Source organism: Kitasatospora sp. NPDC048722 (assembly GCF_040650235.1).
GTDB lineage: Bacteria > Actinomycetota > Actinomycetes > Streptomycetales > Streptomycetaceae > Kitasatospora.
In genome coordinates, this window is sequence record NZ_JBEZGX010000007.1 from 1 (window position 1) to 57,027 (window position 57,027).

A 57,027-nucleotide genomic window follows, 5' to 3' on the forward strand; every position below is an offset into this window, starting at 1 on the left:
AAACGCTCGGCTGGGAAACCCCAGCCGAGCGCCTGCATAAACTCATCGCGGCCTAACCAACCGACCACGTGTTGCGACGACCGCTAGAAACCGCCCCTCGGGAGATCCGGCCCTTCGGCGCTCGGTGCGGGCTGTCAGGCGTCGCCGCCGGCGGCACCCGGGTCGGCCGCGGTCACGTCGAGCAGCTGGTAGCGGTCGACCGCCTCCTTCAGCGCGCTGCGGTCGATCTTGCCCTGCTTGGCGAGCTCGGTGAGCACCGCCAGGACGACCGACTGCGCGTCGATGTGGAAGAAGCGGCGGGCGGCGCCACGGGTGTCGGCGAAGCCGAAGCCGTCGGCACCCAGCGACTGCCACTGACCCGGCACCCAGCGCGAGATCTGGTCCGGCACCGCGCGCATCCAGTCGGACACGGCGACGAACGGACCCTCGGAGCCCTGGAGCTTCTGGGTGACGTACGGGACGCGCTGCTGCTCCTCGGGGTGCAGCAGGTTGAACTCCTCGGCCTCCACCGCGTCGCGGCGCAGCTCGTTCCAGGAGGTCGCGGACCAGACGTCGGCCTTGACGTTCCACTCCTCGGCGAGGATGCGCTGGGCCTCCAGGGCCCACGGCACCGCCACGCCGGAGGCGAGGATCTGGGCCGGGATCTGGCCGGCGGTGGCCGGCGCGTACTTGTGCAGACCCTTGAGGATGCCCTCGACGTCCACGTTCTCGGGCTCGGCCGGCATCTTGATCGGCTCGTTGTAGACGGTGAGGTAGTAGAAGACGTCCTCGCCGTGCGGGTGCTCGGCACTGGTGCCGTACATCCGGCGCAGACCGTCCTGGACGATGTGCGCGATCTCGAAGCCGTACGCCGGGTCGTACGCGACGACGCCCGGGTTGGTGGAGGCCAGCAGGTGCGAGTGGCCGTCGGCGTGCTGCAGGCCCTCGCCGGTGAGCGTGGTGCGGCCGGCGGTGGCGCCGATCACGAAGCCGCGGGCCAGCTGGTCGGCCATCTGCCAGAACTGGTCACCGGTGCGCTGGAACCCGAACATCGAGTAGAAGACGTACACCGGGATCAGCGGCTCGCCGTGGGTGGCGTAGGACGAGCCGGCGGCGATCAGCGAGGCGGTGCAGCCGGCCTCGGAGATGCCGTCGTGCAGCATCTGGCCGGTCGGCGACTCCTTGTAGGCGAGGAGCAGGTCGCGGTCGACCGACTCGTACGTCTGGCCGAGCGGGTTGTAGATCTTCGCCGACGGGAAGAGCGAGTCCATGCCGAAGGTGCGGTACTCGTCGGGCGCGATCGGCACGAAGCGGTTGCCGATGCCCTTGTCCCGCATGAGGTCCTTGAGCACCCGCACGAACGCCATGGTGGTGGCGATGGTCTGGTTGCCGGACCCCTTCTTGACCGCCTTGTAGGCGTCGTCGCCGGGCAGCTCCAGCTGGCGCGGGCGCACCTTGCGGGTGGGCACGTAGCCGCCGAGCTCCTGGCGGCGGTCGTGCATGTACTGGATCTCTTCCGAGTTGCGGCCCGGGTGGTAGTAGGGCGGGTAGCCCTCGTCGAGCTGCTTGTCGGTGATCGGCAGGTGCAGCCGGTCGCGGAAGCGCTTCAGGTCCTCGACCGTCAGCTTCTTCATCTGGTGGGTGGCGTTGCGGCCCTCGAAGTTGGGGCCCAGCGTCCAGCCCTTGACCGTCTGGGCCAGGATGACCGTCGGCTGGCCCTTGTGCTCGCGGGCCGCCTTGAACGCCGCGTAGATCTTCTTGTGGTCGTGGCCGCCGCGACCCAGGTGCTGGATCTGCTGGTCGGTCATGCTCTCGACCATCTTGCGCAGGCGCAGGTCGGAGCCGAAGAAGTGCTCGCGGATGTACTGGCCGGTCTCGGTGGCGTAGGTCTGGAACTGGCCGTCCACCGTGGTGTTCAGCTTGTTGACCAGGACGCCGTCGCGGTCCTGCGCGAGCAGCGGGTCCCAGCTGCGGTCCCAGACCAGCTTGATCACGTTCCAGCCGGCGCCCCGGAACTGGGACTCCAGCTCCTGGATGATCTTGCCGTTGCCGCGGACCGGGCCGTCCAGGCGCTGCAGGTTGCAGTTGACGACGAAGGTCAGGTTGTCCAGGCCCTCGCGCGCGGCCAGGGACAGCTGGCCCAGCGACTCGGGCTCGTCCATCTCGCCGTCGCCGAGGAAGGCGTACACCTGCGAGTCGGAGGTGTCCTTGATGCCGCGGTGCTCCAGGTAGCGGTTCATCCGGGCCTGGTAGATCGCGCCGAGGGGGCCGAGGCCCATCGAGACGGTCGGGAACTCCCAGAAGTCCGGCATCAGCCGCGGGTGCGGGTAGCTGGACAGGCCGTACGGGGCCTTCGACTTCTCCTGGCGGAACGCGTCGAGCTGCTGCTCGGTGAGCCGGTCCAGGAGGAAGGCGCGGGCGTAGATGCCGGGGGAGGCGTGGCCCTGGAAGAAGATCTGGTCGCCGGACTCGCCCTCGGCGTCCTTGCCACGGAAGAAGTAGTTGAAGCCGACGTCGTAGAGCGACGCGGAGGAGGCGAAGGTGGCGATGTGGCCGCCCACGCCGATGCCGGGACGCTGGGCACGGGAGACCATGACGGCCGCGTTCCAGCGGGTCGCGTTCAGGATCTTGCGCTCGATCTCCTCGTTGCCGGGGAAGAACGGCTCGTCCTTGGTCGCGATGGTGTTGACGTAGTCCGTGCTGCGCATCTCGGGCACGGCGACACGCTTCTCGCGGGCGCGCTCGATCAGGCGGAGCATCAGGTAACGGGCACGCTCGCGCCCCCGCTCGTCGATGGCCGCGTCAAGCGACTCCAGCCATTCCGCGGTCTCCTCGGGATCGAAGTCCGGGACCTGACTCGGAAGGCCGCCAATGATGATCGGGTTGCGATCGGATCCGGAAGCCACGCTGTTCCTTCACTGTCGGTCGAAACTGAGGTGTGTCGCGCCGCCTCCATCGTGCTACCGCGCTCGGAGATCCGTCATCTCTACCGATCGGTAACCGTTCCGCCTGGTGGGCGGGACGGTCTGGCGGTGAGCGGAACAGGCGTCTTCGCCTGCGTCGCGCACCCCCGGGTGTTACGAACAGAGGTGGTCCGACCTGGTTTCCCGTCCGCCCGATGGCGGGCGGCCGGGGTGAGGGCCAACAGGAGACTCTACGCCCGCGCACGCGCGGACCCGAATGCCGTTCGCATCTCGGGCATGCGTACGGCCTGTGGGCCGGGACCACCCGAAGCATCCTTGTCCCATGCAGAGAAGGGCAAATCGGTGTGATTCCCGACACCTCGACCGGCGTGTCCCGCTGCGACACGTCAACCTTTGGAGGGGATCGGGGGTCGGGTACTTGCGCGAACCGCCGCGCCCGTGTGGACTACGGCCACAGCCTCGGCATGGACGCCGAGCCGAATACTGGAGGTTATTCCCGTGAGCGCGACCGCGGACCCCGCGGACAAGTCCAACCCGGCGGCCCGTCTCAACTTCGAGGAGGGCCAGATCGTTCAGGAGCTGGGGTACGACGAAGACACTGACCAGGATCTCCGCGAGGGCATCGAGGAGATCACCGGGACGGATCTCGTCGACGAGGACTACGACGACGTCGCCGACGCCGTCCTGCTGTGGCACCGCGACGACGACGGGGACCTCACCGACGCCCTCGTCGACGCCCTGGAGTACCTGGCCGAGGGCGGCCTCATCTGGCTGCTGACGCCCAAGACCGGCCGCGACGGCCACATCGAGGCCTCGGACATCGCCGACGCGGCCAAGACCGCCGGCCTGTCGCAGACCAGCTCCATCGCCGTCGCCAAGGACTGGGCGGCCACCCGCCTGGCGACCAAGTCCGCCCCGAAGGCGGGCGGCAAGCGCTGACCGCGCACCGAGCCCCGGGTCGCTGAAGAGCCCCGGCCGGGCCCCGCCGGAACTCCCTCCGGCGGGGCCCGGCCGTTTTCCGCCGGTCGCCTCGTCCGCCGCTCCGGCCGGACGCCGCGCCGGGGGAGGCGTTCGCCCAGGGCGAAAGCCTTCGGCCGTCCGGCGGCCCGCCCTCACCCGTCCGGCCGAACGCACCCGAACGGATGCGAGGATGTTGGCTCGCCGCGCCCGCCGGGCGGCGCCCGCCCGTCAGAAAGGTCCCACCATGGCCGTCGAGGTCGGCACCGGGGCTCCGGACTTCGAGCTCAGGACCCAGCACGGCGAGCTGGTCAGGCTCTCGGACTTCCGGGGCGCCAAGGCCGTCGTCCTGGTCTTCTACCCGTTCGCCTTCACCGGGGTGTGCACCGGCGAGCTCGGCGCGATCCAGAAGGAGCTGCCGCGACTGCAGAACGACGCCGTCCAGGTGCTCGGGATCTCCGTCGACTCGCAGTTCTCCCAGCGCGTCTTCGCCGACCGGGAGGGCCTGGACTTCCCGCTGCTCGCCGACTTCTGGCCGCACGGCGAGGTCGCCCGCGCCTACGGCGTGTTCGACGAGGAGAAGGGCTGCGCCCTGCGCGGCACGTTCGTGATCGACAGCACCGGAACCGTCCGCTGGAGCGTCGTGAACGGCCTCCCGGACGCCCGGGACGAGCAGGAGTACCTGCGCGTCCTCGCCTCGCTCTGACGGGCGCGGTCCGGGTCCTCCACGGGTGCGTCGTGGGCCGGCGGGGGAACTTGGAACTACGCTCGGTCCGTTGATCGGGTGGGGCGCGGAGGCCGCCAGGCCGGCTCGTGCCCCGCACCGCACCACCGGGGGCGCGCCGCGCGTGCCTCCCGATTCTTGGAGGACACGTGGGAGTCAGCCTCAGCAAGGGCGGCAACGTCTCGCTCACCAAGGAGGCCCCCGGCCTCACGGCCGTCGTCGTCGGCCTGGGCTGGGACGTCCGGACCACCACCGGCACGGACTTCGACCTGGACGCCAGTGCGCTGCTCTGCAACGACCTCGGCAAGGTGGCCAGCGACGGCAACTTCGTCTTCTTCAACAACCTGCGCAGCCCGGACGGCTCGGTCGAGCACACCGGCGACAACCGCACGGGCGAGGGCGAGGGTGACGACGAGGCGATCAAGGTCAACCTGAGCACCGTTCCGGCCGACGTCCAGAAGATCGTCTTCCCGGTCTCGATCTACGACGCCGAGGCCCGCTCGCAGAGCTTCGGCCAGGTGCGCAACGCGTTCATCCGGGTCGTCAACCAGGCCGACAACAAGGAGCTCGCCCGCTACGACCTCTCCGAGGACGCCTCGACCGAGACCGCGATGGTCTTCGGCGAGCTGTACCGGGCCGGCGGCGAGTGGAAGTTCCGCGCCATCGGCCAGGGTTACGCCTCCGGCCTGCGCGGCATCGCCCAGGACTTCGGCGTCAACGTCTGATCCACCGTTCGTCCGACGGGGCGTGCGGCGCTCCGACACCGCGTCACCCGGCCGGGGCGGCCGTGGGACCCGATGGTCCCGCGACCGCCCCGGCTTCGTGCTGCACCCGGGCGCTGCGAGGATGTGAGTTCAGGAAGTTCAGGCGGCTCGAGGGGGCCGGCCGGGGCCTAGGGCGACTAAACCTGGAACGTCGCGCCGAACAACGCGCCCCGGGACAAGGCAAGGGAGGAAGAACAGCCATGGTCGTCACGCTCGCCAAGGGCGGGAACGTCTCGCTCAGCAAGGCCGCGCCCAATCTGACGCAGGTGCAGATCGGACTCGGCTGGTCCGCCCGCTCCACCACCGGCGCACCGTTCGACCTGGACGCGAGCGCGCTGATCTGCGGCGGGGGCCGGGTGCTGGGGGACGAGTACTTCGTCTTCTACAACAACCTCAGGAGCCCGGAGGGTTCCGTCGAGCACCAGGGTGACAACCTCACCGGCGGCGACGACTCCGGCGACGACGAGGTGGTCCTCGTCAACCTGGAGCTGGTCCCGGCCCAGGCCGACAGGGTCGTCTTCGCGGTCTCGATCTACGAGGCCGAGGCGCGGCTGCAGAACTTCGGCCAGGTGCGCAACGCGTTCATCCGGGTCGCCGACTCGGTGGACGGCCGGGAGATCGCCCGCTACGACCTCTCCGAGGACGCGTCCAGCGAGACCGCGATGATCTTCGGCGAGCTGTACCGGTACGCGGGCGAGTGGAAGTTCCGCGCGGTGGGCCAGGGGTACGCCTCCGGCCTGCGCGGCATCGCCCTCGACTTCGGCGTCAACGTCCAGTAGGGGGTCGGCGGCAGCGGAAGACGGACCAAGCGCATCCATTCCATGATCACGAAACCGTCATGACGACGGAGGGCAGTGCGGAGGTGACCTGACCGGGCGGCGCCCGGTCGGGGCGTCTCGGGACGAGGCCGCACCTGGGCACGCCCGAAACATCCCGAAAGGTAACCAAGTCCCGTGTTCCTCCGCACTTTCGGCTGGTCGTTCGCGATCACCGCCGTCGGCCTGGCCGCGGCCGGTCTCTTCTGGGGGGCCGAGGGGTTCGGCATCGTGCTGATCCTCTCGATCCTGGAGATCTCCCTGTCGTTCGACAACGCGGTGGTCAACGCCACCGTGTTGAAGCGGATGAACCCGTACTGGCAGAAGATCTTCCTGACCGTCGGCGTCCTGATCGCCGTCTTCGGCATGCGCCTGGTCTTCCCGCTGCTGGTCGTCGGCCTCACCGCGAAGCTCAACCCCGCGACGGTCATCGACCTCGCGCTGCACTCCGACAAGACGCACGACGGCCTCACCTACGGCCAGTACCTGGAGGCGGCCAACCCGGCGATCGCGGCCTTCGGCGGCGTCTTCCTGCTCATGATCTTCCTGGACTTCGTGTTCGAGGAGAAGGAGCACAACTGGCTGTCCTGGATCGAGCGTCCGCTGGAGAAGGTCGGCAAGCTGGACGCCCTGTCCTCGGTCGTCGCGCTGGTCGCGCTCGTGCTCTCGGCCCGCTTCTTCGCGGCCGAGCACGCCGAGACCGTCCTGCTCGCCGGCGTCCTCGGCCTCATCACCTACCTCGTGGTCGGCGGGCTCTCGTCGATCTTCGAGTCGGGTCTGGAGGCCGAGGCCGAGCGCGAGGAGGAGGACCAGAAGGCCGGCAAGTCGCTGGTCCAGGTGGGCGGCAAGGCCGCGTTCTTCCTCTTCCTCTACCTGGAGGTCCTGGACGCCTCGTTCTCCTTCGACGGCGTGGTCGGCGCGTTCGCCATCTCCAGCGACATCTTCATGATCACGCTGGGCCTCGGCATCGGCGCGATGTACATCCGCTCGCTGACCGTCTTCCTGGTCCGCAAGGGCACCCTGGACGACTACGTCTACCTGGAGCACGGCGCGCACTACGCGATCGGCGCGCTCGCCGGCATCCTGCTGGTCGGCATCAGGTTCCACATCCCGGAGATCGTCACCGGCCTGATCGGCGTGGCCTTCATCGGGCTCGCGCTCGGCTCGTCGATCCTGCGCAACCGGCGCGAGGGCGACGGTGTGGGTGAGGAGAACGAGCTGGTGGGCGCGGGCAAGTAGCCCGTCCGCTCCGCCCGTCGTACGCGAAACGGCCGCCTCCCGGGAATCCGGGGGCGGCCGTTTCGCGTGGCGTGCGCGGGTGCTCAGCCCAGCTGCTGCTCGATGGCGCGCAGCTTGCGCTCCAGGGAGTCGAGCTTCGGCATCGACAGCGTGTCGTCGTCGGCCGTGAGGTCGATCGCCGAGCTGCGGCGGGCGGAGCCCGACGCGTCGAGGGCGGACGACGAGGAGGACGAGGACGAGTACGCGGAGGAGGACGAGGAGGACGAGTAGGCCGAGGACGACGACGAGTAGGTCGTCGGCGACGAGTAGGAGGACGAGCCGACGGCGGCACGCGGAGTGCGGCCGGAGTCCAGCACGCTGCGCGGGGCGGGCTCGAACAGGGAGCCCGTGGAGGCGGGGGAGGCGGTGTCCGATTCGGCGGCTAGGGCAGGCTCCGTAGCGGTCGGGCCGTCGCCGGCCGCCGTGAGCGCGGGCAGGTTGCGGCCGCCGCGGGTCCGCGACAGCACGCCGCCCTGGCGCCGGGAGAGCGCCTTCAGCTCGGCCCGCTCGCGGCGGTCGGCGGTGCGGGCGCGCACCTTGGCGTCCTGCTTCGCCTGGCGCTCCTCGCGCACCTCCTCGACCGCCTCGTCCAGGCTGCGGACGTTCTCCAGCAGCATCAGGGACCACGCCGCGTACGTCTCGCGCGGGGCGCGCAGCCAGCGGACGATCCGGATCTGCGGCAGCGGGCGCGGCACCAGGCCCTGCTCGCGCAGCGCGGCCTTGCGGGTCTGCTTCAGCGCCCGGTCGAACAGGATGGCCGCCGAGATCGACATGCCGGAGAAGAACTGCGGGGCCCCGGCGTGACCGAGGCCGCGCGGCGCGTGCACCCAGTTGAACCAGGCCGAGGCGATCGCGAAGACCCAGACCAGCAGGCGCGAGCCGAGCGCCGCGTCACCGTGGCTGGCCTCGCGGACGGCGAGCACCGAGCAGAACATCGCGGCGCCGTCCAGACCGAACGGGACGAGGTACTCCCAGCCGTTCGACAGGCCCAGGTTCTCCTTGCCGAAGCCCACCAGCCCGTGGAAGGACAGCGCGGCCGCGACGCCGGCGCAGCAGAACAGCAGCGTGTAGGAGGAGATCCCGTAGATCATCTCCTTGCGGCGGCGCCGCTCCTCGCTGCGCTCCCAGGAGTCGCCGGACTCGTCCTTCTTCGCGTTCTTGAATCGCAGCGTCGCCATGAGGACGGCGACGAACAGCAGGGCTGCGCCGCCGACGACGGTCCAGACCAGCTGTATGGAGGTCAGGTTCATTGCGGGTCGGGCCTCGGGTTTCCGCAGGGGACAGTTTCACGGGGCGAGCGGTGGCGAGTCGCACGGGCGGTCAGGTCAGGTCGTACGAACCGGGCCTGACGTGCCGTCCGTCTCGTTCGTCGCCGCACGGTGTGCCCACCGCGCCCGCGCAGGGGCGGACGGGACACCTGTGCGGCTAGACGATATCGCGTCCGAAGGGGCGGCATGTTACGGGAGGGCGGCTTCCTCCCGCCAATCGGCCCTTCCGCGGACTTCGGTGAACGCGGGGCGGCCGGATCGGGTAGGGGGGAAGGAGGTCGGGGTATCCGACGGCCGGGCCGATGCCCGATCATGGAGCGGCGCACCGTCAGATCGCCTGGCGGGAGCAGGGGGAGGACTGGATGGTCTCGATCTGGGAGTACCTGCGCGGCGACCGGAGCTACACCTTCGACAACCCGGGCGGCCAGCACAAGGTCACCCTCACCAAGTCGGCCCCGCAGCACGCGATCACCGGCGCCGCGGCCACCACCGGCTACCTCTACGTCAACCTGCACTGGACCATGCGCTCCAGTGCCGGCCGCCCCAGCGGGAGGGAGACGCTCAAGCGCTTCTTCAGCCCGCGCATCTTCAGCCCGGTGGAGCCGGCGTCCCAGGCGAACGAACAGGTCAACGTCGACCTCGACCTGGCGTGCATGTACGAACTCACCGACGGCACCCGGGGCGTGGTGCAGCCGCTCGGCAACTTCTTCGGCGACCTGCAGGACCCGCCGTACATCAAGCTCAGCGGCGACGACCAGTACGGGGCGCCGTCGGGCGAGACGATGTACGTGAACCTGGAGAAGAAGGACAAGTTCAAGCGGCTGCTCATCTTCGTCTACATCTACGACGGCACCCCGGCGTTCGAGCAGTCGCACGCGGTGGTGACGATCGTGCCGCAGACCGGGCCGCGGATCGAGATCAAGCTGGAGGAGCGGGCTCGGGCGGCGCGGTCCTGCGCGGTGGTGCTGATCGAGAACGCGGGGGACAACCAGCTGACGGTGCGCCGCGAGGTGCGGTACGTCAACGGGTTCCAGGCGGACATCGACCGGCTGTACGGGTTCGGGATGCAGTGGCAGCGCGGGTACAAGAACCAGGGCGACTGAGCGACTGAGCGACTGGGCGACTGGGCGGCGGTGGCGACTTGGTGGTGGGGTGGTGGGGCGCCTGCGCGGCGGTGGCGACTTGGTGGTGGGGTGGTGGGGCGCCTGCGCGGCGAGGGCGACTGCGCGGTGGCGCGGCGGGTCCACTGACGTGAGGGACCCCGCCGCCGGGCGATTCCGGGCTCGGCGGGGTCCGCTCGGGGGCTTCGTGCCACCGCTGTGCGGGTTCGCTCAGCGGGGCTGGAACTGCGGGCCCTGCGGGGGCAGCGCGAACTCCTCGGCCTGGGGCTGGTTCTGGGTCGTCGGCGCGGCCGGCGGCTGGGGCGGCCCGGCCTGCTGCGGGTAGCCGTAGCCGCCGGGGTGCTGCTGATGCGGGACCGGGGCCTGCTGGGGGTAGCCGTACCCGGTGCCGGGCTGGGGCGGCGGGTAGCCGTAGCCCTGGGCGGGCTGCTGCTGGGAGGCGTGTCCGGGCGGCGGAGGGTAGCCGTATCCCGTGCCGGGCTGCGGGGGCGGCGGGTAGCCGTACCCGGTGCCGGGCTGGGGGGCGGGATGCGCGGGTGGCATCGGCGGGGGTGTGTTGGGCGCCGGCGAGCCGGGCGGCGGAGTCATCGTGGGTGGGGTCGCCGGCGGCGGGGGCGCGGCGGGACCGGCCGTCGGTGCCGTGGCGGGCGGGGGCGGGGTGGCCGCGGCGGCGGATGCCGGGACGGCCGGGGCCAGCGTGAAGGTGCCGGGCTCGGGCCGGGCGGGCGCCGGGCCGGACGTCGGCAGCGGGGTGCTGCGCGGGTCGACGGCGTGGCCGGGGGCCTGGCCGGCGGTGGGAGCCGGGGCGGTCTGTGCGGCGGCGGCCTGTTGGACGGCCTGCTCGGCCTCGTCCTCGACGGTGATGCCGAAGTCGGTCGCCAGCCCGATCAGCCCGGCACTGTAGCCCTGGCCGACCGCCCGGAACTTCCAGGTGCCCGAGCGCCGGTACAGCTCGCCCACGACCAGCGCGGTGACGCTGTCGGCGTCGGTGATCGCGAACTCGGCGATCGGGGGCCCGCTCTCGCCGGCCGAGGCGTCGAAGAGCAGCACGCGCAGCCCGGTCACCATGCCGAAGGCGCCGCCCTCGGAGGAGCCCGCCAGCACCACCCGGTCGACGTCGGCCGTCAGCTTGGCCAGTTCGACCTCGATGGTGTCGGTGATCTCGGTGCCGTCCGGGGTCCGCTGCTTGGGCAGGTGGCGCACCAGGCCGGAGGGGTGCCGCGGCTGGTTGTAGAAGACGAAGTCGGCATCCGAACGGACCTTGCCTTCGGTGCCGAGCAGCAGCGCGGACGCGTCCACGTCCGGCGCACCGGGCGTGGCGCTCCAGCGCAGCACGGCGCGGACCGCCGCCGCCGGCAGTGCGATGTTGGCGCCCTTGGCCATCACGTGCGTCATAGCGGACCATCCTGCCTGTTCGCCACCCCTTCGGACAACGTGACCGAAGCCGCCGGGATCGCATCGGATTTTGCCAAGGCTTGCGTTTGGCACTCCGCTCCCCGGTGTGACCTGGGCCGGGTCAAGTGGACGATAGCCTTCCGGTGGCCGTGCGGAGCAGGGTGCGGGACCGGTCGTCTTCGGCCGGAAGTCGCCCCCCGGCGTGCGGTGCGTCCGCCGGCCGGGTGCACCGCACGCCACGGACGGGACGGTAACGGCGGTGCACACGGGCGGATGATCGGGAACCACCGCGACGGGCGGACCGGTTAACTCTCGTGTCGTCCCGCGCCGCCGCGCGCCGCTTCGCACCCCGGAAACGTGCCGGCGGGCGTCGAAACCTCTGAGGAGAGCACCTTGCGCCATTTCGGCCACCTCGCCGACGACGTACGCGGCCGGCTCTTCCTCGAACCGCCCCGGCCGTTCTCCCCCGACGGCGACCCGGCGCTGCTCGCCGCCGCTCTCGGCGGCACCCTCTACAGCCCCGCGACGCGGCCCGCCCTGGCCGCCGACATCCGCAAACAGGCTGCTCGGGGCGTGGTCTCGATGGTCCTCTGCCTGGAGGACGCCATCGCCGACCACGAGGTGGACGCGGGGGAATGCAACCTCGTCGAGCAGTTGGGCGACCTGGTCAGGGATTTCACCGACTGGGCACAGTTTCATCCCCTGCTCTTCATCAGAGTTCGCACCCCCTCGCAGATCGTCGATCTCACCCGGCGGCTCGGCGCCGCCGTCGGACTGCTCAGCGGCTTCGTCCTGCCCAAGTTCACCGAGCACGCCGGCGGCGCGTACCTGGCCGCGCTCGCCGAGGCCGAGCGCTCGTGCGGGAGGCGGCTGTTCGCGATGCCCGTCCTGGAGTCGCCCGAACTGGCCCACCTGGAGACCCGGCGCACCCAGCTGTTCGGCATCGCCCGGCTGCTCGCCGAGCACCGCGACCGCGTGCTCGCCGTCCGCCTCGGCGTCACCGACCTCTGCTCCGCGTACGGCCTGCGGCGCTCGCCCGACCTCACCGCGTACGACGTCGCGCTGGTGGCCGGGGTGATCGGCGACGTCGTCAACGTCCTCGGGCGGGCGGACGGCACCGGGCACACCATCACGGGCCCGGTCTGGGAGTACTTCCCGCACCAGGAACGGATGTTCCGCCCGCAGTTGCGGCGCACCCCGTTCACGTCCGGCCCGCGCCAGGCGTCCGGTGCGGGCGAGGGGGTCCGGCGGCGGATCATCGAGCACGACCTGGACGGGCTGATCCGGGAGATCCAACTCGACCGCGCCAACGGACTGTTGGGCAAGACCTGCATCCACCCCAGCCACGTGCCCGCGGTGCACGCGCTCTCCGTCGTCACGCACGAGGAGTACTGCGACGCCCAGGACGTCCTCCGGCAGGAGCGCGGCGGCGGCGGGGTGCTGCGTTCGGCCTACACCAACAAGATGAACGAGGCCCGGCCGCACCGGGCCTGGGCGGAGCGGGTGCTGCTGCGCGCCGAGGTGTTCGGCGTGGCGCGGGAGGACGTGGGCTTCGCGGAGTTGCTGGTGAGCACCTTGGACGGGTGAGCACCTCGTGGACTTGCGAAGAACGTACCGTCGTACCAGTGGAAGCAGGACCGCAGTGACAGCACAGCGAACGTGGACCGGCCGTTGGGTCGCCGAGCGGGCCGGGGTCGGCCTGGTCGGCTCCGACCGCCTCACCGACCTCGTCGGCCTCGCCCTCCGCGAGAACCGCAAACGCGCCCACCTGCTGGTCTCCACCGTGCTCGGCAAGCACGTGCCGCAGCGCCCCTCCGTCGTCCACGGCGCCGGGCTCGACCTCGGCCTGCGGGTCCGCGCGCTGCTCGGCGCCGAGGCCGCCGCGCGCGCCGTCGTCCTCGGGTACGCGGAGACCGCGACGGCGCTCGGCCACAGCGTCGCCGACGGTCTCGACGCGCCCTACCTCCACTCCACCCGGCGTCCCGTGCCCGGCGTGCGGCCGCTCGGCGGCTTCGCGGAGGAGCACTCGCACGCGACCGCGCACCTGCTGCTCCCGGCCGACCCCCGACTCCTCGCCGGTGACGGTCCGTTGGTGCTCGTCGACGACGAGCTCTCGACCGGCAGGACCGTCCTCAACACCATCCGCGAACTGCACGCGCGCCACCCGCGCCCCCACTACGTCCTCGTCGCCCTGGTCGACCTGCGCACCGAGGCAGACCGCCGCCGGCTCGCCGACTTCGCCGCCGAACTCGGGGTCCGCCTGGACCTGGTGGCCGCCGCCAGCGGCGCCGTCCGGCTGCCCGGGGACATCCTCGACCGCGCCGAACGCCTGAGGGCCGAGGTCGGTCCGGCCCCCGAACTCCCGTCCGCCGCCGCGCCCGCCCCGGTCGTCCGCGTCCCCCTCGACTGGCCGACCGCCCTCCCGGACGGCGGGCGGCACGGCTTCACCGCCGCGGACCGCGCCCGCCTCGACGCCGCCCTGCCCCGCCTGGCCGGACAGCTGGCCGACGCGCTCGGCGACGGTCTCGTCGGCGGACTCCCGGACCGGATCCTGGTGTTGGGCTTCGAGGAGCTGATGTACGCGCCGCTGCGGCTGGCGGGCGCTCTCGCCGAGCGGCTGGACGGTGAACGGCTGGTCGGTGACGGGCTGGTCGGTGAACGGCTGGTCGGTGACGGGCTGGTCGGTGAACGGCTGGTCGGTGACGGGCTGGTCGGTGAACGGCAGGGCGGTGGCAGGCTGGTCGGTGAACGGCAGGGCGGTGGCAGGCTGGTCGGTGAACGGCAGGGCGGTGGCAGGCTCGGCGGTGAACTGCTGGGAGGGGATCGTGTGTGGTACTCGACCACGACCCGCTCGCCCGTCCTGGCCGTCGACGACCCCGGCTACGCCATCCGCACCCGCCTCGCCTTCCCCGCCCACGACGACCCGCAGGACGACGCCTCGCGCGAGCGCTACGCCTACAACGTCGCCCCGGGCGCCGACCCCGACCGCCGCTTCGGCGCCGTCGTGCTGGTCGTCGACGACGTCGCCGACACGGCGGCGCTGGCCGAGGGCGAGCGCGCGCTGCTCACGCAGTTGCGGCAGGTCACCGATCGGGTGGTGCTCGCGGTGCTGCCCTCGTACCGACCGGAGGCTCCCGTGCATCCGTCACTCCCGTTCCCGCAGCCCTTGAGGGGGCCGGGGTTCTCCTCCTACCGCCCCGACGAGGTCGCCTGGCTGCTCAAGGACCTCTCCGCCGTCCCGCTCGAAGCCCCCACCGAGGAGCGCGAGGAGGCCGTCCAGCACGGCGGCGCCCACTACGCCGAGTCGCTCCCGGTCGAGTACCGGCCGTGCCCCGAGTACCAGGAGCTGTACCACCAGGCGCTGCGCGCCTCCGCCCGCCGCATGGCCGTCGCCGTCGGCACCGTCGCCGAGACGCTGCTGCGCGAGCGCGGCCGGGGCCTGGTGCTCGCGTCGCTGGCGCGGGCCGGGACGCCCGTCGGCATCCTGGTGCGCCGCTGGCTCGCCTTCGTGCACGGCCTCGACGTGCCGCACTACGCCGTCTCGATCGTCCGCGGCCGTGGCCTCGACCCCGTCGCCCTGCGCTACCTCGCGGCCCGGCACCACGCCCCCGACGTCGTGTTCGTCGACGGCTGGACGGGCAAGGGCGCGATCACCCGCGAACTCGCCGCCGCCCTGGCCGGCACCTCCTTCGACCCCGGCCTCGCCGTGCTCGCCGACCCCGGCCGCTGCGTGCGCACCTACGGCACCCGGGACGACTTCCTGATCCCCTCCGCCTGCCTCAACTCCACCGTGTCCGGCCTGGTCTCGCGCACCGTCCTGCGCGACGACCTGATCGGCCCGGACGACTTCCACGGCGCCAAGCACTACACCGAGCTGGCCGACGGGGACGTCTCCGCGGCCTTCCTCGACACCGTGGCCGGCCACTTCGCGGCCGTCCGGGACGAGGTCGCGCTCGCCACCGGCCGACTCGCCACCGACCCCGACCGCACCCCCGACTGGGCCGGCTGGGCCGCCGTCGAGCGGATCGCCGCGCAGTACGGCATCGGCAGCGTGAACCTCGTCAAGCCCGGCGTCGGCGAGACCACCCGGGTACTGCTGCGCCGCGTCCCCTGGCGGGTTCTCGCCCGGCGCGGCGCCGGCGCCGACCTCGACCACGTGCGGCTGCTCGCCGCGCAGCGCGGGGTACCGGTGGAGGAGGTCGACGACCTGCCGTACACGTGCGTCGGCCTCATCCACCCGCGCTACAGCCGAGGAGCAACCGGGACTTCCGGCACGGCCGTTGTGACGGAGTCCTGATGCGCGCCCGGCTCTCTCCGCTGGTCGTCAGCGACCTCGACCGCACCCTCGTCTACTCGAACCAGGCCCTCGCCCTGACCGCCCCCGACCGGCACGCCCCGCGGCTGCTGTCGGTCGAGGTGTACGAGGGCAGGGCGCACTCGTTCGTCACCGAGCGGGCCGCGGCGCTGCTCGCCGAACTCGCCCGGGAGGCCTGGTTCGTCCCGGCGACCACCCGCACGGTCGAGCAGTACGAACGGGTCAACCTGCCGGGCCCGGAGGCGGGGTGGGTCCCCGCGTACGCGATCTGCGCCAACGGCGGGCAACTGCTCGTCGACGGCGTGCCGGACGGCGACTGGCGGGCGGAGATCACCGCGCGGGTCGCCGCCGCCTCGGCGCCGCTCGCGGAGGTCGTCGACCGCCTGGCGCCGGGGGCCGACCAGGAGTGGGTCCACCGGCGGCGCGTCGCCGACGGGTCGTTCGTCTACTGCGTCGTCGAGCGGTCGCAGGTGCCGGCGGGCTGGCTCGACGACCTGGCCGGCTGGTGCGCCGAACGCGGCTGGGCCGTCTCGCTCCAGGGGCGCAAGGTGTACGCCGTCCCGGCCGGGCTGACGAAGAGCGCCGCCCTGGCCGAGGTGGTCCGGCGCACCGGCGCCGGCTCCGTCCTCGCCGCCGGGGACTCCCTGCTCGACACGGACCTGCTGCTCGCCGCCGACGCCGCCTGGCGCCCGGGGCACGGCGAACTCGCCGACCGCGGCTGGACGGCCCCCGGCGTCACCGCCCTGGCGGAGACGGGGGTGGCGGCGGGGGAGGAGATCGTCCGTCGGTTCCTGGCAGGGGTGCGGGGAGTGCGCTCCTAGGTGTGTTTCAGCCGCAGCAGCCCCCGCCGCAGCATCCGCCCCCGCCGGAGGGGGCGGACTGCGGCGCGCTGCTGCCGGCGCCGCCCGTGACGGCGACGGTGGACAGCAGCTTCACGGTGTCCTCGTGGCCCTGCGGGCAGACGGCGGGGTCGTTGGCCTGCGCCATCGTGCGGCGCAGTTCGAACGTGGCGCCGCAGGAGCGGCAGCGGAAGTCGTAGCGTGGCATACCCGCAGGGTACCGACGAGCGGGCCGGTCGGGTGGCTCAGCGGTGGGATCCGAGGCTGCCGCGGCTCAGCGGTGGGATCCGAGGTCGCCGCGGATCAGCTCGATCACCCGGGCCGCGGTGTCCCGGGCCGCCGCCAGTTCGCTCAGGAAGAGCCAGTAGTCCGGATGCCGGCCGCCCGCCTCCAGCGTCACGAGCGCCCGGTCGATCCGCGTGACGGCCTCGTCCAGCGGCGCGGCGTGCCGCGGGTCCGGCGCGTGCCGGCCGGCCATCGCGAGCCGCTGCGCGTCCCGGACGGCGAAGCGGGCCCGCTCGACCTCCCGGCTCGGGTCGTGTTGCACCTCGTTCAGCTGCCGCAGCCGCTCGTTGACCGCGGCCACCGAGCCGTCCGCGGTGTCCAGCAGGGCGCGCACCGTACCGATCGCGCCGGTCGCGTCCGCCCAACGCTGCTCGTCGCGCGCCCGCGCCGCCTCCGCCAGCTTCCCCTCCGCCGACCGGCCGGCCTCCGCCACCTGCTCCGGCACCCGCTGCAGGTCCTGCCAGCAGGCCGTGCTGAACCGGCGGCGCAGCTCGCTCAGCGCGGGCCCGACCGTCTCGGCCTTGGTCTCCAGCGCCTGGACGCGGGTCCGCAGGCTGGACAGCCGGCGATCGATCTCCCGCGCGCGCTCGGGCAGCTGCGCGGCGTCGGCCGTGATCGCTCCGGCCTGCTGCGCGACGGCCTCCGCCCGCTGCAGCGTCGCCGCCACGCCGTGCCGGGCGGCGCCCTCGTTCAGCCGGCCCAGCTCCGGTGCCAGCTCGGCCAGCCGGGCCGCCAGGTCGTCCGCCCGCAGGCCCGCACCGCGCGCGGCGTCCAGCGCGTTGCTCGCCGCGAGCAGCGCGCGCTTCGCCTGCTCGACCGCCGGGGTGACCCGCATCAACTGCTGCTCGGCGTGCTGGAGCACCGGCTGGAGACGCTGCAGGAAGTCGTTCAGCTCGGCCCGCGCGGAGCCCAGCTGGCCCCGCACGTCCTCCAGGACGCGCCGGGCCCGGGCCGCCGCGGCGGCGTCCAGTGTTTCGTCGTCCAGGTCGTACGCGTCCAGCGCGGCCAGGTAGTTCACGGTGACCTGGTCGACCCGGCCGGAGATCGCGTCGAAGTCCGTCTGCGTGCGCTGCGAGGTCGCGGCGTTCCCTGCGGCCCGGACGGTCTCCACCGCCAGCTGCACCTCGCGCTGCGTCGAGTCCAGCTCGTAGAACGCCTCCTGCGCGGCGTCCCGCGCGGCGCGCGCGTCCGCCCGCACGCCGTCGCCACCGCGCCGCCCCCACCAGCCGCCGCCACCGCCGGCCGACGCCAGCCCGACCGCGCCCAGCGCACCGGCCAGCACCACCGGCAGCACCAGCGCCTCGGCCAGCCCGCTCCCTGCCCGACGCCGTCCCACCGACACTGCGCGCTCCCTGCTCCGACCGCTGATCCGCCCGCCATTGTCCCCGATCACCCCACCCCACCGTCACCCCCACCCACCCCACTCCCCGCCCACCCGCACCACACCACCCCCGACGACCAGGTACCCTAGGCAGTCGTCGTGCCCCCACCGGGCTGCGACGGGGGGCGCGTAGCTCAGTGGTAGAGCGCTGCTCTTACAAAGCAGATGTCGGCGGTTCGAAACCGTCCGCGCCCACCAGTTGTCTCGAAGGGCCGGTTCAGGAGTCATTCCTGAACCGGCCCGTCGGCGTTGTGGGGCGTGGGGGTGAGGGGCGCATTTTGGCCCGTCGGGAGGCGAGGGGTGTGGGTGGCGGGTGAGGGCCGGGGGTGGATGAGTCGCGGGCGGCGTTGTCGGCGCGGTTGAACTGGTCGCGGGCTGCGGCGCTCGGGGCCGATGACGGGGTGGTGTCGACGGCGGGGATCGTGACGGGTGTCGCGGGGTCGGCGGGGTCGCGGGCCGCGCTGTTGGTGGCGGGGGTGACGGGGCTGCTCGCGGGGGCGATGTCGGCGGCGGCCGGCGAGTACGTGTCGGTCAGCACCCAACGGGACACCGAGCGGGCCGGGTTGGCGAAGGAGCGGCGGGAGCCGGCGGAGGACTTGGAGGGGGAGCTCGACGAGTTGACGGACTACTACCGGGAGAGCGGGTTGACGGACGGGCTCGCGCGGGAGGTGCGGTGGCGCTGACCAGCGGGAGGCCCTCGGGGCGCACGCAGACCGAGCTCGGCCTCGACTCGCAGGCGCTGACCGATCCGTGGCAGGCGGCGCTGGCGAGTGCCGCCGCGTTCACCCTCGGGGCGCTGGTCCCTTTGCCGGCGGTGCTGTTGCCGCCGGAGTCGTGGCGGCTTCCGGTGACGGTGGTGGCGGTGGTGGTGATGGTGGTGGCGCTGACGCCGTCCGGGGGGGACGAGCGCCGGCTCGGCGGGGCGGGGCCGGGGCGCGCGGTGCTGCGCAACGTCGCGGGCGGGCTGCCGGCGACGGCGGTGACGTACAGCGGGGGCGTGTTGCCGGACCGCTTCACCGGGTGAGCGCGCCGGAGCTTCCGGAGGCGGGCCGCCACGGCCTGTGTTTGTGTGGCAGCAAACCGCTTGGGAGAGGTGAGCCGTCGTGACCATGCCCCCGTTCGGATCCAGCGATCCGTTCTCCGACCTGCTCAGCCGGTTCTTCGGGATGAGTCCGCTGGCCTCCCCGCCCGCCGTTCAGCGGGTGCCGATCGGCCGGTTGCTGAGCGAGTCGTCGCAGGAGCTGCTGGCGCTGGCGGCGCACCGCGCGGCGGAGGACGGGAGCAGCGACCTCGACACCGCGCACCTGGTCTGGGCGGCCACCCGGGTGGAGCCCTCGCGCCGGATGCTGGCGCGGGCGGGCATCGATCCGGACGAGCTGTCCGCGGACCTGGAGCAGGCGCTGCCGTCCGGCCCCGTACCGGCGGTGGACGGGCAGCCGGCGCTCACCCCCTCGGCCAAGCGCGCGCTGCTCGCGGCGCACGCCCGTTCGCAGGCGGCGGGGGCGTCGTACATCGGCCCGGAGCACATCCTCGGTGCGCTGCTGGACCAGGAGCGCTCGGGCGCGGGGGCGGCACTGCGCAACGCGGCGCCCTCGCAGGAGGCGCTGAAGACGGTGCTGGACGGGCGTGGCGTCGGCGGGGAGCGCAGCAGTACGGGCGCGCACCCGAGTGAGACGCCGACGCTCGACGAGTACGGGCGGGACCTCACCGAGGAGGCCCGCTCGGGCCGGCTGGACCCGGTGGTCGGTCGGGCCGAGGAGATCGAGCAGACCGTCGAGATCCTGTCCCGCCGCACCAAGAACAACCCGGTGCTGATCGGCGAGCCGGGCGTCGGCAAGACGGCGATCGTGGAGGGGCTGGCGCAGCGGATCGTCTCGGGGGACGTGCCGCAGAGCCTCAGGGACAAGCGCGTGGTCACCCTGGACCTGACCGCGCTGGTGGCGGGCTCGAAGTACCGGGGGGAGTTCGAGGAGCGGCTGAAGAACGTGATCGACGAGGTCACGGCGGCCGAGAAGAGCGTGGTCCTGTTCCTGGACGAGTTGCACACGGTGGTCGGCGCGGGCGGTGGCGGCGAGGGTTCGATGGACGCCGGCAACATCCTCAAACCGGCCCTCGCCCGCGGCGAGTTGAGCGTGGTCGGGGCGACGACGCTGGACGAGTACCGCAAGCACGTGGAGAAGGACGCCGCGCTGGAGCGCCGCTTCCAGCCGGTGCTGGTGCCGGAGCCGAGCGTCGAGGAGACGGTGGAGATCCTCCGGGGGCTGCGCGACGCGTACGAGGCGCACCACCAGGTGCGGTTCGGCGACGACGCGCTGGACGCGGCGGCGACGCTCTCGGACCGGTACGTCAGCGACCGCTTCCTGCCCGACAAGGCGATCGACCTGCTGGACCAGGCGGGCGCGCGCGTGCGGCTGCGCAGCCTGTCCGGCTCGACCGCGGCGACCTCGGTGCAGGACCGGATCACCAAGCTCAAGCGGGAGCTGGAGGAGGCCGTCGCGGACGAGGAGTTCGTGCGGGCCGCCAACCTGAAGACCGAACTGCGGCAGACCGAGGACGAGCTGGCGGCGGTCGCCGAGTCCCGCGAGGAGGTCGTGGCGGTCACCGCGGACGACATCGCGCAGGTGCTCTCCTCCCGGACCGGCATCCCGGTGGCGGAGCTGAACGCGACCGAGAAGGAGCGGCTGCTCAAGCTGGAGGAGCACCTGCACGAGAAGGTGATCGGCCAGGACGAGGCGGTCACCGCGGTGTCCCAGGCGGTGCGCCGCGGCCGGGCCGGGATGGGCGACCCGGAGCGGCCGACCGGCTCCTTCCTCTTCCTCGGGCCGACCGGCGTCGGCAAGACGGAGCTCGCGAAGGCACTCGCGGCGCTGCTGTTCGGGGACCCGGACCGGATGGTCCGCTTCGACATGAGCGAGTTCCAGGAGAGGCACACCGTCTCCCGGCTGGTCGGTTCGCCGCCCGGGTACGTCGGCTACGACGAGGCCGGGCAGCTCACCGAGGCGGTGCGCCGCAAGCCGTACAGCGTGCTGCTGTTCGACGAGGTGGAGAAGGCGCACCCGGACGTCTTCAACCTGCTGCTCCAGGTGATGGACGACGGGCGGCTGACCGACTCCCAGGGGCGCACGGTCGACTTCCGCAACACCGTGGTGATCATGACGAGCAACATCGGCTCGCAGCGGATCCTCGACCACGCGGGCGACGTCCGGGAGATCAGGGACGACCTGATGCGGGACCTCCGCCAGCACTTCCGGCCGGAGTTCCTCAACCGGATCGACGAGGTGATCGTCTTCCACGCGCTCACCCGCAAGGACCTGCTGTCCGTCGTGGACCTGCTGCTGGAGCGCAGCCGGCGCCGGCTGAAGGCGCAGGACGTACGGCTGGAGGTCACCGAGGCGGCCAAGGAGTTCCTGGTCAACCGGGGCTACCAGCCGGAGTTCGGGGCCCGGCCGCTGCGCCGGACGATCCAGTCGGAGCTGGACAACCGGCTCTCCAACCTGCTGCTGGACGGCACGGTACGGGAGGGGGACACGCTGATCGCGGACGTGGGGGAGGGCGGTCTTGTGGTCACGCTGGTCCGGCCGGAGCCGTCGGCGACCTTCGAGGCGGCGGAGGCGGCGGCGGAGGCAGCGGCCGGGCCTGGAGCCGGGACCGGGGCGGCCGGTGCGGAGGCCGGCGCGGCTGCGAGGGGGTGAGCCGCGGCGGCCGGGTCTCGGGCGCGGCCCGCAGGGGCGTACTCCCGGGGGAGTACGCCCGAACGCCACTGGTGGAGGACGCGCGCGGGCGGGGCGCGGGTCTAGCCTTCCGGGCATGATGCCGCCGATGTCCCCGCCGCCGTCGGAGCGGCCGCCCGGCCGCAGCGGGACCGAGCCCTCGGCCGGGACCGAGCCTGCGGTCGGAGCCGAGCCAGTCTCCGGGCCCGGCCCCACGCCCGCCTCCGGGCCGCCGCCCGAGCCGTGGCGTCCGCCGTGGGTGCGGGGGGCCCGGGGCGGCCGGTCGCTGGGGCTCGCGGCGGGCGTCGCCGTGGTGCAGGTGGTCGGGTCGACGTTCGCCGGACGGCACCAGAGCGGGCGGGTCCCGCTGGACGCGTTCGGCTACGTCCTGCTGCTGCTCGGCCCGGCCCTGCTGGTGGTGTGCCGCAACCGGCCGGTGGTGGCGGTGGCGGGCACCTCCGTCGTCACCGCGGGGTACCTGGCCGCCGGGTACCCCTACGGGCCGGTGTTCGCGAGCTGGCTGATCGCCTGCTGCTTCGCGATCGCCCGCGGGCACCGCAGGGCGGCCTGGGCGGGGATGGCGGGGGTGTACCTGGTGCACGTCCTGGTCACCTTCGTGCTGCCGGACGGCTGGCAGCGCGTGCCGCGCACAGCGTTCTCGTGGCAGCAGGAACTCGGCCTGCTGGCCTGGCTGTTGCTCGTAATGGCGATCGCCGAGATCATCCGGTTCCGGCGTGAGCGGATCGCCGCCCACCGGGCCTACCGGCAGCAGCTGGAACAGCGCCGGGCCAACGAGGAACGGCTCAAGATGGCCCGGGAGCTGCACGACATCCTGGCCCACAGCCTGTCGCTGATCAACATCCAGGCGGGGGTCGGGCTCGCGCTGCTGGACCAGCGGCCGGAGGAGGCCCGCGCGGCGCTGGCCACCATCAAGTCGACCAGCAAGGAGGCGCTCGGCGAGGTCCGCCAGGTGCTCGCGACGCTGCGCGGGCCCGGGGCGGCGCCGCGCGGTCCGGCGCCCGGGCTGGACCGGCTCGACGAACTCACCGACCAGGCCGACCGGGTGGGGCTCACGGCCGAGGTGCACGAGCTGGGCGACCGGCGGCCCCTGAGCGCCGCGGCCGACCTCACCGCCTTCCGGATCGTCCAGGAGGCGCTGACCAACGTCGTCCGGCACTCGGCGGCGCGCGAGGCGGTCGTCGTCCTGGACTGGACGGATCCGGAGGCGCTCGTCGTCAGGGTCGAGGACCCGGGCCCCGCGGTGCTCGGCGACGCCGGCGGATCGGGCAGCGGGCTGGCCGGCATGCGGGAACGGGCGGGCGCTTTCGGTGGCACCATCTCCGCGGGAGCGCTGCCGGACGGCGGCTTCCGGGTACGGGCGGAGCTGCCGACACCGAAGGCGGAGGGCGAGTGATCCGGGTACTGCTGGCGGACGACCAACTGCTGGTGCGGGCGGGCTTCCGGGCCCTGCTGTCGCTGCAGGACGACATCACCGTGGTCGGGGAGGCGGACGACGGCGAGGCCGCGGTGCTGCTCGCCCGCGAACTCGTGCCGGACGTCGTCCTGATGGACATCCGGATGCCGCGGATGGACGGCCTGGAGGCGACCAGGCGGATCGCCGAGGACCCGGCGCTGTCCTCCGTCCGGGTGGTCGTGCTGACCACCTTCGAGCTGGACGAGTACGTCTTCGAGGCGCTGCGGTCGGGGGCCGCGGGCTTCCTGGTCAAGGACACCGACCCGGCCGACCTGCTCCGCGCGATCCGGGTCGCCGTCGCGGGGGACGCACTGCTCTCCCCGGGCGTGACACGGCGGCTGATCGGCGAGTTCGCGGCCCGTTCGAAGGCGCCGGAGGCGGCGCCGGCGGGACTGGCGGACGTCTCCGGGCTCACCGAGCGGGAGCGCGAGGTGCTGGCGCTCGTGGGGATGGGGTTGTCGAACGAGGAGATCGCGCGGCGGCTGGTGGTGAGCCCGTTGACGGCGAAGACGCACGTCAGCCGGGCGATGGTGAAGCTCGGCGTGCGGGACCGGGCGCAACTCGTCGTACTCGCTTACGAGTCGGGGCTCGTGCGGCCGGGCTGGCTGGGCTGAGCTGCCGGGCTGGCTGGGGTGAGCGGCCGGGTTGGCTGGGCTGAGCGGCCGGGGCCCCGGCGCCCCTCCTCGCGGCCGGGCCGCCCGGGCAGCCGCCGCCCCGGCCCGGACCTGCTCCGACTGCTTCGCCTCCCGGCTACTTCCTCCCCGGCGTGTCGCGGCCCGCTCGTACTCCCCCGGGAGTACCCCAACTGCCTCTACCGGTGGGACGCGTGATGAGACCGCCCGGCGGGACGCTCTAGTCACCTCGGGAAACCGCCCGAGGTCCTGGAGGCCCAACGCCGAGGAGATGAACCACTCATGTACACGCTGCTCGCCGACTGGGACGGGCACGGGCCCGGTCCCTGGATCCTGTTCTTCCCGCTGATCTGGATCGCCGTCGTGTTCCTGGTGATCTTCGTGCTGCGCCGGACGGTCTGGCGCCGCGGCTGCGGGTACCGCGCGGGCACCGATCACCCGCTGGCCGTCCTCGGACGCCGCTACGCCGAGGGCGACATCGACGCCGAGGAGTACCGCTCGAAGCGGGCCGTGCTCAGCGAGTCGCCGCGGTCACCGCGCGACGGGGCGCGGGGAGGTGTCGGGAAGTGACGACCCTCGACGTCGTACGCGGCACCGCCGCCCGGGTCGTCGACGCCGTGAAGGTCTACGGCGTCGGCGGCACGCAGGTCCGGGCGCTGGACCGCGTCACGGTGGAGTTCCCGGCCGGGCGCTTCACCGCGATCATGGGACCGTCCGGCTCGGGCAAGTCCACCCTGATGCACTGCGCGGCCGGCCTCGACATCCTCACGGCCGGCCGCGCGTGGATCGGGGACACCGAGCTCGGCCCGCTGGGCGACCGGCGGCTCACGCTGCTGCGCCGGGAGCGTCTCGGCTTCGTGTTCCAGGCGTTCAACCTGGTGCCCACGCTCACCGTCCGGGAGAACATCACCCTCCCGCTGGACCTTGCCGGGGCCGCCCCCGACGAGGCCTGGCTGACGACTCTCGTCGACGTCGTCGGCCTCGGCGACCGGCTGCACCACCGGCCGAGCGAGCTCTCCGGCGGTCAGCAGCAGCGGGTCGCGGTGGCCCGGGCGCTGGCCGGGCGGCCGCAGGTGGTCTTCGCCGACGAGCCGACGGGCAACCTCGACTCCCGCACCGGCGGCGAGGTCCTCGGCCTGCTGCGCCGTGCGGTGGACGAGATGGGCCGGGCCGTCGTCATGGTCACCCACGACCCGACGGCGGCCGGGTACGCCGACGAGGCGCTGTTCCTCGCCGACGGGCGCCTGGTGGACCGGATGGAGCGGCCCACGTCCGGGCTGGTGCTGGACCGGATGAAGGCCTTCGAACGGGGGCGGTCGTGACGGTCCTCAACCCGGTCGTCCTGCGCCTCGGCCTGCGCTCGCTGCGCGCTCACAAACGGCGGCTGGCCGGCACGCTCCTGTCCGTTCTGCTCGGCGTCAGCTTCCTCACCGGCACGATGGTGCTGGGAGACACCCTGCGGGCCAACTTCGACACCCTCTTCGCCGATGCCAACGCGGGCACCGACGTCGTCGTGCGCAGCGCCGACGTGCTCGACTCCCCGGGGTCGGCCGGCGGCGTCCGGGCACCGGTGGACGCGGCGCTCGCCGACCGGCTGCGCGCCGTGCCCGGGGTCGCGGCGGCCGAGCCGTCCGTCCAGGGTGCGGGCCAACTCGTCGGCGCCGACGGCAGACCGATCGGTGGCCAGGGCCCGCCCACCCTCGCGGGGAACTGGCTCGCCGACGGTCGGCTCAACCCCTACCGGCTGGCCGAGGGCCGGGCGCCGGCCGCCCCGGGCGAGGTCGTGGTCAACCGGGGGGCCGCCAAGAGCGGTGGGCTGCACATCGGTTCGACCACCGTGCTGCGCACGCCCGATCCGGTGCCGGTCACCGTCGTCGGCATCGCGACCTTCGGTGCGAGCGCGGACGGCATGGGGCCGAGCACCTTCACGGCGATGACGTTCGCGGACGCCGAGCGCCACCTCACGCCCAAGGGCGCGGGGCAGGCCAGTTCGATCCAGGTCCGCGCGGCGGGTGGGGTGTCCCAGCAGGACCTGGCGGCCCGGATCGCGCCGCGGTTGCCGGCCGGGGTGCAGGCGGTCACCGGCGCGGCGGCCACCCGGGAGAGCACCCAGCAGCTGTCCGGGCGCTTCCTGAGCATGTTCACCACGCTGCTGCTGGTCTTCGCCGGGATCGCACTGCTGGTGGCCACGTTCACCATCCACAACACCTTCGCGATCGTGGTCGCCCAGCGGACGGGGGAGAACGCGCTGCTGCGGGCGCTCGGCGCGGTCCGCGGCCAGGTGCTCGCGGCGACGCTCGCCGAGGCGCTGGCGGTCGGCGTGCTGGCCTCGCTCGGCGGGCTGCTGGGCGGGATCGGGGTGGCGACCGGGCTCAAGGCGCTGTTCTCGGCGCTCGGCTTCGCGCTGCCGACCGGCGGCATGGTGATCAGCACGGCCGCGGTGGCGCTGCCGCTCGCGGTCGGGACGCTGGTCGCGGTGGGCTCGGCGCTGCTGCCCGCCGTGCGGGCCGGGCGGACGGCACCGCTGGCGGCGCTGCGCGAGACCGGCGTCGACCGGGCGGCCCAAGGACGTTCGGGCGTCCTGCGGGTGCTGCTCGGGGGCCTGCTGGTGGCGGGAGGGGTGCCGGTGGCGGTGCTCGGTGCCACGGACGGTCCGTCGGTGCTCCTGACGGCCGGCGGGGCGCTCGCGGTGCTGGTCGGCGTGGTGGTGCTCGGGCCGGTCGCGGCGGCGTTCGCGGTACGGGTCCTGGGCGCGCCGCTGCCCCGGCTGCGCGGGGTCTCGGGCACCCTGGCCCGGCGCAACGCGGCCCGCAACCCGCGCCGGACGGCGGCCACGGCGAGCGCGCTCATGATCGGGGTCGCGGTGGTGACGCTGTTCACCGTCTTCGGTGCGTCGATCAAGGCCACCCTGGACGACACGGTCGACAAGTCCTTCGCGGGCGATCTCGCCGTCACCGCACCGTCGTTCGGCGCGGGCGGCAGCGGGATCAGCCCCAAGGTGGCCGACGCGCTCGCGGGGCTGCCCGAGGTGCGGCAGACGGTGGGCCTCGGCCGCGGCGTGGCCCGGATCGACGGTCACGGCCGGGTGCTGGACGTCACCGATCCGGCCCGGCTGGCCGGGATCGTCGACCTCGGCCGGGTCGAGGGCTCGTTGGACGCGCTCGGCACGGACGGCCTGGCGGTCTCCCGCGGGGAGGCGGAGCAGCAGGGTTGGAAGCTCGGCCAGAGCGTGACGGTCGCCTTCGCGGACGGCGCGAGCGGTTCCTTCAGCATCCGCGCGCTCTACGAGGGCGGCGGGCTGGCGGGGGACTACCTGATAACCCGCCAGGCCTGGGCGCCCCACCGGGGGCAGGACAGCGACACCCTGGTCGCGGTCGGGCTGCAGGCCGGCGTCTCCCCGGCGGCCGGCAAGGCGGCAGTGCAGCGGGCGCTGGTCCCGTTCGGCGGTCCGCAAGTGCAGGACCGGGCGGAGTACGCGGCGAGCGCGGCGTCCGGGGTCGACATGATGCTCTCGGTGGTCTACGCCCTGCTGGCGCTGGCGGTGCTGATCGCGCTGCTGGGCATCGCCAACACGCTGACGCTGGCGGTGCACGAGCGGACCGGGGAGTTGGGCCTGCTGCGGGCGGTCGGCCAGACCAGGGCGCAGTTGCGGGGCATGGTGCGCTGGGAGTCGGTGCTGGTGGCCGCTTTCGGGACGGTCGGCGGGCTCGGACTCGGGGCCTTCCTCGGCTGGGCGCTCGTGCGGGCCTCGGACAGCGCCGGGACGGGTTCGTTCGCGATACCGCCCCTGCAGCTGGCAGTGGTCCTGGCGGCCGGTCTGCTGGCGGGCGCGGTGGCCGGGCTCCGCCCGGCGGGTCGGGCGGCGCGGTTGGACATCCTGCGCGCGATCGCGACGGACTGACCCGACCGACGGGAGAAGGCGGGACCACAGGGAGGTGACCGAAGAAGGGCTCAGAGCGAGAAAGGACTCAGAGGAAGGAAGAGCTCAGAGGAAGGGCCAAGGAACGGGTATGGCGGACGACTGAGGAGCGGGAGGACTCAGGGACGGGCATGGCGGACGATCAGGAGAAGGTGACGGCCCGACACCCGGCCGGGCCGTCAGTCCGCCGCCCGCGGGAACACCTCCCGCAGCAGCGGGTCCGGCAGGCCGCGGCGGCGCCACTCGCGCGGGTAGCCGAGCGAGACCTCCTCGAAGGGCACGCCGTCGTAGCTGGTCTTGCGCGGGATGTGGAGGTGGCCGTAGATCATCGCGGCGGTGTTGAAGCGACGGTGCCAGTCGGCGGTCAGCTCGGTGCCGCACCACTGGGCGAACTCGGGGTACCAGAGGATCTCGGTGGGGTGGCGGACCAGCGGGTAGTGGTTGACCAGGACGAGCGGAAGGTCCGGATCGCAGGCCGCGAGCCGCTGTTCGGTCAGCCGGACGCGCTCGCGGCACCAGGAGTCGCGGTCCGGGAACGGATCGGGGTGCAGCATCCGCTCGTCCGCGCACACGATGCCGCTCTCGTAGGCGGCCGCCAGGGACTCCTCCTTGGTGGTCGTGCCCGGCGCACGGAAGGAGTAGTCGTAGAGGAGGAAGAGCGGGGCGACGACGACCGGCCCGCCGGTCCCCTGCCAGACCGGGTACGGGTCCTCGGGGGTGAGTACCCCGAGCCGGCGGCACATGGCGACCAGGTGCTCGTAGCGGGCCACGCCGCGCAGCTGCACCGGGTCCTCGGGGTGGGTCCACAGCTCGTGGTTGCCGGGGGCCCACACCACGCGGGCGAAGCGTTCGGCGAGCAGTCCGAGCGCCCACTCGATGCTGGTGGAGAGCTCGGCGACGTCACCGGCGACGATCAACCAGTCGTCGGGGCTGGTGGGTTGGAGCTTCTCCACCAGGCCGCGGTTCTCCTCGTAGGAGATGTGCAGGTCGCTGACGGCGAGCAGTCTCCCGCCCGCCGCGCCGCTCCCCGGCTGCGCTCCGCTGCCGTACTCGGTCGTCACTCCTGCCCCCTGTGGTCACCGGTCGATGCCGCCACAGTACGGGGCGGGCCGGGTTCGCGGGGCGGAACCGCGGAGCTCAGCGGCGCGTGGGGAGGCGGCCCGGGCTCAGGAACGGGGGGTCCGGTTCAGGAGCCGAACTCCATGATCACGCCGTGCGCCGACACGGTGGTGGCGGTGAAGACGGCGAGCGCGGCGACGCCGAGCGCGAGGCCGAGGACCGCCCGGCCGCGCCGACGGGTGCCGCGGACCAGGGCGAGCGTGCCGAGGACGATGGCCAGCGGACCGAGGACGATGTTGAAGATCAGCAGGCCGGGGAGGCCGAGCAGGAAGGAGGCGACGGCGAGGTTGTCGGCCTCGGTGACGGTCCCGCGGCTCGCGGCGGCCGGCTGGTGGTCGGTGACGGTGCTCATGACGGTGGCGGGTCCTCTCTGGTGAAAGGAGCTGGGGCGGAGGGAGCCGAGGGTGGCGGGGCTCAGTGCTGCCGCAGGCGGGCGATGCCTTCGCGGGCGCCGAAGGCGAGCAGCCAGGCGGTGATCGCGGCGGAGGCGGTGAGGAAGACCGGGAGCGAGGTGTGTGCGGCGGCGCCGATCAGGACACCCATGGCGACGAGGGCGGAGAGCAGGATCACGGCCGACCAGTCCTTTCCGGTTTCGGGTTCGGCTTGAGTCTCGGCTTCCGGGCTTGACCCCGGTTTCGGTTGACAAGTGTTCGCCGAGTTGGCCTCACTCTACGCCGGGCTGGCCAGGTTCGGCAAACAGTTGTTTACTGAATGGCGTGAATCACACTGAGGGGGCCGAGTCGCCCCGGAGCGCAGGGGCCGAGCAGCCCCGGACCGTCGGCGTCAGACAGGCCCAGAAGCAGCAGAGCCGCCGGGCGCTGCTGGATGCCGGCCTGCGCCTGCTGGCCGATCAGAACCTCGCGAGCCTCGGCGTCCGCGAGGTCACCCGTGCCGCCGGGCTGTCGCCGGCCGCGTTCTACCGGCACTTCCCGGACCTCGCCGCGCTCGGCGTCGCACTTGTCGAGGAGTCGCTGGCGAGCCTGCACCTCATGATCCGCTCGGTGCTCGTCGGGGCGGGCGGTGCCGAGGAGCTGATCGACCGCGCGGTCGACGTCATCCAGCGGCACGTCCGCGAGAACCGTGCGCACGTGCGCTTCCTCGCGCGCGAGCGGCACGGCGGTGTCCGACGGGTGCGGGAGGCGATCGACGCCGAACTCGGCCGTTTCGCGGCGGAGGTCGGTGCGGCACTCGGGCTCCAGCCGGTCTCGGCGGGCTGGAGCGAGGGCGACCTGCGGATGCTCGCCGAGTTGTACGTGGACCACATGGTGTCCACGGCCGCCGCGTTCCTGGAGGCGCTGGAGGCCCAGGAGACCGATCCGGGCCGAGAGGGGCGGATCGCCGCGACTGCCCGGTTGCAGTTGCGCCTGATCAGCCTCGGTCGGCGCCACTGGCAGGGGAGTTGAGCCTGCCGGTCGGCCGTAGCCGATGACCACGGCCGGGGCGTGCCCCGGCCCTCGCGAGTGACCTCTCCGCGGCGGCGGACCTCTTGACATCTCGTCATGTCCGCGACAGCTTTGGTGGACCCCCACACCGAGAGGTCTCTCATGAGGAAGCCGCTCATAGGCGTGCTCGCCGCGGTCCTGGTTGCCGGCGCCACCACGCTGGCCGGACTCGCCCCGGCACAGGCCGCCCCCCTGGCGGATGCCGCCCCCCTCGCGAATGCCGCCCCCCTCGCGAATGTCGCGACGGGCGCCAGGGCCGCCACCGTCGCCCCCGCCCCGGCGGATGCCGCCGTCGACTTCACCGGCACGGTGGCGCTCGACAACTGTTCCGGCTCGCTGGTCCGGATGCCCGGTTCGGCGGGCAGTGACCCCGCGCTCGTCCTGTCCAACGGTCACTGCCTGGAGTCCGGCATGCCCGGCCCCGGTCAGGTGGTCACGGACCAGCCGTCCAGCCGGACGTTCACCCTGCTCGACGGCTCCGGCGCCGATCTCGGCACGCTGAACGCGGTCAAGGTGGTCTACGGCGCCATGACCGACACCGACGTGTCGATCTACCAGCTCGACTCCAGTTACGACACGATCCAGGCGCAATACGGGATCGCCCCGCTGACCGTCTCCGCCGACCACCCCGCCCAGGGGGCCGACATCCGTGTGGTCTCCGGTTACTGGAAGCGGATCTACTCCTGCTCGGTCGACGGTTTCGCGTACCAACTGCGGGAGGCCGACTGGACGTTCAAGGACTCGGTCCGCTACACGTCCGGCTGCAACGTGATCGGCGGCACCTCCGGCTCGCCGGTGGTCGACGCGAACAGCGGGTTGCTGGTCGCCGTCAACAACACGATCAACGAGAACGGCCAGTCCTGCACGCTGAACAACCCGTGCGAGGTCGACCAGAGCGGCGCGGTGACGGTCCACCAGGGCATCGGCTACGCCCAGGAGACGTACATCATCCCGCCCTGCTTCGGCGCCGGGAACGTCCTCGACCTCACCCTGCCCGGCTGTGTCCTGCCCCGCCCCTGACCAGCACCTTCCGCGATGGGCCGCCCGCCACCCGGCGGGTGGCCCATTCGGCCGTCCGCCGGGCGGCCGCCGCACCAACCGCACCGCAGAGTAGTGCCGACGAGGCAGCTGTCATATCCGTTGACCAGATGGAGAGTTGATGAGCACCAGGTTCAGAAGACTGCTGGTTTCCGCCCTGCTGATACCGCTGTTGAGCGCCGGCGGCGGCCTGGCGGCCCCGGCGTTCGCCCAGGCCCCGGCGTTCGCCCAGGGCACGGCGATCGCCCAAGGCGCGGCCGCGGGCGCCGCCCACGCGCAGCGCGACGTCGCCGCCGACCCGACCGCGGACATCAAGGCCCGCCTCGCGGCGATCCCGGGGATGACCATCACCGAGGAGAAGCCGACCGACGCGGACCACCGGTACTTCCTCCTCACCTACACCCAGCCGATCGACCACTTCCGCCCCTGGCTGGGCACCTTCCAGCAGCGCATCAGCGTGCTGCACCGCGGCTACGACCGCCCGACCGTCTTCTACACCAACGGCTACACGCTGGGCACCACGCCGTCGCGCACCGAGCCGACCCGGCTGGTCGACGGCAACCAGGTCTCGATCGAGTACCGGTACTTCACCCCGTCGCGCCCGGAGCCGGCGGACTGGAGCAAGGCCGGCATCCGCCAGGCGGCCGCCGACTCGCACCGGATCGTGACCGCGCTCAAGGAGATCTACCAGCACGAGTGGCTCTCCACCGGCGCCAGCAAGGGCGGCATGTCCTCCACCTACTACCGCCGGTTCTACCCGGACGACGTGGCGGGCACGATCGCGTACGTCGCGCCGAACAACACCGACGTGAACGACGACACGCCGTACTCCGAGTTCTTCCGGAACGTCGGCACCCCCGAGTGCCGGGCCGCGCTCACTGCGGTGCAGCGCGAGCTGCTGGTGCGCCGGGACCGGCTGGAGGCGCGCTTCACGGCCGACAACAAGGCGGCCGGCTCGACCTTCGCCGTCCTCGGTTCGGTGGACCGGGCCTACGAGGGCAGCGTGCTCGACGTGGTCTGGGGGTTCTGGCAGTACAGCATGCAGTCCGACTGCGCGAAGGTCCCGGTGGCGGCCACCGCGACCGACGACGAGCTGTACAAGTGGTTCGACGCGCAGGAGGGCGTGACCAGCTCCAGCGACCAGGGTCTCGCCAAGTACACCGCGTACTACTACCAGGCCGCGACCGAACTCGGCGCGCCCTACTTCGACGTCTCGTACCTGAAGGACCTCCTGCACTACGACTACAAGGAGCTGTACGCGCCCCGCGCGTACGTGCCCAAGGAGATCCCGACGACCTTCAACCCGAAGGCGATGCCCGACATCGACCGCTGGGTGAAGCGCGAGGCCGAGCGGATCATCTTCGTCTACGGCGGCAACGACCCGTGGGGCGCCAAGCCGTTCGAGCTCGGCTGGGGCAGTGACGACTGCTACGTCTACACCGTCCCGGGCGGCAACCACGGCTCCAACATCGCCAAGCTGCCGGCCGAGGAGTCGGCCGCGGCGACCGCCAAGGTGCTGGAGTGGGCCGGCCTGGCCGGTGACCAGGACGACGCTCGCTCGTTCGCGCAGTCGCAGTCGCAGTCGCAGTCGCAGTCGCAGGCACCGTCGGCGCAGTACCGGATCCCGCCGTTCGGCCCGCTCGACGAAGAGGGCCAGAAGCTGGAGCGCCACCCGCTCTAGTGCCGTAGCCGGGTACCACGCCCGGAGTAAGGCCGCCTCCGCTCGGCGAATTCGAGGGGGGCGGCCTTTCGCGTCCTGCTCTTGCTTCGGCTCTCGCGTCCTGCTCCTGCTTCGTCTCGCGTCCGGCTCTCGCGTCCGCCGGGTCGGTTCGCCGAACCTCTCCCCGAAGCTGTGAATCGGTGCTTCAATGCTTCCATGGCCTACCGACGTACCCCCGCCGTCCAAGCCCGCCTGGACGCTCAGCGCGAGGCCGTGCTGCAGGCGGCCGTCGGCCTGCTGGCCGAGCGAGGGTACGGCGGCTGCACGATGGCCGCGGTCGCGGACCGCGCCGGGATCGCCACCGGCAGCGTGTACCAGCACTTCACCAACAAGGCCGAGCTGTCGGTGCAGTTGTTCCGCCGGGTGGTCACGCGCGAGATCAGCGCGGTGAACGCGGCCGTCGCCCGCCGGGAGACGCCCGAACAGCGGATCGCCGCGGTCGTGGAGACGTTCGCCGCCCGCGCCCTGCGCGCGCCGCGGCTGGCGTACGCCCTGCTGGTCGAGCCGGCCGACGCGGTCGTGGACGCCGAACGCCTGGTGTTCCGGCGGGCGTTCCGCGACGTGATCGCGGCCGAGATCGCCGCCGCCGTGGCTGCCGGGCGGCTGCCCGCACAGGATCCGGTGCTGACCGCCGCCGCCCTGGTCGGCGCGGTCGGCGAGGCCCTGGCCGGCCCCCTGGCCGCCGAGCCCGAGCCCGAGCCCGAGCCCGCCCGCGCCGAGCCCGCCCGCGCCGAGCCCGAGCCGGCCGACGGCAACGCGACGGACGCCGGCCCGGCCGACGGCAACCACACCCGCACCACCCCCGCCGGGGCCGGACCCGAACGGACCACCGCCGACGTGGTCCCCGCCCTGGTCTCCTTCACCCTGCGTGCCCTGGGAGGACGCGATGACAGCGACGCATGAGGTCACCAACCAGGTGCCCCTGCCGTACGGACACGACACCGCCGCCGATCCGACCCTGCTCGCCGCCCTGGGCCGGGCCGATGCCGGCTGGGCCGAGCCCGAGCTGCGCGAACTCGGCCGCCTGGCCGGCTCCGAGCAGGCCGCCGAGTGGGGCCGGCTGGCCAACGAGAACCCGCCGGTGCTGCGCACCCACGACCGCTTCGGCCACCGGATCGACGAGGTCGAGTTCCACCCGGCCTGGCACGAGCTGATGCGCACCGCCGTCTCCCACGGCCTGCACGCCGCGCCCTGGCGGGACGGCCGGCCCGGTGCCCACTCCGCCCGGGCCGCGAAGTTCTTCGTGTGGGGCCAGGTCGAGGCGGGCCACACCTGCCCGGTCTCGATGACCTACGCCGCCGTCCCGGCCCTGCGGGCGAACCCGTCCCTGGCGGCCGAGCTGGAGCCGCTGCTGGCCGCCACGGAGTACGACTTCGGGCTGCGCGAGCCGCGCACCAAGCGCGGACTGATCGCCGGCATGTCGATGACCGAGAAGCAGGGCGGCTCGGACGTCCGCACCAACACCACCACGGCCACCCCGCACGCGGACGGCACGTACCGCCTGACCGGCCACAAGTGGTTCACCTCGGCGCCGATGTCCGACCTCTTCCTGACGCTCGCCCAGGCGCCGGGTGGGCTCAGCTGCTTCGTGCTGCCGCGCGTGCTTCCGGACGGCGGCCGCAACCGCCTCCACCTGATGCGGCTCAAGGACAAGCTGGGCAACAAGTCCAACGCCTCCGCCGAGCTGGAGTACGACGGCGCGGTCGGCTGGCTGGTCGGCGAGGAGGGCCGGGGCGTGCCGACCATCATCGAGATGGTCAACATGACCCGCCTCGACTGCACCGTCGGCGGCGCCTCCGGCATGCGCTACGGCGCGACCCGGGCCGTCCACCACGCCGTCCACCGGCGGGCGTTCGGCAAGGCGCTGGTGGACCAGCCGTTGATGCGCAACGTGCTCGCCGACCTGGTCGTGGAGTCCGAGGCCGCCACCGCCGTCGCCATGAGGCTGGCCCACGCCACCGACCTCGCCCTCGCCGGGGACGAGAACGAGGCGCTGGTGCGGCGGTTGGGCCTGGCGGTCGCCAAGTACTGGGTCTGCAAGCGCGGTCCGGCGCACGCGGCCGAGGCGCTGGAGTGCCTGGGCGGCAACGGCTACGTGGAGGAGTCCGGCATGCCGCGGCTCTACCGCGAGGCGCCGCTGGTCTCGATCTGGGAGGGCTCGGGCAACGTCGCCGCCCTGGACGCGCTGCGGGCCATGGCCAAGCGTCCGGAGAGCGTCGAGGCGTTCCTCGGCGAGCTCGACTCGGCCGCCGGCGCGGACCGCCGCCTGGACACGGCCGTCGCCGAACTCCGCAAGCAGCTCTCCGACCTGACGGACCTGGAGTACCGCACCCGCCGCCTGGTCGAGGCGATGGCGCTGGCCTTCCAGGGCTCGCTGCTCGTCCGGTACGGCGACCCGGCGGTGGCCGACGCGTTCTGCGCGACCCGCCTCGGCGGCGACCACGGCGGTGCGTTCGGCACGCTGCCGCCCGGCGTCGACGTCGCGGAGATCATCGACCGCGCCCGCCCGGTGCCCGCATGAACGAACACGGCGCCGACGACAGCGACCGGATCGCCGGGGGTCACGTCCGGAGCACCGGGGGAGACGACCGGGCCGAGGCGGTGGCCGTCCGGGCGTTCTGGCGGGACCTCGGCCTGCCCGGCCTGATCGACGTGCACACCCACTTCATGCCGCAGAACGTCCTCGACAAGGTGTGGGCGTACTTCGACGCGGCCGGCCCGCTGGTGAACCGCCCCTGGCCGATCACCTACCGGGAGGCCGAGGAGAGGCGCGTCGAGCGGCTGCGGGAGTTCGGCGTCCGCGCGTTCACCTCCATGCTCTACCCGCACAAGCCGGGCATGGCCGCCTGGCTGAACGCGTGGGCCGCCGACTTCGCCGCCCGGACGCCGGACTGCCTGCACACCGCGACGTTCTTCCCAGAGCCCGGGGCGGGGGAGTACGTGGCCCGCGCGATCGACGAGGGTGCCCGGGTGTTCAAGGCACACCTCCAGGTCGGTGGCTACGACCCGGCGGACGCGCGGCTGGACGACGTGTGGGGGCTCCTGGCGGAGAGCGGCACTCCGGTGGTGACGCACTGCGGATCCGGGCCGGTGCCGGGCAAGTTCACCGGTCCGGGGCCGATCGGCGAGGTGGTGGCCCGGCACCCCGGACTGGTGCTGGTGGTCGCCCACCTCGGCATGCCGGAGTACCGGGACTTCCTCGACCTCGCCGAGCGCCACCCGGCCGTCCGGCTGGACACCACGATCGCGTTCACCGACTTCGCCGAGGCCGACGTCCCGTTCCCGCGCGACGAACTCCCGCGCCTGCGCGGGCTGCAGGAGCGCGTCCTGCTCGGCAGCGACTTCCCGAACATCCCGTACCGGTACGTCCACCAGCTGGAGGCGCTGGCCGGGCTGGGCCTCGGGCAGGAGTGGCTGCGGGCCGTCTGCCACGACAACGCGGCGGGCCTGTTCGGTCTCGGCGGCCCGCCCGTGTAGGACGCCGAACGATCGCTCGCAGCAGGTCAGTCGACGTTCCGCAGGACCCGGACCGCGTCCGCGTGCAGTCCGGGCGCGGCGGCGAGGAACCCGTCGGACGCGGCCGTCCAGGCCGCCCCGGCGGTGTCCGTCACCGTCGCGCCCGCCTCGCTCGCGACCAGCGCGCCGGGCAGCAGGTTGGGCGCGTCGGCGCCGTACTCCCAGAACAGCGCGAGATGCCCGGAGCCGACCTGCGCCACCTGGAGGGCGGTCGGGCCGAGGTTGCGCACCGCGACGACGGCGCCGGCCATCGCGGCGAGCGACTCGCCCGCCCGGCGCAGGGCGACCGGGTCGCCGGCGACGGTCGGCGGCTGGCTGGTCGCCGCGACGGCCGACCCCAGTGCGCGCGGCAGCGGCGCGATCGGCCGCCCGTCCAGGTGGGCACCGCCGCCGAGCACGGCGCGGTAGGTCCGTCCGCCGAGCAGCTCGGGCGCGTGGACCACGGCCAGCACGGCCCGGCCGTCGCGGACGAGCGTCGCGGTGACGGCCCAGTACGGCAGGCCGAGCAGGTACTGCACCGCGCCGTCGGTGGCGTCGCACAGCCACCACTCGCCCTCGGTGGGCACCGCGCCGTCGAACTCGTCGTCCAGCCAACCGGCGTCCGGGCGCAGGGAGCCGAGCCGCTCCCGCAGTTCGGCTGCGGCGGGCCCGTCGATCTCGGCGAACCGCGCCGCCGCCTCCTCGCCCGTCCGCGCCGGGGTCGGCTCGGCGGGCCGTCGCGCCGCAAGCTTCGCGCCGACCTCGCGCACCACGGCCTCCACACCCTCGGTCAGCGCCCACAGTCCCATCGTCGTACCCCACTCCTGGCCGGACCGTCCGGCCGCACAGGACAAGGAGTACCGTCGGACCGGACGAACAGGACGCTCAAGAGCCGGAAATGATGGAGATCGGACACCATGGACCTCTCGACGGCCGATCCGGACACCGTCCTCGACCTCCTCGACCGCCGCCTGGTCTGCGCGCTCCAGGTCGACGGCCGGGCCGAGTCCGGCCGGATCGCCGAGGTGCTGGGCGTCTCCGCCCGGACGGTCACCCGCCGCCTGGCCCGGCTGCGGGGGGCCGGCGTGCTGCGCGTGGTACGGATGCCGGACGTCGAGGACGCGGCCGTCGGAGCGCTGCTGCTGCGCGTGCGGGTGCTGCGCGGGACGGTGGACTCCATCGCGACGGCGCTGGCCGACCGCCCGGACGTCCCGTTCGTCGACGTGATGCTCGGCGGCCAGGAGATCGGCGCCGTCATGCTGAGCGACGCCGGCGCCCGCGACCGCCTGCTGTACGGGCAGTTGCCGGCGACCGCCGCCGTCACGGAGACCACCACCCACGCCGTCCTGCACGCCTTCGCGGACGCCGGGCAGTGGCAGGCCGGGTACCTGGAGGCTGGCGAGGCCGCGGCGCTCGCCAGGCCCGTCGCGCCGCGCCCGCGGACGCCCCCGCCGTTGGACGAACTGGACCACGCGGTGCTGGCACGGCTCACCGAGGACGCCCGGCAGTCGCACGCCGCCCTCGCGGAGGCCGTCGGCGCACCCGAGTCGACCGTCCGCCGCCGCCTGCACCGCCTCGACGAGTCCGGGCTGCTGCGCACCCACGCGACCGTCGACCCCCGGCTGCTCGGCCTGGCCGTGGACGCCAACCTCTGGCTGGACGTGCCGCCCGGCCGCCTCGCCGATATCGGTGCGGCCCTGGCCCGGCACCCACAGGTGCACGGGGTGCTCGCGACCAGCGGGCCGACGAACCTGATGGCCGCGGTGTTCTGCCGGGACCACACCGGGCTCTACCGGTTCGTCACGGACACCCTCGGTCCGCTCGGGGTGACGCGCGCCGAGACGGCGATCGTCGCGCGCGCGGTGAAGCGGGCGGGCGTCCCGCTCAGGAGGTTCGGCCGGCAGCGGTGACCGGGTCCACCCGAATCACCGGCGCCCCGGCGGCGACCCGACTCACCGGCGCCCCGGCGGCGACCGGCCTCAGACGCCGGTGCTCGACCCCGGACGGATGACCATCAGCACCACGACGACCGCCCACAGCAGGTTGAAGACGCCGGCCGTCATGGGCAGCATCTTGAGGCCCTTGACGGCCTTGTCGCGCTGTTCGTCCCCGGTGTCCTGGGCGAGCGCGTCGACGGCGGCCTGCTGGCCGGGCAGCACGAAGAGCAGCAGCGAGAGCGCGGCGACCGCGGTCAGCACCATCGAGACGATCAGCCAGGACTGCCCGAGCACGTCCATCACCTGGGCCAGCCCGATGCCCAGCACCGGCACGGCCACCCCCAGCAGCGCGTAGACCTGGGTGATCCGGTGCAGGATCCGCAGCACGCCGGCATCGGAGGCCCGGTCGGGCCCGCCCGCCAGCGCCACCTTCGCACGGCGCGGGAACATGCTGACGGCCACCGCGACCGGGCCTATGAACAGGACCGACGCGAGGACGTGCAGGCTCAGCAGGAACTTGGCCATGGCGGGGACACCCTTAATCCGGCGGTGGGCAGCGATTCGGCGGGGCGGCCGAGGTCCGGCGCCCGACCAGGCACGCTAACACCGCTTACCCCGGCGCCCGCCGCGCGGGTCAGGCCCCGGCGGTCAGCTCCACGACCTGCGGCTCGGCGGTGCTGACCGCCGCCACCGCGGCGCCGTGCGCCGGGTCCGTCCAGTCGACGAAGTGCAGGTCCTGGTGGCGGCTGCGCAGCGGGCCGTCCGCCGGGACGGCCAGTGGCAGGGCGGAGAGGTCGACCGCGGCCAGCGTGTCCATGCTGGTCCGGCCGATCTTGATCAGCGACTCCTTGCGCACCCAAAGCCGCAGGAAGGCCCGGTCCGGCTCCGGAGCCGCCTGCACCAGGGCCAGCTCGGCCGGCGCGAGCACCCGCTGCGCGACCTCGCCCAGCGAGCGCCCGCGCGCGGCGAGCTCGACGTCGACGCCGACGGGCTCGAAGCCGGCGGCCGCGGCGACCACGCCCCGGGTGTGCGACAGGCTCACGTGCACGTCCGGGTGGTCCGGGAGGAAGGGCTTGCCGTGGTCGGCCCGGCCGCAGTCGGGGCACTGCTGGGCGAGTGCGAGGCCGTCGGCCGGGACGCCGAGGAGCCGGGCGGCGCAGAGCCGGACCAGGAGGTGGCCGGCGGTGAAGTCGGCCCGTCCGGTCTCCGTCCGGAAGCGTGCCGCGCGCTGCCGTTCGAGGTCCGTGAGCAGGTGCTCGCCCACCTCGGGGCGGCGCAGGACGGCCTCGGCGGAGGCGACGGCGACGAGCGGGGCGGGCCGGTCCTGGCGCCGGTCGTGGGGCTCGGTGGTCATGTCCCCAACCTAGGCCATGGGCCCGCGTCCCGGGGGCCGGTCGACCCGCTCGGCCGTTCGATGGACACCCGGATCGGATCCGAGGATCCACAGGGTATGAATCGTCTGATTTGTGACGTCATGTCGCGAATCCATGGGATCGCCAGGTAATCACCCGAAGATGGCAGGTTGAGCGACCTGCCTTTTTCCTTGCGTGGAGGAACGTGTCGATGGGTCAGGGCACCGGTACGCCGGATCACAGAACGACCGCCGTGAAGAGACCGCGGACTCCCGGCCGCCGGGCCGTGCGGATCGCCGTCGCCACCGCCTTCGCCGCGGTGCCGATGGCCGCCGTGCTGTCGGTCGTTTCCGCCGCGCCGCTGGCGCCGCCGCTGGGCGCCTGCACCGGGCCCGACTGCCCGTCCACCTGGCCGCCGCCGAACAACGGCGACTTCACCGGCCGGGACGCCACGATCAACGTCTTCACCGGCGGCAACTACACCGTCGAGGGGCGGTCCGCCGAGGTCGAGGGCAAGATCGTCACGCTGGGGGACCTCACCCTCCGGAAGAACGGGGGCGGCGCCTTCAACATGGGCGTGGTGGGCGTCGGCTCGCGCGTCCCGCCGCCCAACGGCAGCGACTTCGTGACCGTCGGCGGCAACGTCACCGTCAACACCGGCAACCGGATCCTGATCGGCGGCAGCGACTCCAAGGGCCCGGCCTTCGGCAACCTCCGCTACGCGGGCACCCTGTCGGGCACCGTCGACATCGACCCCACCGGCCAGGCGATCAAGGACCCGAACGCCGCGGCGCCGTACCTGACCGTGCTCACCCAGATCGAGGAGGCCTCCGACTGCGCGGGCCGGGCGAGCGCCACCGGCAACGTCGACGTGACCAGCAGCCAGGCCACCTTCACCGGCGACGGGACCAGCATGCGCCAGGTCTTCAACGTCACCGGCAACCTCGCCTCACCGAGCGGCGGACAGATCGGCCTGGTCTTCACCAACATCCCGGCCGGGGCCACCGTCGTGGTGAACATGCTCGGGGACAACCCGATCATCAACACCTACACGGGCACCGGCCTGGCGGGGGACCAGACCACCGACATGCGCTCGAAGCTGATGTACAACTTCCCGACCGCCACCTCAGGGGAGATCCGCGGCAGCGCCCAGTTCCAGGGCTCGGTCATGGCCGGCAACCCGGGCAGCACGATGACCATCGCGCAGCCGGGCATGAACGGACGGGTCTACCTGGCGGGCAACCTGATCCAGACCGGCACCGGGGGCTACGAGATCCACAGCTACCCGTTCGACGGGGACCTGCCGGAGTGCAAGGCCACGCCGAGCCCGTCGCCGTCGACCAACTCGCCTTCGCCGTCGCCGACGAACTCGCCGTCGCCGACGAACTCGCCTTCGCCGACGAACTCGCCTTCGCCGACGAACTCGCCTTCGCCGACGAACTCGCCTTCGCCGACCAACTCCCCGTCTCCGACGAACTCGCCTTCCCCGACCAACTCCCCGTCTCCGACGAACTCGCCGTCGCCGACCGGCTCCCCGTCTCCGACGAACTCCCCGTCGCCGTCCCCGACCGCGAGCACCACGTCGCCGTCGGCCACCACCACCTCGCCCTCGGCGAGTTCGTCGACGTCGAGCTCGGGCCCGGCTCCGACCAGCCAGCACCCGACCGGGCACGAGTCCAGCGGCCACCACCATCACGGTGGCGGTGAGCTGCCGTCGACGGGCGCGGGCAACGCCCCGTTCGTCCTAGGCGCCGCGGGCGTCGGCGTACTCGTCCTCGGCGGCCTCGCCGTGATGGCCGCCCGCCGCCGCGGCCGCCACAGCTGAACCCCCCCACGGCACGACGGGCCGCCCGGTCACTCTCGACCGGGCGGCCCGAGCCGTGTCAGCGGCCACCGACTCGCCGACCACCGGCCGGCCAGGTCGCCGGCCAGCTCGCCGACGTCGTCGCGCAGTCGGACGGCGGCGAGTTCCCGGGAGGCGGCGAGCCGGGCGTGGGCGTCGGCGACCAGCCGGTCGCGGTCCCGGAGGGCCTCCTCGCGGGCCGTCGCGACGGCCGCGGCGCCCTGCTCGACGTAGTCCGGGAGGCCCGGGCCCGGTCAGGTCACCTCGCCCCGGCGGGAGAACCGTTCGTCCCGCCACTCGCCGCTCTCCAGCACCTCCGCCAGCTGCTGCGCCGCGTCCCAGACGTCGACGTGGGACAGGTAGAGCGGGGTGAACCCGAAACGCATCAGGTCCGGCGCGCGGAAGTCCCCGATCACGCCGCGCGCGATCAGCGCCTGCACCACCGGGTAGCCGTCGGCGAACCGCAGCGCGACCTGGCTGCCGCGCCGGGCGTGCTCGCGCGGGGTCGCCACCTCGATCCCGTCCAGGTCCTCGACCAGCGCGATGAACAGGTCGGTCAGCGCGAGGCTCTTCGCCCGCACCGCCGCCAGGTCGGCGCGCTCCCACACGTCCAGGCTGGCGCCCAGCGCGGCCTGGCCGAGCAGCGACGGCGAACTGCACAGGAAGCGCCCGATGCCCTCCTTGGGGTCGTACCCGGGCTCGAACGCGAACGGCCGCGCGTGGCCGAACCAGCCGCTCAGCGGCTGCACCGGGCCGGCCGCCAGGTGTCGCTCGGCGACGTACAGGAAGGCCGGCGCACCCGGGCCGCCGTTCAGGTACTTGTAGGTGCAGCCGATCGCGAAGTCCGCACCCGAGGCGCCGAGTTCGACCGGCAGCGCGCCCACCGAGTGGCACACGTCCCAGATCATCAGCGCGCCCGCGGCCTGCACGCGCGCGGTGATCCCGGGCATGTCGAGCAGCTCGCCGGTGCGGTAGTCCACGTGGGACAGGACGACGGCGGCGACGTCCCCGTCCAGGTGCGCGTCCAGCTCCTCCGGCCGGATCAGCACGCTGCGCGCGCCCTCGACCAGGCCGGTCACGCCCTCGGCGATGTAGAGGTCGGTCGGGAACGCCTCGGCGTCGCCGAGCACCGTGCCGCGCCCCGGGCGCAGCCGCAGCGCCGCCGCGAGCACCTTGAACAGGTTCACCGAGGTGGTGTCGCAGACCGCGACCTCGTCCGCGCGGGCCCCGACCAGCGGTGCGATCCGGCGGCCGAGCGCGTACGGCTGCTCGAACCAGCCGGCGTCGTTCCAGCTGCGGATGAGGTCGCGGCCCCACTCCTCCTCGACCACCTGGCGCACCCGCTCGGGCGTGCGCACCGGCAGCGCGCCCAGCGAGTTCCCGTCCAGGTAGATCACCCCGTCCGGCAGCGCGAACTCCTTGCGGAACTCCGCCAGCGGGTCGACGGCGTCCAGTGCCGCGCACTCCTCGCGCGTGAGCGCACCCGTGATCTTGCCCGTGCCCATGTCCTGCCCCTCGCTCACATCTCGTCCCGGATGGACCACAGCTCCGGGAACACGTCCTGGTCGGCCGACTTGCGCAGCCAGGTCAGCCCGCTGGAGCCGCCCGAGCCGGGCTTGGCGCCCATCGTGCGGCGGACCGCGTTCAGGTGGCGCTGGCGCCACCGGGTGACCCGCTCGGCGACGTCCAGCAGCGCCTCGGCGAGCGGCTGGAGGTCGGCGAACTCCGGCTCGGCGTACACCCGGCGCCAGGCCGCCTCGACCTCGGGGGAGGCGTGGTGGCGCCGCTCGGACGGCAGGTGCGGGGCCGTCAGTCCCCGGCGGGCGAGCACGGCCAGCGCGTCGTCGTACAGGCTGGGGGCGCGCAGTGCCTCGGCCAGCTCGTCGCGGGTGCGCGGCGCGTCCGCGTACATGTTCAGCAGCGCGGCGTTCTTGTTGCCGAGCAGGAACTCCAGGTGCAGGAACGCGGAGGACTGGAAACCCGAGGCCTCGCCGAACAGCGCGCGGAAGGAGTTGAACTCCTGCGGCGTCATGGTGGCGAGCAGGTCCCAGGACTCGGTCAGCACGTCCTGGACGTGCGTGCCGCGCCGCAGGGCGGCGAGCGCCGCCGGCAGGTCGTCCTCGCGCAGTGCCTGCTGGGCGAGCCCCCACTCGTGCCGCAGCAGGCCGAACAGCAGCTCCATCACCTGTGTGGTGACGATGAACGACATCTCGGCCGGCGCCTTGCTGAGCGGGTGCTGCAGGCCGTGCAGCTCGTCCAGGCGCGCGTAGCGGGCGTACGGGGTGCCCCGACCCGGCTCCCCGCCCCCGACGAATGACAGGCTGGGCGTCTCCACCGTGTCGTGCCCCATCCCGATCCCTCCTGACGGCCGGGCACCACGGCCCGGGCCCGGTGACCAGACGGACGGCCTGGTTCCACCGGGGGCCCCATTGTGCGGCGGTGTCGGCCCCGGATTGAATGGCCTCTGGGTACCGCAACGGGCCCTCGGGCTGTTGTTCGCGAGGCGTTGCGCCGATTCCCTTTACGATCGGTAAGACCGCCGATTTCAGCCACTCGCGCGCCACGCGCACACCACCCAGGGAGCTGCCATGGACGCCGTCGACCGCCGCCTGCTGGCCGAGCTCCAGGCCGACGCCAGGCTCTCGTACAACGAACTCTCCCGCCGGGTGAGCCTGTCCGCACCCGCGGTGGCCGAACGGGTCCGGCGGCTGGAGGCGGACGGGGTGATCACCGGCTACCACGCCCACGTGGACCTTCCCCGCGCCGGTCTGCCCATCACGGCGCTGGTCCAGATCCAGTGCTACGGCCCGCGCTGCGTGCTGCGCGACCCGGAGGTGGCGAACTGGCCCGAGGTCCTCCAGCTGCACCGGGTCACCGGCGGGGCCTGCTGCGTGCTGCTGGTCGCGGCGCCCACGATGGCCGAGTTCGAGCTGTTGTGCGACCGGCTCGGCGGCTACGGCCAGCCGTCGAGCTCGATGATCCTCTCCAGTCCGGTGCCGTGGCGCACGGTCGTCGTGCCGTGAGTCCCGTGGCGGCCCCGGGGAAATCCCACTGCCCGGTCCCGGGGTCCGGGGAGTAGGTTCCTCGGCATGTCGAACGAGCGTCACATCCTGCTTCTGACCGGGAGCCTCCGCGCCGGATCCTCCAACGAGACGGTGCTGCGGACGGCCGCGGCCCTCGCCGCCGGGGCCGCGGGCCTGCGCGCGACCTACTACGAGGGGCTGGCCGCGCTCCCGCACTTCAACCCCGACCACGACACCGACCCGCTGCCGGAGGCGGTGGCCGCGCTGCGCGCCGCGATCGAGGCCGCCGACGCGCTGCTGATCTGCACCCCGGAGTACGCCGGCACGCTGCCCGGTTCGTTCAAGAACCTGCTGGACTGGACGGTCGGCGGGGTCGAGATCTCCGACAAGCCGGCCGCCTGGATCAACTGCGCCGCCCCCGGCCGCGGCGAGGGCGCCGTGGCCACCCTGCGCACCGTCCTGGGCTACACCGGCGCGGCCGTCGTGGACGAGGCCTGTGTCCGGATCCCGCTGGACCGCGGGGCGGTCGGTGCGGACGGTCTGGTCGCCGACCCGCTGGTGCGGGAGCGGATCGCTGAGGTGCTGGCCCGTCTCGCCGCCGCCCGCCCGGCGGCCTGACCGACCGGCCGGCCGGGCTCAGTGCCCCTCGGCGATGTGCACGCCGAGCCCGGCCAGGCCGTTCAGGAACAGCTCGACGCCCACCGCCGCCAGCAGCAGGCCGAGCAGCCGGGAGAGCAGTTCCAGCAGGGTGCGGTGGGTGCGCTTGAGCAGCGGTGCGAGCAGGGCCACGCACACGTAGTTGATCAGCACGACCGCCACGTAGGCCCCGGTGACGGAGGCTTTCCAGGCCCAGTCGTCCCGGGCGAGCGAGGCCACCAGGACGGCCGTGATCCCGAGCGGGCTGGCGACGTACGGCAGGAGCAGTTGGCGGAAGCCGTCCAGCATCGGGTTCGGCAGGTGACCGTCCTCCCGGTTCTCGGCGAGGTGGACGCCGAACACCAGGGCCACGGCGTAGAGGAAGAAGATCGTTCCACCGGCCAGCTGCAGCGACTGGTCGCTGATGTGGAAGAAGGTCGTCACCCCGTCCGCGGTGAAGCCGAGCAGCAGTCCGATCACGGCCGCCGCGAGCGTGCTCCAGGCCGCCAGCCGCCGCAGCTCGGCGGTGGTCCTGTCGCCGGCCAACCGGGCGAAGGCGAGCAGGACCTTCGGCGGACCGACGACGGCGAAGAAGGTGATGAACGCGCTGACCAGGTTGAAGACGAACATCCGCCCAGCATGACCGCGGCCGCGGGCCGGGGCGGCGGTCCATTCCCGGTCGGCGGAGGATTCGCCCGGATGGCGGTCCCGGCTCGAACGGGTGCGCGGTCTCGGGTCCCATGGACGGAGGACCACCACCGCGGGAACGAGGTTGCGACATGTGTCTGAACCGTAGGGACCTGGGCCTGCTGGCCCTGCGTGGCGCGGTCGGCGGGGTGCTGATCGCGCACGGCACCCAGAAGCTGTTCGGCTGGTTCGGTGGCGGCGGCCTGGAGGGCACCACCAAGGCGATGGAGCACATGGGCTTCCACCCGGCCAGGGAGAGCGCGATCGCGGCGGGCCTCGGCGAGGCGGGCGGCGGCGCGCTGCTGGTGGCGGGCCTCGCCACGCCGGCGGCCGGCGCGGTGGTGGCCGGCACGATGGCCGGCGCCGTTGCGGTGCACGCCCCGGCCGGCTTCTTCATGACCTCCGGCGGCTACGAGTACCCGGCGTTCCTCGGCGCGACCGGGCTGGCGCTGGGCCTGGCCGGCCCGGGCCGGTACTCGCTCGACCACGTGACCGGCCACGCCTTCGACCGGCCGTGGGTCGGCGCGCTGGCCTTCGTCGCGAGCGCCGCGTCCGCGTACGGCGTGGTGGCCCGGCGCCGGCACGTCGTGCGGCTGCGCGAGGAACGGGCCGTGATGGAGGCGGAGGGGCAGGAGGGTGCGGGCCTGTCCTGACGCCGGCGGCGTCCCCCGGCTCACCCGGAGGCGCCACCCCGCTGGCGGCTCCACCCGGGGTCTCGCAGGGTGGGCCGGGAGGCGTGCCGGGCTGCCCGAGCGCCAGAGGACACCAGAAGGGACAGACCGCCCATGGACCGCCAGCCGCTCACCCGGGTCACCCACAGGGTCACCGCGCAGCCACCGGACGCCCCGCTGCTACGCCGCCAACGCCGCTCCGTGGCAGGGGTGCTGGTCGCCGCGGTGGTCGCGGTCGCGGTGCTGGCGGGATGCTCTTCGGGCAAGAGCCCGAGCAGCGCGGTGTCCACGGCCGCCACCGAGATCCAGAAGGGCGCCTCGGCCGCCGCGTCGGCGGCCTCCGCGCTGGCCTCGGCGGCCGGCGGGGTCGGTTCGGCGGCCGGCGGGATCGGTTCGGCGGTGGCCTCGGTGGAGGCGCAGGCCTCGGCGGCGTTCTCGGCGGCCTCGTCCGCCGTGGCGGGGGTCAAGGGCGGGCTGGACGCCAAGGCCGATGTCGCGGTGGGCGCGGTGACGATCGGCTCGGACGGCAAGGCGCAGGCGCAGCTGACCGTGACCAACCACGGGCAGCAGTCGTACCGGTACGTCGTCCAGGTCAACTTCACGGACGGGTCCGGCCAGGTTCAGGACGCGACGGCGGTGACCCTGGACGACGTGGCCGCCGGGCAGAGCGCCCAGGCCACCGCGAAGAGCAACCGTGACCTGTCCGGGACGGTCAAGGCCGTCGTGGCGAACGCCGTCCGCTACTAGGGCGTGGGTTTCGGCTCGGCCCGCAGGTGGCCGGGGGTGCCCGTGGGGGAGGCGAACCTTAAGTGCGGGTCAAGGCCCGACGGCCCCTCTTGACGGGCGAGTTGGTCTAGTCCATTTTTATTGCCCAGGTGCAGGGAGCCCCTGAACCGGCGTCAGCGGCCGTACGGCCGCCGGCGCCGGTTCGGCGCATCCCGGTGTCCGTCACGGCCTGATCCCGCTCGATTCCCTTCCTTGATCTGTCATGCTCCGGTCGTCCGGCCCCACTCCGGACGGCGCCCCCGGAGCGGACGGAACCCCCACACCCAGGAGTCACGCACCCATGCTGCGCTCACGCATTGAAAGGGCCGGGACCCCGGCTCAGGAAGGCGTCCGCCGTCGGCGCCCGAAGAGCCTGGCCGCGATCGCGGCCGGCACCACCGCCTCCCTGCTGCTCGGCGCGGGCCTCGCCCTCTCCGGCGGCGGCGCGGCCAACGCCGCGACCACCAACTCCACCGGCGCGCCCGCCACCAGCGGCGGCATCAAGGTCGCCTACTTCGACCAGTGGTCGATCTACGCGAACGGGTACTACCCGAAGACGATCCAGGACACCGGCGTGGCCGGGAAGCTGGACTACCTGATCTACGACTTCGCCAACATCAACCCGACCGACCTGGGCTGTTTCGAGGCCACCAAGGCCGCGGACACGAACGACAACAACCCCAACGCGGGTGACGGTGCGGGCGACGCGTTCGCCGACTACCAGAAGAGCTTCGGCGCCGACATCTCGGTCGACGGCGTCGGCGACGTCTGGAACCAGGGGATCGCGGGCAACTTCAATCAGCTGAAGAAGCTGAAGGCGAAGAACCCGAAGCTCAAGGTGCTGATCTCGCTGGGCGGTTGGACCTACTCCAAGTACTTCTCGTCGGCGGCCGCCACGGACGCCTCGCGCAAGCACCTGGTCTCGTCCTGCATCGACATGTTCATCAAGGGCAACCTCCCGAGCGAGGCCGGCTACGGTGGCCCGGGCTCGGCGGCCGGCGTCTTCGACGGCGTCGACATCGACTGGGAGTACCCGGGCGGCGGCGGCCACACCGGCAACATCTCCAGCCCGGCCGACAAGCAGAACTACACCCTGCTGCTGCAGGAGTTCCGCAGCCAGCTGGACGCGCAGGGCAAGGCCGACAACAAGACCTACGCCCTGTCGGCGGCGGTCGGCGCCGGCCAGGACAAGATCATGAACGTCGAGACCGACAAGATCGGCCAGTACCTCACGTTCCTCGACGTCATGACCTACGACATGCACGGCGGCTGGGACGCCCAGGGCCCGACCAACCACCAGGCCCCGCTCTACTCCGGCCCGAACGACCCGATGACCCCGGCCAAGCCGGGCCACGGCAAGTACTCGATCGATAATGCCGTCAAGGCCTGGACGGTCGGCGACCCGGACTACGGCATCCCCGGCGGTTTCCCCGCCAACAAGATCAACATGGGTGTGCCGTTCTACTACCGCGGTTGGACCGGCGTCCCGAACAACGGCCGGAACGGCCTGTTCCAGCCCGCCGCCAGCCCCGCCGCCGGCGCCGCGATGTCCGGCAATGTCCCCGGCATCCAGATGTACAAGGAGCTCACGGGCTTCGTCGACAACCCGTCCAAGACCTTCTGGGACGATGCCGCGAAGGCCACGTACTTCTACGACGGCACCACCTTCTGGAGCGGTGAGGACACCCGGTCGATCCAGGCCAAGCTCGACTACGCCCACTGCAACGGCCTCGGCGGTTCCTTCGCCTTCTCGCTGTACGACCTGGGGACCAACACCTCCCTATTCGACACGATGGTGAACGCCACCAACGGCTCGGCCGCGGCCTGCCCGGCCCCGCCGACCGGTACCCCGAGCTCCACCGCGACCCCGACCCAGACCCCGACCGGAACCCCCACCGGCACGCCGACAGGGACCCCCACGGGCACCCCGACCGGTACGCCGACCGGCACCCCCACCGGCACGCCGGCCACCTGCCCGGCCGCCCCGAGCTGGGACCCGAACGCCACCTACGCGGCCGGCGGCACCAAGGTCTCCTGGAAGGGCCACTACTACACCAACAAGTGGTGGACCAAGGGCGAGGACCCGACCCTCAGCGGCCAGTGGGGCGTCTGGACCGACAACGGCCCCTGCTGACGCCCGGGCCCCATCCCGAGGACGACTGAGGGCCTGACGGACCCTCGCACCGAGAACCGAAAGACGTCCGGCCCGCCGGGGGAGAACACTCCCCCGGCGGGCCGGAGCCATGTGCGGGGCCGCTACGCGAGGTCCGCGGCCCGCCCGGACGCGTCCGGTCGGCTCTCCTCGATGCGCCGCAGCATCCGGGCCAGCAGTGCCGACAGCACGGCCCGCTCCTCGCCCTCGATGTCCTGGAGCAGCTCCTCCTCGAACACCGCCGCCATCCGCATCGACTCCAGCCACTTGTCGCGGCCGTTCTCGGTCAGCTCGATGATCACCCGCACCCGGTTGGACTCGTCCCGCTCCCGGGTGACGAGGTCCTCGGCCACCATCCGGTCGATCCGGTGCGTCATCGCCGCCGGGGTCAGCCCGAGCCGCTTGGCCAGCTCGCCCGGTCCCAGTCGGTAGGGGCTGCCGGAGACCACCAGCGCCTTCAGCACCTCCCACTCCGCGGACGTGATCCCCAGCACAGTCAGCTGACGGTCGTAGGCCACCCCCATCCGCCGCGAGACCCGGTTCAGGGTCTGCACGATGGTCTCCACCTGCGGGTCCACCGTGGGGAACTCCCGCTGGTAGACGGCCACCTGCTCGGCGATGCCGAGCTCCTTGGGCTTGGCCGGAGCGGGCTTGTCCGTAGTCATGCGGACCAGTGTCGCACGGGGGCGTGCATCTCTTAAGCCTTTGACTCCACACTCTTCTGGTGCTAAGACTTTATCTCGTCAAACTTTAGCTCTGAAATCTTCTGGACTTAAGAGTATCCAGTCGAATCTCCAAGAAGGGGTGTGCACGGTGACCGGCACGGTGAAGCAGCAGAGGCAGCAGCGACGCGGGGCGGGCGGCCCGCTGCGCCGCGTCCAGATCGGCAACGCGCTCAGCGCGTTCGGCAGCGGGTTCACGATGCCGTACATGTTCGTGTACGTGGACCAGGTGCGCGGGCTGGGCTCGCTGGCGGCCGGGATGGTGTTCACCGTCTTCGCGCTCGCGGCGCTCGCCGTCCTGCCGTTCACCGGCCGCGGCATCGACAAGTACGGTCCCCGGCCCGTTCTGCTGGCCGGCACCGCGCTCGCCGCCACCGGCGCCTTCGCCTTCGGGCACGCCACCGGCACCCCCGCCCTGCTGGTCTCCTCGTTCCTGTTCGGCGCGGGCGTCACCACCTGCCAGCCGGCGCTCGCCACGATGATCGTCCGCTGCTCGACCGCGGCCACCCGGGCGCACGCCTTCGCGCTGCAGTTCACCCTGGTCAACCTGGGCATGGGCATCGGCGCGCTGGTCGGCGGGCAGATCGTGAACGTGGCCGACCCGGCCAGCCTCACCCGGCTGTTCACGATCGAGGCGGCGACCTTCCTCGGCCTCGCCCTGGTCACCGGCACCGCCCGGATGCCCCAGGTCCGGCTGACCGCCGTCCACGAGAAGACCGACGGCCCGACCGGCCTGCGCGCCCTGGTCGCCGACAAGGCGATGCTGCGGCTCTGCGTCCTCGCCGGGCTGATCTTCTTCACCTGCTACGGCCAGTTCGAGTCCGGCGTCGCGGCCTTCGCCACCGACACCGTCGGCACCGCGCCCTCCACCCTGGGCTTCGCGATCGGCGCCAACGCGCTGACCATCGTCGTCCTGCAGATGTTCATGGTGCGGATCACCGCGCGCCGCCGCCGCACCACCGCCATGGCCGCGGCCGGCGTGGTCTGGCTCGGCGCCTGGACGATGGCCCTCGTGGCCGGCCTGATCCGGACCGAGACCATGGCCGCCACGGTCGCGATCGTCTCGATCTACGCCCTGTTCGGCGTCGGCGAGTCGCTGCTCGCGCCCACCATGGGCCCGATCGTCGCCGACCTCGCCCCGGCCCGGCTGCTCGGCACCTACAACGCCGGCTACGCCCTGGTGAAGCAGATCGCGATCGCGGTCGGCCCGGCCGTCGGCGTGCTGCTGGTCGGTTCCGGCACCTGGCCGCTCTACCTCGCGGCCATGGCGGGCTCCACCCTGCTGATCGTCGCCCTGGCCCTGCGGCTGCGCCCGCACCTCACGCCGGAGCAGGACAACGCGGCCCCGGCCGTCGTCCACGCGATCCCCGTCCGGGAGCTCCAGACGGCCGCGTGAGCAGGGCTCGACGAACACCGCGCGCACGGGCGCCGACCGGGTCACCCGGCCGGCGCCCGTCGCGCTTGGCTTCGCGACCACCGCCACATAGTGTCAGTGCCTGTCGACCGCCCGGCCCCGGCCGGCACGGCGGTCACTGGCACAGCGGTACACCGGCGAATCGGCGAGGCTATGACGCAAGCGGCGCTCACGCACCCCCCGGCGGCACCGGCCCCGGACCCCGGACCGGCCCCGCGCGGGCGGCTGGTCGCGGCGGCCGACCGGGCCGCGTGGTTCGGCTGGCTCGGACCGATCGGCGTCGCGCTCTTCGCCGGCCTGCTGCGGTTCTGGAACCTCGGCTACCCCAACGCCTTCGTCTTCGACGAGACGTACTACCCCAAGGACGCCTGGTCCCTGCTCGAGCAGGGCTACGAGGGCAGCTGGCCGGACCACGCCAACGCCGACATCCTGGCCGTCCCGCAGGGCGTCCCGCTCACCTCCGCCCCGGAGTTCGTCGCCCACCCGCCGCTCGGCAAGTGGGTGATCGCCGTGGGCGAGCAGCTCTTCGGACTGCACCCCTTCGGCTGGCGGTTCATGACCGCCCTGCTCGGCACGGTCACCGTGCTCATGCTCGCCCGGATCGGCCGCCGCCTCTTCGGCTCCACCCTGATCGGCTGCACCGCCGCCCTCCTGATGGCCGTCGACGGCCTCCAGCTGGTGATGAGCCGGGTCGGCCTGCTCGACGGCGTCCAGATGTTCTTCGTCCTCGCCGCGTTCGGCAGCCTGCTGATCGACCGCGACCACGTCCGCGCCCGGCTGGCCGGCGTCACCGACGGCGACACCGTCCGGCTCGGCCTGCGGCCGTGGCGGATCGCCGCCGGCGTGTTCGTCGGCTCCGCCGCCGCGGTCAAGTGGAACGGCGTCATGGTCCTCGCCGCCTTCGGCATCCTGACCGTCCTCTGGGACCAGTCCGGCCGCCGCGCCGCCGGCGCCCGCCACCCCTGGCGCTCGATGCTGCGCCGGGACGCCGTCCCCGCCTTCCTCGCCATGGTCGGCTCCGCCGTCGTCGTCTACGTCGGCGCCTGGAGCGGCTGGCTGGCCAACGGCGCGAACGGCGGCGGGTACGACCGGCACTGGGCCGACGACCGCGCCGGGCTCTCGCCGGACAGCGTCCTCGGCATCCCGCTGCCGCAGGTCCCGATGAGCTGGGTGCCCGCGCCGCTGCGCAGCCTGTGGCACTACCACTCGCAGATGTACGACTTCAACACCGGGCTGAGCACCCCGCACACCTACCAGTCCAACCCGTTCAGCTGGCTGGTCATGGGCCGCCCGGTGTCCATGTACTGGGAGCAGGTCCCGATCGGCACCCGGGGCTGCACCACGCCCGGCGGCTGCTCGGCGCAGATCCTCGGGCTCGGCACGCCGCTGCTCTGGTGGACGGCCTGCTTCGCGCTCGTCTACCTGCTGTGGCGCTGGTTCTTCCGCCGCGACTGGCGCTCGGGCGCCGTGCTGTGCGCGGTGGCCGGGATCTACCTGCCGTGGTTCCAGTACCAGGAGCGGACGGTCTTCTCCTTCTACATGGTCGTGCTGGTGCCGTTCCTGTGCCTGGCCGTCGCCCAGATGCTCGGCGCGATCCTCGGCCCGGCCGGCAGCACCCCCGAGCGGCGGCGCATCGGCGCGGCGGCGGCCGGGCTGATCGTGCTCGCGATCGTCGGGTGCTTCGCCTTCTTCTACCCGCTCTACACGGCGGAGGTGATCCCGTTGACGTCCTGGCAGGACCGGATGTGGTTCACCAGCTGGATCTGAGCCCGTTGCCGGATCTGAGTCCGTTGCCGGATCCGAGCCCGTTGCTCGGGCACCCCGGCGCCGGGGTGCCGCTCGCCGCGTCGGGCGGCCAGCTGCTGCCCGTCACCCCGGCGCTCGGGGTGGTGGCCGCCGTCCTGCTGCTGGCCGCCGTCGCGGTGGCCGGGTGGGGCCTGCTGGGCCACGGGCACGCGGTGCTGCGGGCCGGGCTGCGGGCGGTGGTGCAGCTCGCGGCCGTCGCAGCGGTGATCACCTGGGTGGTCGGCTCCCTGTGGTGGTCGGCGCTGTTCGTGCTGCTGATGTTCACCGTCGCGGTGCGCACCGCCGGACGGCGGATGACCCCGGGGCCGGGCTGGGTGTGGGCGGCGGCCCCGATCGGCGCCGGGGTGCTGCCGGTGCTCGTCCTGCTGCTGGCCGTCGGACTGCTGCCGCCGAAGGGCCTGTCCGTCATCCCGGTCGCGGGCATCCTGATCGGCGGCGGGCTCACCGCCACCTCGCTCGCCGGGCGGCGCGCCCTGGACGAGCTGCGGCAGCGGCGCGGCGAGGTGGAGGCGGCGCTGGCGCTCGGCTTCGAGGAGCGCGACGCCCGGCTGGAGATCTGCCGGACGGCCGCCGCGACCTCGCTCGTCCCCGCCCTGGACCAGACGCGGACCGTCGGCCTGGTGACGCTCCCCGGTGCCTTCGTCGGCATGCTGCTCGGCGGGGCCTCCCCGGTGCAGGCCGGTGCGGTCCAACTGTTCGTGCTGGTAGGCCTGTTGGCGGTGGAGGCGGCTGCTGTCGTGGTGGTCCTGGAGCTGGTCGGGCGCGGGCTGGTGACGGCGGCCGACCTCCCACCGGGTGGGGGGCCCACCCGGCGTCGGGTACCCTGGACGGCGTTGAAGGGGAGTAGCCCTCCACCGGACCGTCGACATACTGGCCCCCACGGGCCCGGCGCCCGGGGCACGCGGTCGTGAGACCGGTGTCGGCGAGACCTTCGGCCGCAGTGCTGTGACCGTTTCCAGTGCTGTCGGGCCGAGGCGTCCCCTGACGGAGCTGCCGCGGGCCGGCGGCCCGACCGAGGGAATCCTCCGATGAGTGTGACCGTAGCCGCGTTGACGTTCGGCATCATCTTCCTGGCCGAGCTGCCGGACAAGACCGCCCTGGCGAGCCTGGTCCTCGGCACGAAGTACCGCGCGAGCTACGTCTTCGCGGGCATCGCCGCCGCCTTCGCCCTCCAGGTGGGCATCGCCCTGGTGGCCGGGCACCTGCTCTCGCTCCTGCCGCACCGCTGGGTCGAGGGCGTCACCGGCGCGCTGTTCCTGGCCGGCGCCGCGATGCTGCTCTTCCACGGCGGCGGCGACGATGACGGGCACGCCGCCAAGGAGCCGTCCTCCAGCAGCTTCTGGAAGGTGGCCGGGGCGAGCTTCGTGGTCGTCGCGGTGGCCGAGTTCGGCGACCTGACCCAGATCATGACCGCCAACCTGGCCGCCAAGTACGCCGATCCGCTGGCCGTCGGCATCGGCTCCTGGCTGGCGTTGTGCGCGGTCGGCGGGATCGCGATCGTCGGCGGGCAGAAGCTGCTGAAGCACGTGCCGATGAAGCTGATCGTCCGCGTCGCGGCGGCGATCATGGTGGTGCTGGCGGGCGTCAGCATCGTCGGGGCCGTCACGGGCTGACGCGCCCGCCCCTCCGGGGACGGATCAGCAGCCGGGGTCCGCGGCGAGGATGGCCTGGGTCTTGGGGCCGTAGACGCCGTTCTCGCCCTTGATCCGGTTGTCGTGCTGGTAGCTGATGAGCACCGACTGGGTCCAGTAGTCGAAGGTGCCGGTGACGAGCGAGCCGTCCACGAAGCCGCACTCGGCGTTGACGAGTCGCTGCTGCATCGCCTTGACGTCGGCGCCGACCATCCCGAGCTGCAGGAGACGCGGCGTGGGGGTCGGGGTCGGCGTCGGGGTCGGCGTGGGCGTCGGGGTGGGGGTCGGCGTGGGCGTCGGGGTGGGCGTCGGCGTCGGCGTCGGGGTGTGGGACGGGGTGGGTGTCGGCGTCCTCGTCGGGCTCGCCTTGGCCGTCCGGGTGGCCGTCGGGCTCGGGGTGTCGCTCGTCGGCGCCACGGCGCTCGGTTGCGGGGCGGGATCGGTGGTCGGGTCCGCGGGCGCGGGGGCGAGCGACGTGGGCGCGGGCTGCGCCTTCTGTGCCGGCTGCGACGAGGGCGTCACGGCGTACGCGAGGCCGACGGTGAGCGCCAGCAGGCCCGCGCCGGCGCCCGCGATCAGCAGCTTGTGCCGGGCGAGCGGGCTCTGCTCGGCCTGCTCGGCGGCTCTCCGCGCGGCCCGGCCGGTGACGGGGGCGGCCTCCGGGCCCGGCTCGGCGTTGTCGAACGGGAAGTAGCCGAGGTCGTCTCCGGGCGGGACGGGCGGCACGGGCGCCATCGCGGTCGTCGCGTAGCCGTCCTGGGCGTGCGCGTCCGGGGAGTACGCCTCGGGCGCGTGCGTGTTCGGTCCGTACGCGTCCGGAGCGGGACCGGGGACGGGCGGCAGGACGGTGGTGGCGTACGCGTCCGCGTCGGGCCCCAGCGGCGGCGCGGCCATGGGTGCGGTGTGCGGTGCCGCGGCGCCCGGCGGCTCCTCCGCGACCTGGCCGGCCGCCTGCGGCACGTACGGGCGGACCAGGGGCGGGCCCTCGACGTGCGGGAGGACGGCGGTCTCGTCGAGACTCCGGTCCGGGAGGCAGCCGCACCCGGCGGAGCGTGCGGTGCCGCACGTCGGGCAGTGCTGGTCCGGCATGGGCCGGCCCTCCTCGGTTCTCGGTTCTCGTGCTCTCTGGCGCGCGGCCGGGCGGTCCCGGGTCGCACGATCGGGCCTGATTATGCAGGACGTCCCGGAGGGGGGACAGGGCCGTCCGGCCGTCCACGGTGGGGTTGTGCCGGTTGGTGGTGGTTGGCCCCCGGTGAACGGTCCGTGCTCGGTTGACAGGTGGGGCGCTTACGTTCGGCTCAATCAGGCGGCACAAAGCAGGGCAATTCTGACAGCATGGTGGCTGGGAGTGATCATCCGCCAGGGCCGTCCGCTCCCGCCCGGCCCGCGACCCACGCAGACGCCAGGAGGCGCCATGACGGACCCTCGGGAGCCTCCCTCTGCCTTCGGCCGGAGCCCGGCGCCCGAGCCCGGCCCGCCGGCGGTCACCGTCCCCAACCTCTGGGTGCCGATCGGCGCCCTGCTGCTGGCGATGCTGCTCGCCGCGCTCGACCAGACCATCGTCTCCACCGCGCTGCCCACGATCGTCAGCGACCTCGGCGGCCTGGAACACCTGTCCTGGGTGGTCACCGCCTACATGCTCGCCTCGACCGCGGCCACCCCGCTCTGGGGCAAGCTCGGCGACATGTACGGCCGGAAGCGGTTCTTCCAGGCCTCCATCGTCATCTTCCTGCTCGGCTCGGTGCTCTGCGGAATCGCCCAGAACATGGGCGAGTTGATCGCCTTCAGAGCGAT

The 57,027-nt window shown here is 73.1% G+C and carries 49 protein-coding genes, 1 tRNA gene and 1 pseudogene (1 of these 51 only partly in view); 35 read left to right on the plus strand and 16 right to left on the minus strand.

Annotated elements, in window-relative coordinates:
* Positions 1-134: 134 nt before the first annotated feature.
* On the minus strand, positions 135-2,885 hold the full coding sequence (gene aceE / locus AB0C76_RS07715) for a pyruvate dehydrogenase (acetyl-transferring), homodimeric type (RefSeq protein ID WP_359961230.1): 2,751 nt from the start codon (positions 2,883-2,885) through the stop codon (positions 135-137).
* A gap of 516 nt (positions 2,886-3,401) precedes the next feature.
* Here aceE and AB0C76_RS07720 point away from each other — a divergent pair.
* The 5 genes from AB0C76_RS07720 to AB0C76_RS07740 all read left to right on the plus strand — a co-directional run bounded on the left by AB0C76_RS07720 (position 3,402) and on the right by AB0C76_RS07740 (position 7,402).
* On the plus strand, positions 3,402-3,842 hold the full coding sequence (locus AB0C76_RS07720; protein WP_359961233.1) for a DUF3052 domain-containing protein: 441 nt from the start codon (positions 3,402-3,404) through the stop codon (positions 3,840-3,842).
* A gap of 265 nt (positions 3,843-4,107) precedes the next feature.
* Complete coding sequence (locus AB0C76_RS07725; protein ID WP_359961236.1) at positions 4,108-4,566, plus strand: peroxiredoxin; 459 nt, start codon at positions 4,108-4,110, stop codon at positions 4,564-4,566.
* Positions 4,567-4,733: 167 nt separating this feature from the next.
* Positions 4,734-5,309, plus strand: a complete 576-nt coding sequence (locus AB0C76_RS07730; protein WP_359961239.1) for a TerD family protein — start codon at positions 4,734-4,736, stop codon at positions 5,307-5,309.
* A gap of 239 nt (positions 5,310-5,548) precedes the next feature.
* Positions 5,549-6,127, plus strand: a complete 579-nt coding sequence (locus AB0C76_RS07735; protein WP_359961242.1) for a TerD family protein — start codon at positions 5,549-5,551, stop codon at positions 6,125-6,127.
* 174 nt (positions 6,128-6,301) lie between these two features.
* Complete coding sequence (locus AB0C76_RS07740; RefSeq protein WP_359961244.1) at positions 6,302-7,402, plus strand: DUF475 domain-containing protein; 1,101 nt, start codon at positions 6,302-6,304, stop codon at positions 7,400-7,402.
* Positions 7,403-7,485: 83 nt separating this feature from the next.
* On the opposite strand, the gene AB0C76_RS07745 is transcribed toward AB0C76_RS07740, so the two are convergent.
* A complete protein-coding gene (locus AB0C76_RS07745; protein ID WP_359961247.1) occupies positions 7,486-8,691 on the minus strand; it encodes a DUF2637 domain-containing protein in 1,206 nt (401 codons plus the stop codon).
* Positions 8,692-9,011: 320 nt separating this feature from the next.
* Between AB0C76_RS07745 and AB0C76_RS07750 the strand changes: the two genes are divergently transcribed.
* Positions 9,012-9,812 (plus strand): Tellurium resistance, encoded by an 801-nt coding sequence (locus AB0C76_RS07750; protein ID WP_359961250.1) that lies wholly within the window; start codon positions 9,012-9,014, stop codon positions 9,810-9,812.
* A gap of 228 nt (positions 9,813-10,040) precedes the next feature.
* On the opposite strand, the gene AB0C76_RS07755 is transcribed toward AB0C76_RS07750, so the two are convergent.
* Positions 10,041-11,225, minus strand: coding sequence for a TerD family protein (locus AB0C76_RS07755; protein ID WP_359961253.1), 1,185 nt, complete (start codon positions 11,223-11,225; stop codon positions 10,041-10,043).
* A 393-nt stretch (positions 11,226-11,618) separates the two neighbouring features.
* On the opposite strand from AB0C76_RS07755, the gene AB0C76_RS07760 reads away from it, so the two are divergent.
* The 3 genes from AB0C76_RS07760 to AB0C76_RS07770 are packed head-to-tail and all read left to right on the plus strand — an operon-like array spanning position 11,619 to position 16,361.
* Positions 11,619-12,812, plus strand: coding sequence for an HpcH/HpaI aldolase/citrate lyase family protein (locus AB0C76_RS07760; protein WP_359961256.1), 1,194 nt, complete (start codon positions 11,619-11,621; stop codon positions 12,810-12,812).
* 55 nt (positions 12,813-12,867) lie between these two features.
* The gene (locus tag AB0C76_RS07765) at positions 12,868-15,522 is read left to right on the plus strand and encodes a phosphoribosyltransferase domain-containing protein (protein ID WP_359961259.1); all 2,655 of its coding nucleotides are present in this window, start codon (positions 12,868-12,870) and stop codon (positions 15,520-15,522) included.
* The gene (locus AB0C76_RS07770) at positions 15,522-16,361 is read left to right on the plus strand and encodes an HAD family hydrolase (RefSeq protein WP_359961262.1); all 840 of its coding nucleotides are present in this window, start codon (positions 15,522-15,524) and stop codon (positions 16,359-16,361) included. Before AB0C76_RS07765 ends, AB0C76_RS07770 begins: the two co-directional genes overlap by 1 nt.
* 7 nt (positions 16,362-16,368) lie before the next feature.
* Here AB0C76_RS07770 and AB0C76_RS07775 read toward each other — a convergent pair whose 3' ends face one another.
* Together AB0C76_RS07775 and AB0C76_RS07780 are read right to left on the minus strand one after the other, a co-directional pair.
* Entirely contained in the window at positions 16,369-16,587 is a 219-nt protein-coding gene (locus AB0C76_RS07775; RefSeq protein WP_359961265.1) for a zinc ribbon domain-containing protein, read from the minus strand.
* A gap of 66 nt (positions 16,588-16,653) precedes the next feature.
* Positions 16,654-18,000, minus strand: coding sequence for a hypothetical protein (locus tag AB0C76_RS07780; RefSeq protein WP_359961268.1), 1,347 nt, complete (start codon positions 17,998-18,000; stop codon positions 16,654-16,656).
* Between the two features lie 168 nt (positions 18,001-18,168).
* On the opposite strand from AB0C76_RS07780, the gene AB0C76_RS07785 reads away from it, so the two are divergent.
* The 8 genes and pseudogenes from AB0C76_RS07785 (at position 18,169) to AB0C76_RS07820 (ending at position 27,762) form a co-directional block, all read left to right on the plus strand.
* A tRNA-Val gene (locus AB0C76_RS07785) sits at positions 18,169-18,243 on the plus strand.
* Positions 18,244-18,371: 128 nt separating this feature from the next.
* Positions 18,372-19,069: pseudogene (locus tag AB0C76_RS07790) on the plus strand (VIT1/CCC1 transporter family protein).
* A gap of 85 nt (positions 19,070-19,154) precedes the next feature.
* Positions 19,155-21,737, plus strand: coding sequence for an AAA family ATPase (locus AB0C76_RS07795; protein WP_359961662.1), 2,583 nt, complete (start codon positions 19,155-19,157; stop codon positions 21,735-21,737).
* A gap of 115 nt (positions 21,738-21,852) precedes the next feature.
* Positions 21,853-23,169: a sensor histidine kinase gene (locus tag AB0C76_RS07800; RefSeq protein ID WP_359961271.1), complete on the plus strand. Its 1,317-nt coding sequence runs from the start codon at positions 21,853-21,855 to the stop codon at positions 23,167-23,169.
* Positions 23,166-23,843 (plus strand): response regulator transcription factor, encoded by a 678-nt coding sequence (locus AB0C76_RS07805; RefSeq protein ID WP_359961274.1) that lies wholly within the window; start codon positions 23,166-23,168, stop codon positions 23,841-23,843. Before AB0C76_RS07800 ends, AB0C76_RS07805 begins: the two co-directional genes overlap by 4 nt.
* A gap of 300 nt (positions 23,844-24,143) precedes the next feature.
* Positions 24,144-24,431, plus strand: a complete 288-nt coding sequence (locus tag AB0C76_RS07810; RefSeq protein WP_359961277.1) for an SHOCT domain-containing protein — start codon at positions 24,144-24,146, stop codon at positions 24,429-24,431.
* Positions 24,428-25,183: an ABC transporter ATP-binding protein gene (locus tag AB0C76_RS07815; RefSeq protein WP_359961280.1), complete on the plus strand. Its 756-nt coding sequence runs from the start codon at positions 24,428-24,430 to the stop codon at positions 25,181-25,183. Before AB0C76_RS07810 ends, AB0C76_RS07815 begins: the two co-directional genes overlap by 4 nt.
* A complete protein-coding gene (locus AB0C76_RS07820) occupies positions 25,180-27,762 on the plus strand; it encodes an ABC transporter permease (protein WP_359961283.1) in 2,583 nt (860 codons plus the stop codon). The genes AB0C76_RS07815 and AB0C76_RS07820 overlap by 4 nt, the downstream gene beginning before the upstream one ends.
* A gap of 197 nt (positions 27,763-27,959) precedes the next feature.
* On the opposite strand, the gene AB0C76_RS07825 is transcribed toward AB0C76_RS07820, so the two are convergent.
* The 3 genes from AB0C76_RS07825 to AB0C76_RS07835 form a co-directional block, all read right to left on the minus strand.
* Positions 27,960-28,841, minus strand: coding sequence for a metallophosphoesterase (locus tag AB0C76_RS07825; protein ID WP_359961286.1), 882 nt, complete (start codon positions 28,839-28,841; stop codon positions 27,960-27,962).
* Positions 28,842-28,966: 125 nt separating this feature from the next.
* Complete coding sequence (locus tag AB0C76_RS07830; protein WP_359961289.1) at positions 28,967-29,251, minus strand: DUF4190 domain-containing protein; 285 nt, start codon at positions 29,249-29,251, stop codon at positions 28,967-28,969.
* 62 nt (positions 29,252-29,313) lie between these two features.
* Complete coding sequence (locus AB0C76_RS07835; RefSeq protein WP_359961292.1) at positions 29,314-29,469, minus strand: hypothetical protein; 156 nt, start codon at positions 29,467-29,469, stop codon at positions 29,314-29,316.
* A gap of 146 nt (positions 29,470-29,615) precedes the next feature.
* Between AB0C76_RS07835 and AB0C76_RS07840 the strand changes: the two genes are divergently transcribed.
* The 6 genes from AB0C76_RS07840 to AB0C76_RS07865 all read left to right on the plus strand — a co-directional run bounded on the left by AB0C76_RS07840 (position 29,616) and on the right by AB0C76_RS07865 (position 36,576).
* Positions 29,616-30,302, plus strand: coding sequence for a TetR family transcriptional regulator (locus AB0C76_RS07840; RefSeq protein WP_359961295.1), 687 nt, complete (start codon positions 29,616-29,618; stop codon positions 30,300-30,302).
* 141 nt (positions 30,303-30,443) lie between these two features.
* The gene (locus tag AB0C76_RS07845) at positions 30,444-31,361 is read left to right on the plus strand and encodes a trypsin-like peptidase domain-containing protein (RefSeq protein ID WP_359961298.1); all 918 of its coding nucleotides are present in this window, start codon (positions 30,444-30,446) and stop codon (positions 31,359-31,361) included.
* 139 nt (positions 31,362-31,500) lie between these two features.
* The gene (locus tag AB0C76_RS07850) at positions 31,501-33,060 is read left to right on the plus strand and encodes a S28 family serine protease (RefSeq protein WP_359961301.1); all 1,560 of its coding nucleotides are present in this window, start codon (positions 31,501-31,503) and stop codon (positions 33,058-33,060) included.
* 195 nt (positions 33,061-33,255) lie between these two features.
* On the plus strand, positions 33,256-34,002 hold the full coding sequence (locus AB0C76_RS07855; protein WP_359961304.1) for a TetR/AcrR family transcriptional regulator: 747 nt from the start codon (positions 33,256-33,258) through the stop codon (positions 34,000-34,002).
* Positions 33,986-35,620 (plus strand): acyl-CoA dehydrogenase family protein, encoded by a 1,635-nt coding sequence (locus tag AB0C76_RS07860; protein WP_359961307.1) that lies wholly within the window; start codon positions 33,986-33,988, stop codon positions 35,618-35,620. Before AB0C76_RS07855 ends, AB0C76_RS07860 begins: the two co-directional genes overlap by 17 nt.
* Positions 35,617-36,576: an amidohydrolase family protein gene (locus AB0C76_RS07865; protein ID WP_359961310.1), complete on the plus strand. Its 960-nt coding sequence runs from the start codon at positions 35,617-35,619 to the stop codon at positions 36,574-36,576. Before AB0C76_RS07860 ends, AB0C76_RS07865 begins: the two co-directional genes overlap by 4 nt.
* 26 nt (positions 36,577-36,602) lie before the next feature.
* Here AB0C76_RS07865 and AB0C76_RS07870 read toward each other — a convergent pair whose 3' ends face one another.
* Positions 36,603-37,403: an inositol monophosphatase family protein gene (locus AB0C76_RS07870; RefSeq protein WP_359961313.1), complete on the minus strand. Its 801-nt coding sequence runs from the start codon at positions 37,401-37,403 to the stop codon at positions 36,603-36,605.
* 108 nt (positions 37,404-37,511) lie between these two features.
* Between AB0C76_RS07870 and AB0C76_RS07875 the strand changes: the two genes are divergently transcribed.
* Positions 37,512-38,504, plus strand: a complete 993-nt coding sequence (locus AB0C76_RS07875) for an Lrp/AsnC family transcriptional regulator (RefSeq protein WP_359961316.1) — start codon at positions 37,512-37,514, stop codon at positions 38,502-38,504.
* 69 nt (positions 38,505-38,573) lie between these two features.
* Here AB0C76_RS07875 and AB0C76_RS07880 read toward each other — a convergent pair whose 3' ends face one another.
* Positions 38,574-39,056 (minus strand): DUF2269 family protein, encoded by a 483-nt coding sequence (locus tag AB0C76_RS07880; protein ID WP_359961319.1) that lies wholly within the window; start codon positions 39,054-39,056, stop codon positions 38,574-38,576.
* 109 nt (positions 39,057-39,165) lie between these two features.
* Positions 39,166-39,885, minus strand: coding sequence for a 4'-phosphopantetheinyl transferase superfamily protein (locus AB0C76_RS07885; RefSeq protein ID WP_359961322.1), 720 nt, complete (start codon positions 39,883-39,885; stop codon positions 39,166-39,168).
* 251 nt (positions 39,886-40,136) lie between these two features.
* On the opposite strand from AB0C76_RS07885, the gene AB0C76_RS07890 reads away from it, so the two are divergent.
* Entirely contained in the window at positions 40,137-41,708 is a 1,572-nt protein-coding gene (locus AB0C76_RS07890) for a choice-of-anchor A family protein (RefSeq protein WP_359961325.1), read from the plus strand.
* A gap of 272 nt (positions 41,709-41,980) precedes the next feature.
* Here the strand turns inward: AB0C76_RS07890 and kynU are convergent, their stop codons facing one another.
* A complete protein-coding gene (gene kynU / locus AB0C76_RS07895; RefSeq protein ID WP_359961328.1) occupies positions 41,981-43,231 on the minus strand; it encodes a kynureninase in 1,251 nt (416 codons plus the stop codon).
* A gap of 14 nt (positions 43,232-43,245) precedes the next feature.
* Complete coding sequence (locus tag AB0C76_RS07900) at positions 43,246-44,076, minus strand: tryptophan 2,3-dioxygenase family protein (protein ID WP_359961331.1); 831 nt, start codon at positions 44,074-44,076, stop codon at positions 43,246-43,248.
* Between the two features lie 238 nt (positions 44,077-44,314).
* Here AB0C76_RS07900 and AB0C76_RS07905 point away from each other — a divergent pair, with 238 nt between their 5' ends.
* On the plus strand, positions 44,315-44,749 hold the full coding sequence (locus AB0C76_RS07905; protein ID WP_359961334.1) for an Lrp/AsnC family transcriptional regulator: 435 nt from the start codon (positions 44,315-44,317) through the stop codon (positions 44,747-44,749).
* 66 nt (positions 44,750-44,815) lie between these two features.
* A complete protein-coding gene (locus AB0C76_RS07910) occupies positions 44,816-45,367 on the plus strand; it encodes an NADPH-dependent FMN reductase (RefSeq protein ID WP_359961336.1) in 552 nt (183 codons plus the stop codon).
* A gap of 18 nt (positions 45,368-45,385) precedes the next feature.
* Here AB0C76_RS07910 and AB0C76_RS07915 read toward each other — a convergent pair whose 3' ends face one another.
* Positions 45,386-46,015, minus strand: coding sequence for a MarC family protein (locus AB0C76_RS07915; RefSeq protein WP_359961338.1), 630 nt, complete (start codon positions 46,013-46,015; stop codon positions 45,386-45,388).
* A gap of 149 nt (positions 46,016-46,164) precedes the next feature.
* Here AB0C76_RS07915 and AB0C76_RS07920 point away from each other — a divergent pair, with 149 nt between their 5' ends.
* From AB0C76_RS07920 to AB0C76_RS07930, 3 genes are all read left to right on the plus strand, one after another.
* The gene (locus AB0C76_RS07920; RefSeq protein ID WP_359961340.1) at positions 46,165-46,725 is read left to right on the plus strand and encodes a DoxX family protein; all 561 of its coding nucleotides are present in this window, start codon (positions 46,165-46,167) and stop codon (positions 46,723-46,725) included.
* 132 nt (positions 46,726-46,857) lie between these two features.
* Positions 46,858-47,490 carry a hypothetical protein gene (locus AB0C76_RS07925; protein ID WP_359961342.1) on the plus strand — a complete coding sequence of 211 codons (633 nt, stop codon included), beginning with the start codon at positions 46,858-46,860 and terminating at the stop codon, positions 47,488-47,490.
* A gap of 319 nt (positions 47,491-47,809) precedes the next feature.
* Positions 47,810-49,642, plus strand: coding sequence for a glycosyl hydrolase family 18 protein (locus tag AB0C76_RS07930; RefSeq protein WP_359961345.1), 1,833 nt, complete (start codon positions 47,810-47,812; stop codon positions 49,640-49,642).
* A 122-nt stretch (positions 49,643-49,764) separates the two neighbouring features.
* Here the strand turns inward: AB0C76_RS07930 and AB0C76_RS07935 are convergent, their stop codons facing one another.
* Positions 49,765-50,325, minus strand: coding sequence for a MarR family transcriptional regulator (locus tag AB0C76_RS07935; protein WP_359961348.1), 561 nt, complete (start codon positions 50,323-50,325; stop codon positions 49,765-49,767).
* Positions 50,326-50,473: 148 nt separating this feature from the next.
* Here AB0C76_RS07935 and AB0C76_RS07940 point away from each other — a divergent pair, with 148 nt between their 5' ends.
* From AB0C76_RS07940 to AB0C76_RS07955, 4 genes are all read left to right on the plus strand, one after another.
* Positions 50,474-51,778, plus strand: a complete 1,305-nt coding sequence (locus AB0C76_RS07940; RefSeq protein ID WP_359961351.1) for an MFS transporter — start codon at positions 50,474-50,476, stop codon at positions 51,776-51,778.
* Between the two features lie 171 nt (positions 51,779-51,949).
* A complete protein-coding gene (locus AB0C76_RS07945; RefSeq protein WP_359961354.1) occupies positions 51,950-53,563 on the plus strand; it encodes a phospholipid carrier-dependent glycosyltransferase in 1,614 nt (537 codons plus the stop codon).
* 65 nt (positions 53,564-53,628) lie between these two features.
* The gene (locus AB0C76_RS07950) at positions 53,629-54,513 is read left to right on the plus strand and encodes an ABC transporter permease (RefSeq protein WP_359961665.1); all 885 of its coding nucleotides are present in this window, start codon (positions 53,629-53,631) and stop codon (positions 54,511-54,513) included.
* A gap of 117 nt (positions 54,514-54,630) precedes the next feature.
* A complete protein-coding gene (locus tag AB0C76_RS07955) occupies positions 54,631-55,215 on the plus strand; it encodes a TMEM165/GDT1 family protein (RefSeq protein WP_359961357.1) in 585 nt (194 codons plus the stop codon).
* A 24-nt stretch (positions 55,216-55,239) separates the two neighbouring features.
* Here the strand turns inward: AB0C76_RS07955 and AB0C76_RS07960 are convergent, their stop codons facing one another.
* The gene (locus tag AB0C76_RS07960) at positions 55,240-56,322 is read right to left on the minus strand and encodes a peptidoglycan-binding protein (protein ID WP_359961360.1); all 1,083 of its coding nucleotides are present in this window, start codon (positions 56,320-56,322) and stop codon (positions 55,240-55,242) included.
* A gap of 325 nt (positions 56,323-56,647) precedes the next feature.
* Here AB0C76_RS07960 and AB0C76_RS07965 point away from each other — a divergent pair, with 325 nt between their 5' ends.
* On the plus strand, positions 56,648-57,027 hold the 5' end (the start) of the coding sequence (locus AB0C76_RS07965) for an MFS transporter (protein WP_359961363.1). The gene runs 1,702 nt beyond the window's last position; 380 of the gene's 2,082 nt are visible here — the first part of the coding sequence; the start codon lies at positions 56,648-56,650; its stop codon lies beyond the right edge, outside the window.

Bases quoted from the DNA above. Each gene is read 5' to 3' on its own strand.
- AB0C76_RS07725 (WP_359961236.1), top strand. From the start codon at position 4,108: ATGGCCGTCGAGGTCGGCACCGGGGCTCCGGACTTCGAGCTCAGGACC.
- AB0C76_RS07735 (WP_359961242.1), top strand. From the start codon at position 5,549: ATGGTCGTCACGCTCGCCAAGGGCGGGAACGTCTCGCTCAGCAAGGCC.
- AB0C76_RS07745 (WP_359961247.1), bottom strand. From the start codon at position 8,691: ATGAACCTGACCTCCATACAGCTGGTCTGGACCGTCGTCGGCGGCGCA.
- AB0C76_RS07750 (WP_359961250.1), top strand. From the start codon at position 9,012: ATGCCCGATCATGGAGCGGCGCACCGTCAGATCGCCTGGCGGGAGCAG.
- AB0C76_RS07755 (WP_359961253.1), bottom strand. From the start codon at position 11,225: ATGACGCACGTGATGGCCAAGGGCGCCAACATCGCACTGCCGGCGGCG.
- AB0C76_RS07770 (WP_359961262.1), top strand. From the start codon at position 15,522: ATGCGCGCCCGGCTCTCTCCGCTGGTCGTCAGCGACCTCGACCGCACC.
- AB0C76_RS07775 (WP_359961265.1), bottom strand. From the start codon at position 16,587: ATGCCACGCTACGACTTCCGCTGCCGCTCCTGCGGCGCCACGTTCGAA.
- AB0C76_RS07795 (WP_359961662.1), top strand. From the start codon at position 19,155: ATGCCCCCGTTCGGATCCAGCGATCCGTTCTCCGACCTGCTCAGCCGG.
- AB0C76_RS07800 (WP_359961271.1), top strand. From the start codon at position 21,853: ATGATGCCGCCGATGTCCCCGCCGCCGTCGGAGCGGCCGCCCGGCCGC.
- AB0C76_RS07810 (WP_359961277.1), top strand. From the start codon at position 24,144: ATGTACACGCTGCTCGCCGACTGGGACGGGCACGGGCCCGGTCCCTGG.
- AB0C76_RS07830 (WP_359961289.1), bottom strand. From the start codon at position 29,251: ATGAGCACCGTCACCGACCACCAGCCGGCCGCCGCGAGCCGCGGGACC.
- AB0C76_RS07845 (WP_359961298.1), top strand. From the start codon at position 30,444: ATGAGGAAGCCGCTCATAGGCGTGCTCGCCGCGGTCCTGGTTGCCGGC.
- AB0C76_RS07850 (WP_359961301.1), top strand. From the start codon at position 31,501: ATGAGCACCAGGTTCAGAAGACTGCTGGTTTCCGCCCTGCTGATACCG.
- AB0C76_RS07855 (WP_359961304.1), top strand. From the start codon at position 33,256: ATGGCCTACCGACGTACCCCCGCCGTCCAAGCCCGCCTGGACGCTCAG.
- AB0C76_RS07860 (WP_359961307.1), top strand. From the start codon at position 33,986: ATGACAGCGACGCATGAGGTCACCAACCAGGTGCCCCTGCCGTACGGA.
- AB0C76_RS07865 (WP_359961310.1), top strand. From the start codon at position 35,617: ATGAACGAACACGGCGCCGACGACAGCGACCGGATCGCCGGGGGTCAC.
- AB0C76_RS07870 (WP_359961313.1), bottom strand. From the start codon at position 37,403: ATGGGACTGTGGGCGCTGACCGAGGGTGTGGAGGCCGTGGTGCGCGAG.
- AB0C76_RS07875 (WP_359961316.1), top strand. From the start codon at position 37,512: ATGGACCTCTCGACGGCCGATCCGGACACCGTCCTCGACCTCCTCGAC.
- AB0C76_RS07880 (WP_359961319.1), bottom strand. From the start codon at position 39,056: ATGGCCAAGTTCCTGCTGAGCCTGCACGTCCTCGCGTCGGTCCTGTTC.
- AB0C76_RS07885 (WP_359961322.1), bottom strand. From the start codon at position 39,885: ATGACCACCGAGCCCCACGACCGGCGCCAGGACCGGCCCGCCCCGCTC.
- kynU (WP_359961328.1), bottom strand. From the start codon at position 43,231: ATGGGCACGGGCAAGATCACGGGTGCGCTCACGCGCGAGGAGTGCGCG.
- AB0C76_RS07900 (WP_359961331.1), bottom strand. From the start codon at position 44,076: ATGGGGCACGACACGGTGGAGACGCCCAGCCTGTCATTCGTCGGGGGC.
- AB0C76_RS07905 (WP_359961334.1), top strand. From the start codon at position 44,315: ATGGACGCCGTCGACCGCCGCCTGCTGGCCGAGCTCCAGGCCGACGCC.
- AB0C76_RS07910 (WP_359961336.1), top strand. From the start codon at position 44,816: ATGTCGAACGAGCGTCACATCCTGCTTCTGACCGGGAGCCTCCGCGCC.
- AB0C76_RS07915 (WP_359961338.1), bottom strand. From the start codon at position 46,015: ATGTTCGTCTTCAACCTGGTCAGCGCGTTCATCACCTTCTTCGCCGTC.
- AB0C76_RS07920 (WP_359961340.1), top strand. From the start codon at position 46,165: ATGTGTCTGAACCGTAGGGACCTGGGCCTGCTGGCCCTGCGTGGCGCG.
- AB0C76_RS07925 (WP_359961342.1), top strand. From the start codon at position 46,858: ATGGACCGCCAGCCGCTCACCCGGGTCACCCACAGGGTCACCGCGCAG.
- AB0C76_RS07930 (WP_359961345.1), top strand. From the start codon at position 47,810: ATGCTGCGCTCACGCATTGAAAGGGCCGGGACCCCGGCTCAGGAAGGC.
- AB0C76_RS07935 (WP_359961348.1), bottom strand. From the start codon at position 50,325: ATGACTACGGACAAGCCCGCTCCGGCCAAGCCCAAGGAGCTCGGCATC.
- AB0C76_RS07945 (WP_359961354.1), top strand. From the start codon at position 51,950: ATGACGCAAGCGGCGCTCACGCACCCCCCGGCGGCACCGGCCCCGGAC.
- AB0C76_RS07955 (WP_359961357.1), top strand. From the start codon at position 54,631: ATGAGTGTGACCGTAGCCGCGTTGACGTTCGGCATCATCTTCCTGGCC.
- AB0C76_RS07960 (WP_359961360.1), bottom strand. From the start codon at position 56,322: ATGCCGGACCAGCACTGCCCGACGTGCGGCACCGCACGCTCCGCCGGG.